The organism is Microcoleus sp. D3_18_C2 (genome assembly GCF_036702395.1).
In the GTDB taxonomy this organism is placed as follows: domain Bacteria; phylum Cyanobacteriota; class Cyanobacteriia; order Cyanobacteriales; family Microcoleaceae; genus Microcoleus.
This window is the reverse complement of sequence record NZ_JAUBTG010000043.1, coordinates 1-53,988: the sequence shown is the minus strand read 5'-3', so window position 1 is coordinate 53,988 and position 53,988 is coordinate 1. Positions and strand designations below refer to the sequence as shown.

The window sequence follows — 53,988 nt, the reverse complement described above, 5'->3', positions numbered from 1 at the left end:
AGCTTCTTTGAGAGAAATAGTGGCAGCACATCCCGATGCAACCTTACTAGAATTGTGTGAGTTATTTGCCCAGAAGAATCGTAAAAAAAAACAGTGATCGGTAGCCAAGCCGGCACTGAAAGAGTCATGAAGTTAAGGTTAGATTATTGGTAAAAACTCAAGCATATCGACCCAAAAAATATAGTCTTTTTAGATGATACTGGAGTATTACGCTTGTTTAACCAGAAGTCATGCACGTTCACAACGAGGAACGAGAGTCTATGCGGTTAAACCTTTTTACCGAGGGAAAAAAGTCACAGTAATTGGTGCAATTAGTTTGAAGCGAGTAGTGGCACTCATGACAATGGATAACTCAATGGATGGCAAAGCATTTGAGGTATTTATTGAGCAATGTTTAGTGCCACAATTGTGGTCGGGAGCAGTAGACGTGAATTGATAATTTACCCGCGCATAAAGTAGATTCAATTAAGCCAGTAGATTGAAGCGGTGGGTGCTTCTATCTTGTGTTTTTCCCCATAGTCTCCTGATTTTAATCCAATTGAATTATGGTGGTCGCAACTCAAATCTTTCTCGATCCATTTGTCACCAACCACCACTAAAATGGTTGACACCATAATTTCTGTGGCTCTTGACTTAATTAATCCGAAACATCTTAAAAACTGGTTTACTAATTGCTGCTACTGTACCTCATAACATCCGGAAGTGCTGTATGCTATTTATAGGGCGATTAGGTCATTGGTTTGTGTTAATATGCTAAAATATCAAACAACCACGCGGTAATAATTAGGTGGACAAACTTCAGACAGATATAGAAGCAATTTACTCTAAAATTGAGGAATTGCGCCTGGAACGCCAGCAGCTTAGTATTGCCGATGTTGTCCCAGCAGGTGATTCGCCCCAAGCGATCGCCGATGCTTATCGGCGTCACGCCAGGGAAACAGCACAAGTGTCGGCAGAAGTCAAGGGTATAGATGACGCGATCGCGGCTCTGTCTGCTCAACTGAGTCAGAAACAACAGCAGTCGGTAAAGTTGCAAAGAATCAGTCCGATGGAGGAGCAAGTTGAAGAAGGAAGACTACTAGCTCAGGGACACGCGGAACGGATTAATGAACTGGCGGCGGAACTGGCGGCGGAAGTGAAGGGACTCAAGGCCATCGCCGACCAAATTAGTCCCAGCTACTGGCAAGTTTATTACAAGCCTTTTATTACTGGTTTTAAGAGTATTTCTGTTCCCTACGTGCGATCGGACGGGGATGTTTGGACTATTGTCAATCGAGTAGTTTAGAGAGGCTGCGGGAGCAGAAATAATCAGCGCTGAAGACAATTTTTTTCCTGTCCCTACTCCTCCACCTCAACCTCGCAGCAGTTGCTTAATAGTCCCGACCAATTCTTGAGGGTGAAATGGCTTGGCGATGTAAGCGTCGGCTCCTTGTTTCATTCCCCAATAGCGATCGAACTCTTCGCTTTTGCTCGAACACATTACTACAGGCAAATTTTGGGTTTTAGGGTCGCTTTTGAGCCTGCGACAGACTTCGTAGCCGTTCATCCGGGGCATCACGATATCCAGAACGACTAAATCTGGGCGGTTAGCTTTAATTTGCTCTAGAGCTTCTACGCCATCACTCGCTACCGTGACGTTTAGTCCTCTACCTTTGAGCAAGTCGGCGATCATCTCCCGCAGAGTGACGCTATCATCAACAACCATAACTGTACTCATAGAATAATCCCTACCAAGTTTCTGGGTTGAAACGTTCTCATTAACGTTTACACTAACGTTCACCTTCAAAGGTGTCTTTTCCTGATTGAGATTGCGCTCTGCTAAATGTAGTTTACCCACTTTTGCTGATTTCTCAATCATTTTCTGAGTAATTACCGCAAAATTTAAATATCCGCGCAATCTCGGTTGACACACGAGGCTATGTCCGTTAGTCTATCATTTTCTTTCTCAAATGGTACTATTATCAAAAAATCAGGGTATAGCTTGGTTGTGCGTTTCCCGTTGAGGACGGCGGCCCTCGGCCGCCTGCATCAACATTTGTCTAATTAGGATTTTTCGTACCTAAAGCCGATAGTTTTTGGTCGTAGAGCGTGTCTAAAACGACCGGGCGTTGGCGGTAGCTGTGACCGGTGTTTTTGCAGCCATTAGCAACGATTCCCAAAACGGAAGCTCCAGAAATTTTTAATTCTTCTAAAACTTTGCGAACTTGCGCTCGGTCCGTTTGCCCAATTTGGACGACCATAATCGTAGCGTCTGTGTGAGCTGCGATCAAGTGGGTGTCTGCCAAGCCTGCTAGTGGCGGGGTGTCATAAATTACTAAGTCAAAAAATGCTTGAAATTGCTCCATCAGATACTGCATTTTTTTGGAAGAAAGAAGCTTGATCGGATCGGGGGGAATTTGGCCTGCGGTGAGTACAAACAAATTTTCTTGGTTCGGGGCTCGTTGAATCGCGTCGTTGAGGCTGATATCTGTGGAGATGGCATCGCCCAGGCCACGCACGTTCGACAGTCCTAACTTAGCGTGCAGTTGGGGGCAACGCAAATCTGCATCTACTAACAATACTCGCTGTCCTACGGCTGCTGCTGTGGCTGCTAGGTGCAAAGCTACTGTAGATTTCCCGTCTCCGGTTACGGCTGAGCCGACTAAGAGCGATCGAATTGCCGTGCCTGCGCTCAGCAAGTGAATGTTCGTGTATAGGGATCGAAATGCTTCTAAAAATTGATAGTCCAAGTCGCTCAAAATACTTGGTGCCCCGCTCATCGAACCAGTAGGTCTAGCTTCGACCTGTTCGACTACTTCCACTTTCGAGTTCGATCGAGCCGATGTTAGTTTTCTCTGTCTGGCTGGCGGTCTGCGCTTGACTTTCTTGGTAAACGGAATCACCCCGAGTATTGGCAATCTTGTGGCCATTCTGAGTGATTCTGGAGTGTGGAACACAGTATTTAGTACCTCTACGAGCAAGCCGACGGCTATGCCCAGCAGACTGCTTAAAATTACTGCCAGCGCTAACTGTTTTCTGGTTTGTTTGACGGTAGCTGTTATAGGGTTGCCGAATTTGTCTCGCGGAATTTCCGGAGGATTTATCAGCACCCAGGGTATTTGCTCCTGAGCCGCATCAATTCGCAAGGCTTCTCGTTTTGCCAAGAAGTCCGACAAACTCTTAGTAACTACTTGCAGTTCTCGCTGTAAATTGTCGTATTGTCGGGTTGTAACTGAAAAGTTTCTAATTTTTTGGTTGAGAGCATTTTGCACAGCGGTCATTTCACGATCGCGCGCTTCAATTTCTTTGATTTGGGTCTCTAAATTTCCCATCACCACTTCTTTTGCTTGTTGAGTGGCGGTTAAAATAAGTTCTTCCCGACTTTTTCGCAGCGCTAAAACTGGCAAACTGTCTTCTCTGTACTGAGCTAATTTCATTGACAATTCCGAGTCTATTCTCTGAATTTGACCTAAGAGTCCGCCGTAAGCTTGTCCTTGGGTAATCAGCAGCCCCTGGGGATTATTTTCCTTGAGTAGTTTTTCATAGCTTTGGTAGAGGTTTCGCATCCCTTTTAGCTGAACTCTGATTTCTACTTGCTTGCCGCGAATGCTTTGAACTTGTTCAGACAAAGATTTTCCCTCTATCTGAGGTTCAAATAAGTTGCTCTGCTGCCGCAGTCTTTGGACTTGCAATTGCAGAACTTCTACTCTTTCTCGGAGCTTGGGAAGCTCCGTATCTATAAATTTAATACCTTGATTAATGCCCATCAGCCGTTGCTGCAAGCTGTAGTCTAGATAAGCTTTAGAAATTTTGTCCAATACGTTGTTAATTTTTTTTCTGTCTGCATCTTTGTAGCGAACTTGTAAAATTTTTGTGCCTTGCTGTTTGCCATCTTTCGTGTAGCTGATGCGGTTGATGGACATTTTTGAGATCAGTTCCGTATAGGTCATTTTGGGATACCACGCTCGCAATTCCTCAAGCACGGGCTGCATCAATTTGGGGCTACGCAAAATCCTAATTTGGGTTTCGTAGTCTACTAAGCTAATTCCTTCTATATTAATTCTTGCTAAGTCGGCAGCTTGGGTGTTGTTTAATTGTTTGGACAGCAAACCTTCAGCAGTGGCGGGTTCTACTAACAGGGAAAAGGAGCCTTCATACTCGATCGTTATGCTTTTAGAAGTGGCGACGATCGCTGTTCCTGCCAGGGCGCTCAAAGCAATGGTGGCGGCTGCCATGACCGGGAAGCGACGGCGCACGACGCCTAAGAGCCAGGACAAGTCTAGCTTTTCTTCTTCTCTCTCCTCAACAAAGTGATCTCTGTAGTTCTGAGCAGATAACTCCGGCAGTTTGCCATTCGATTTAGGTGTGAAGGGTTGGTAATCTTGTCTGCTATCCATATTCAGCCTGGGTATTTTTGAGGTTGATATTTTTGAGGTTGATATTTTTGAAGCGGCCAGGTCGCGGCTGGGTAATCTTATTGTTTAGTTTATTCTAGCCTTTGCCAGGAATTATTCACCTCACCCGCCGCCTTCTTACCTGAATAAAAATCGGAGAACGTTTATAAAATTTAACACTCCCGTCGCAGGCCCGACAGGTCCGATTACAGCGTTCATGCGATCGACAAAATTGACGAGACCCCTGCGAGATACGATAATCATGTCGTTGTTGCGAAGTTGAGGATTGGTTTCTTCGTTAATTCCTTGAGTTAAATTGACTTCGATCGTCCGTTTAGTAGCTGTACCGTCGTTATTGAGGCGGACTAGCTCAACTTTATCCCTTCTAGCTCTGGTATTCTCGTAGCCAAAAAATCCTCTGGAAACTAAAGCTTGATTCAGTGTGGCATTAGCTGGGAGCCTCAAGGGATCGAGGGATGTTCTGAGTTCTCCTACTACAAAAACGTTAATGCCGACGGGGGCAAAGTTAGTGCTAGCGAGTACGCCAGCTTCTGCTGGGTTAACGATCGTGGCTTTGGGCACAATGATCGTGTCTCCCTCCTGGAGGATGGTATCTTGAGCGCCGTCGCCGGACTCTAGGAACTGCCACAGGTTGACTGGGATAATTTGTTCACCTCTTCTGGTGACGCGCCGCACTTGGATTTGCCGGATGTCGGCATCCGATGTGATGCCACCAGCTAGCTGAATGGCCCGGATGACGGTGGGGAAACCTTCGCGGCTGAGGTCGTTGGTGGTATTGCCACCGATCACGACGTAAGCCCCGGGGCGGGTGACTTGACCAACGATGGAGATCGATCGAGGTTTTTCTGGGGGTGGCGAAAAGTTTGCCGTCGCAAATTGACGAGCTTCTGCTTGGTTGAAGTTGGCGACTGTGGGAATCACGATTGTGTCTCTGTCTTGCAAAATTATGTCTTGAGAGATGTCTCCTTCCTCCAAGAATTTCCACAGGTTGACATTGAGCACTTGATCGGGGCCGTCTCGTTGGGGACGGCGGACACGGATGTTGCGGATGTCGGCCACACCCGTGACGCCTTCTGCGAGTCTGATCGCTTGGGTGACAGTGGGGTACTGGACACTCGGCGCGGCTCCCGGGCCAGGAGTTAGGGTAATGGTGAAGTTTCCGGGCCTGGTGACTTCTCCGATGACGCCGACGTTGAGGGGGCGGGCGGCGACGAGGCTGACTGTGACTATGGGGTCTTTGAGGACGCGGCGGTAGGCGTTGCGGATGATGTTGGTGGCTTCTACTAAGGTGCGACCGCGGATGGAGACCAAGCCGATCAGGGGCAGGTTGACTGAACCGTCGGAAAGGACTTCGTAGCCACGGCTAAGTTCGGGTACTTCGAGTATTTCTACTTGGATGCGATCGCCACCGCCGAGTTTGTAGCTTTCGGGCGATCGCCTAACGGGCGCAACATTCTGGGCTTGGTCTGCGCCTAGCGGGATGGGAAGTTGTGCCGGGGTGATCCTGGCATCAGCGAGGACACTGGAAGCAAACAAGACAACACCCACAACCGACGGGGCTATCTGCCTTGGAAAATGGGTGTTAACCATACACCACCTAATTTTATTGACTATGATTTATATAAGTGTAGCCTTTTTAGTGCTGGGCAAAAAGCTCATTATTTTAAGCGATCGCCGAAAAAACGATGCTGTATTTTTGCTTTATGCCTAATTTATGTGTTAGCGTGGTTGCGGGTTGACGGCTATATTTTATATCTATATAATTTGATATTGTTGGTGATAAAGGAAAGCAATTATGAATCAACCAGTGTCTCTACCCAATATGCTGAGAGAGCTGATTTTAGGTAGTTCTTCATTGACTTTGATGCTACTTGCTATAGTCGGGATGGCAACTATACTATTATTTCAATTTGCCAGCTATAAAAAAATCGGTTTGGCTTTAGAAAAAAGCTTTGCTTGTCTTTATATTTTTATCTCTCCCTTTTTGATACAACCTCCTTTTAATTACTTGCATTTTGTTAATTTGAAAGATCCAGAAGGGGGAATATTAAAACTAATACCTTATTTTTTTTACCCCTGGGTAGTATTAATTTTGATTTCAAGAATCAAAATTTTTATGAGCAATTTTATAGATATTTTTTCCAAAATATTGATAATGAATCCTTTCTTTTTACTTTATATATTACTTCCCTTACTGTCTACATTATGGTCTCTAGTTCCTGAAGAAACGCTAAGAGCAAGCCTAGCTTTCTCAGGATTTACTGCTTTCGGGTTTTACATTGCAGCCCAATATAAATGGGAGGATTTATCTCGTTTCTGGCGCTGGGGATACACGGCAATTGGTTTGGCAAGTTTTGTAATTAAACCCCCTGGAGCAGGCGATTTTGTTGGCTTAACCCAATCTAAAAATTCTTTGGGGGGAGTCTTATCTCTCTGTACGGCATTTTGGTATTTGCATTATTTTCAAGGAGCTAAAACTCAGAAAGATCGCTGGATTGCTTTGGGAATGATGTTTTTTTCATTTTACCTGGTAAGGGCTAATAAATCGAGCGCGGCTCTAGTGATTACAATCCTATTAATAATTGCAGTGTCGTCACTAAACTTTCTACAAAAATTAAGTTTTCAGTGGGCATTTACTGCGATTATATGTTTCCTGGTCGTCAGCATAATTATGACTGTTTTTGTAGTAGACAACCTAGAGGATATTATTGTAGGTGGCTTAGGCAAAGACTTGACTCTAACTGGGCGGACAGAATTCTGGCCGCAGTTAATTGCTGCGGTAAATCAGCGCCCCTGGTTTGGCTACGGATACGATGGATTTTTTCAACAAGATAAGTTAGGATCGGGTACTCCGGCTTATTTTATTTATACTCCTAATGGATTTCAACCGAAAAATCCTCACAATGGCGCGATCGGTATCTTGTTAGCCTTCGGTTGGCCCGGATTAATCTTAATGATGACTTCCTTGCTGCTCAATTTAGCTTACGCAGTTCGGTATTTGAGTCGTAGCACCCTGGAAGAAGCGGGAATACCGATTTGTTTTCTAGTGTCTATTATTATAAGCAACATCACAGAAAGTTATATTATAGAGATAGCAAATCCTTGGCTGAGTTACGCAATGTTGACGGTTCGACTGGCGATAGATAATGCTAACAATAGTTCTAACAGTAGCACCAGTAGCCCTCAAAGGCGTTCTTTAGCTGGCACTGTCCATTGAAGTAAGCATTGGGCGGATCGTGGGTCAATTTGGAGAGCATCTCATATTTGTAAAAACACTTCTTCTGGCTCATTCCTTCTTCCTCTTTCCTCCTGCCTCCTGCCTCGTGCCTCCTGCCTCCAAACTCCAATTTCTAGGTGGGCTGCTTTCATTGAGATGCTCCCTCAAGTTGTGATATGTTGTTATAGGATCAACCAGTCTAATTTTGCGAGATTGCCGACCCTGCCAGAACTGCGTTTGTGTTTTGTAAAGATTTAAAATATTCTGATGCTAGATAAGTTAACTGCGGTCAGTAAAAGGCTCGGCCCTAATCTGCGCCAGGTACTCAGCAACATAGCTTGGCTGTTCACTGACCAAATCTTGCAGATGGGTCTAGGTCTGTTTGTCGGTCTTTGGGTGGCTCGCTATCTTGGTCCGACACAATTTGGATTGCTCAACTACGCGATCGCCTTTGTGTCGCTGTTTAGTTCGGTGGCAACGATGGGGTTGGGTACTCTGGTAGTGAGGAATATCGCTCGCGACCCAGAATGCAAAAATGAGACCCTCGGAACTGCCTTCGGACTGCAATTTACTGGTGGCTGCATCACTTTGTTGTTAACTGTCACCGTGATTGCGCTACTCAAACCCAACGACACTCTGACTCGGTGGCTGGTAGGTATCATCGCAGCCGGAACTATCTTTAATGCTTTTGAGGCTATCAATTTTTGGTTTCAGTCCCAAATCCAGTCAAAATATACAGTGTTGGCTAAAAATTCAGTATGTTTTTTAGTTGCTGCTGTCAGAATTGGGTTAGTAACAATTAAAGCCCCCCTGCTTGCCTTCGCCTGGGTTAGATTGACAGAGGTCGCATTAGTAGGAATCGCTTATGTATATTTTTATCAGCTTACGGGGAATAAAATTAAGGATTGGCACTTCAGTTGGGAAAGGTGTAAGGAACTGCTATCGGAGAGTTGGCCGATAATATTGTCGGGATTGGCCGTTTATGTGTACTCAAAAACAGATCAGATAATGCTCGGTGCGATGAATAAAAATGCTGAACTTGGCTATTATGCTGCCGCTGTTAAAATTTCCGAAATTTGCGATTTCTTGCCGATGATCATATCCGGTTCTATTTTTCCCAAATTAGCGAATTTGAGAAATACAAATTATGAAGAATATCTAAATAAATTTCAAATTTACTCGGATATTATGATATTTTTATGGTTGGGAGTGGCGATACCGATATCATTACTTTCTCCCTGGATAGTGCATCTGCTTTACGGTGAAAACTATGCGAAGTCAGCAGCGGTACTGTCAATCTATGTTTGGGCGCAATTTGGCAGTAACTTTGGAGTAGCACGGAGTACATATTTGAACATAGAAGGTCAGTTGCGCTACGGTCTTTACTTGACTGTAGTCGGATCTATTTTTAATGTAGGGTTGAACTTTTTTCTGATTCCTAAATATGGAGCTTTTGGAGCAACGGCAGCTACTCTGATAACTTATTTTTACGTGATTATATTAGTCAATTTCTTGATTAAGGAATTGCGCCCCTTCGCAAATTTTATCTGGCGTTCGCTTAACTTATACAAGGCAGCTTGTAGAATCCGAGGATTAGTAAAGTGATTCAAATTAAACCTAAAATCGAACAGCGATCGAATTGCCCCTATTGTGGAACAGAACTTAATCCGAAAAATGTTCTGTGGCACGGTATCCACATTGTTCTAGACTCTAAGTGCGAGGGATGCGGCAGCGAGATAATCGACGATTTGAGAGTAGGTCATGGAGTGAAAAACTACATCCAAGTTAATTTAATAAAAGGAGAAATTTTTGCAGCCGAGGATTACAAGAAGGAATGGTTAGGCCAACCATTACTTAATTCACTCCAAAATCCTCAACCGGAAAAACTTGAGATTGTAAAAGAAATTTTTAAACCCTGCAATCGGGTAATTATCTTAAACTGTATCGATCATCTTTATGGTCATTCCCTGCTCAAGTTGCTAAATGCACAAAGGCACTTAGAATGCAACTCGGACTACGGGTTAGTTGTGATAGTTCCTAAGTTTTTAAGGTGGATGGTTCCTGATGAAGTTGCAGAAGTCTGGACCGTACCTATTTCTTTAAAAAATGGTCAGAATTACTATCCCAGCTTCGCCGAGTTTGTTGAAGAAGAAACTAAACGCTTTGATGAAATTTATGTCAGCGAAGCTCATTCTCATCCCAGTCAGTTCGACATCACGCGCTTTACTAGAGTTCCAAAACATAACTTTGAGAACAAAGAAATAAAAATTACTTTTATTTGGCGCGAAGATCGTTTATTAGTTAACCGTTTGCTGTTTCGAGTGCTTAGAAAAATAGATCAAAAAGCAATGTCACTGCCATTGCAAAATTTAAAAATTCAGCAGTTATTTGAGAAGATCAGGTTGCAAGTACCAGAAGCAAAATTTGCAGTAGCTGGTTTGGGGACAAAAACTAAGTTTCCAGAATGGATTGAAGATTACAGAGTGGATAGTTTTAATGAAAAAGTTGAAAAGGAAATATGCGGTATTTATTCACAAAGCCGCTTAGTAATTGGTCTTCACGGCTCTAATATGTTGCTACCTTCGGCTCATGCTGGTATGACAATTGATTTGATAGATGAGCGTTGGGGGAACTTTGCCCAAGATATTTTATACCAAGAACGTGATCCGAGAATGGCTAGTTTTCGCTATAGATTTTTACCGTATCAGACTAGCAATGAGACACTGGCATTCATAGCGGCTGTGATGGTTCTGAATTGGTCTAAGTTTAAATCCCAGATGACTGCTGATGTTATATAACATCGGGCTAATTAGACCTACTACCGAATCCGCTAGCCTTCAACTATTTTCCGTGTTATAAATATGGATAAATTTGTCAATGTTGTGAAAATCTTTGACATTTTTTCTCAACCATTTTTCATCATTGTCCCACCACTTAAACTTCAGCAGAAAATCAATCTTTTGTTCATCAAACCTATAGCGAATAAGTTTGGCCGGAATTCCTCCATATATAGCATAAGGTGGCACATCTTTTGTGACAACGGCTCCGGCTGCGATAATGGCTCCATCACCAATAGTTACACCATCTACAACAATAACATTTGATCCAATCCAAACATCATTGCCGATATGGACAGTTTTTTCCTCTTCCTCAAAATATTTTTGGTCTACAAAGGTTGTCCCTACTAGCATCTTTGGCGAATAAAATATCGGATGGCTTGAAACAAAATTTCCCACAGGATGTACGCCTAAGCGAATGATGCAGTTTGGCCCTATCGAACAAAAATTGCCGACAACACCATTGAAAATTCGCGTATTATCGCGCACATAAGTGTAAGAACCTATGACAGAACCTTCTATGGCTACACGACTAGACACACTAACATTGTGACTGATAGTTGAATTTGTAACCAAAGCCATATAGTCTTGATAAAAATTATTATATTTAAACTTGTTTTTCCACCAATTGACTAAAAATCGCAGATATTCAGTGATTGGATTTTTGAGTAGAGAACTGAGAAATGTTGAGATTTTAGACATGGTTACTAATTACTTAGTGAAGGTTAAATATTGTGTTCCCACATAGCTTATTTAATTTTTTCTTGATGCGCCTGATTAATGGGGGATGATAATCATAAAATGTATCTTGAGTGAATTGATCCGCTACAAAATTTCGGATCGCGTGGTTGGGATGCTTTAAAGGAAAGGTCATTGCTTCCGTTGGCATATTACTGTATATACTATCTTCTCCTGAAGTATGGGTGGCTTGACTGCCAAATCCAATATTAGAAATTAAATTGTTTTCTGGAATAATAGCAAGTCCATTTTGAACCCAACAAGTAAAAAGCCATCTAAAAAACCAATTGTTGACAGTTCCATCATAGGAAACTTGAAAAGCACTATCCCAAACTTTTACAGATTGAGGATTACCTAATAAATTTTCGAGAAAACCGGCTTCCCGAAGTTGAGGCCATAACTTCATGTCAACATCATAGTATTGCCATGCTCTGCGCCAAGTCGCCCATCCCCAACAGTTACTAAAACGCGAAAAATAGTAACTGTCTTCTGTTCTTTTTCTGCCAAATTGTAAATTTACGCCAGCGATTGACATAATCCGTTTGTCATCTCGATAATGCTCTAATAACTGTTCACAAAAAGGGAAGAAGTTCGGGTGTGGCAAACAGTCATCTTCGAGTATAATTGCTTCTTCTACGGTATTAAATACCCAGTCGAAACCGCTAGAAATGCGATCCCTGCAACCTAAATTAATCTCTGAATAATTTTTCAGAACTTCACAGTCCCAATCGACCCGATCGATAATTGCACGTACAGCGGCGCACTTTTCATCTTCCCCAGGTTTGTTGGCACGAGGGCCGTCAGCTATTACTAACAGCTTAGGGGGTTTAACTTGTCGAATCGCCTCGAAGACTTTTTCAGTAGTATCCACTCGATTGAAGACCACAAAAACAATGGGACTTTTTGTATGATAATGTGGCATTTAAACTGTTCAACTCCTACGAGTATAAATATTTTTGCTTAGTACAACTCATCAATATTATGAATGTGCTAGGAAGTTTGCAGGCTTCGCTTGTTAACTTAAGTTCTAAATTCCAATTTATCACCAAAAAGTTCGCGGGTCAACTATAATACAGCAATAGTTTACCCAGACAGACTTCTAGGACTGACGCTCTTAAACTCTAAAACCTTGATACCCCCACCCCGTTGCCCAAGTGGGGAACTCTTAAAGCCCCATTGTGAAAAGGGGGGGGGAGCGACTGCGTAAGCCATACTTTCATTTTTGTAGCGACGGTTGCAACCGCCGAGCGAGTGGTAAAATAAAACACTGTTACTTTTAGCCTTACCTATCGTTAAAAGCAGCAAAATTGGGAATAATGAACCGTACTAAAATCGCCGCCCTTTTAACTTGCTTCAACCGCAAAGAGAAAACATTAGCTTGCTTAGATGCTCTTTTTAAGCAGGCACTTCCAGCCGATGTTGATATTTTAGCCTATCTAGTCGATGACGCCAGTACCGATGGCACCAGCGAGGCCGTTCGTCAAATCTATCCTCAAGTCAATATTTTTTCCGGCGATGGTAACTTATTTTGGAACGGGGGAATGCGTGGGGCTTTTACCGAAGCAATGAAAGATGATCCCGACTACTACCTATGGTTAAATGATGACACTCTTATTTATCGAGACACCGTAAGTGTATTGCTAGAAACAACTCAAAAATTATCAGAAAAAGGAGAAACAAAAGCCATCATTGGCGGTTCTACCTGCGACCCCGAAACGGGTCAAACAACATACGGAGGTGTGGTGCGAAATAACCCTTTGCACCCCTTCCGATATGGTATCCTCGAACCAACAAAAGAGCCTCAGATGTGCGATACTATGCACGGCAACTGCGTATTAATTCCCCGCAGTGTTGTGCAAAAGGTCGGCAACCTCGATCCGGCTTTTGTCCATTATATTGGCGATTGGGATTATGGTTTACGAGCCAGACAGAAAGGATGTACAGTTTGGATTTCTCCTGGCTATTTAGGCACTTGTTCTCTCAACCCCCAAGTGATCAAAACGGCTGCTGATAATTTAAGTGAAGGATTGGATAAAATGAGCAAACCGAAAGGTTTATCATTCAAAGATACTACCCTGCAACCGGCTCAAGAGTGGAAAGTATTTACTCAGCGGCATGGTGGCTGGTTGTGGCCAATTTATTGGCTGCTACCTTATCGCAGGTTAGTTTGGCTTTCAGTGTTGAGTAAACTGGGATTGACTAAAAACAAAACTCAAGGTGAATAGGATGGTTGATAGAAATGAACTCCGCATTGCTTGGCTTGTCCCGGAAGTGGAACTGGGAGCTTACTGGCAGCCTGTTTTGAGGGAATTTACGAAATTTTTTAAGAATACTGTATTTTATACTGGTCGTGTTTGGTCTGGGTTCGATCCGACCCTGCCGGGAGCATCGGCAATTCAGTTGGTAGGGGAGACTAAATTTGTCGAGACGGAAAAGATAGAAACAGGATACGATCGCGGATTCATTGTAGTATCGCCTAGTATTATCGGCTATTTGCTAAAATTTAGACCTCATGTGGTCTTTCCCCAAGCTTTCTCTTTGTGGACTGTAATTGTTGCGTTTTTAAAACCGCTACTGAGGTGGAAAGTTGCAATTATTTACGATGGTAGTTCCCCAAATACAGACTTTCGAGATTCCAGTTTTAGGACATTTGTGCGCCGCATCATTGTGCGGTTTGCCGATGCTTTTGTTGCCAATAGCAATGCGGGTAAAAAATATCTGATGGAAGTTCTCAACGTACCGGAGGATAAAATTTTTACCCGAACCTATCTGGTACCTGATGCGGGTGCTTTGCTGAAACGATTGGATCAGACTCAGCCCCAAAACTTGCAGTTGAAACGCCCGATTTTTCTGTATGTAGGGCGCATCACGGCTAGAAAGGGAATTAAAACGCTTTTAGAAGCTTGCGCTATTCTTAAAAATCAAGGTTATGTTGATTATTCGCTGTTGATTATTGGCAAGGGAGATCAGCGGGAAGAACTGGAAGCATTTATTAAACAGTGCGATTTTGAAGAGCAAGTAACGTGGGCGGGATGGGTAGAATATGGAAATTTAGGTGCTTATTTTCAGCAAGCTGATATTTTTGTGTTTCCTACTTTTGAGGATGTCTGGGGTATGGTTGTACCCGAAGCGATGGTTTTGGGAAAACCAGTCTTGTGTTCAAATGGTGCAGCTTCCTGTGAGTTAATTATGTCAGGCGAGAACGGTTATATTTTCGACCCTAGCAGTGTTCAAGAATTAGCGGAGAAAATGCAAGTTTTTCTAGATCATCCTGATTTGATTGAGTCGATGGGAGAGCGTTCACGACAGATAATTTCTCAAAAAACGCCAGAAACAGCAGCTAAAGCTTACGTCGAAGTTACATCTTTTTTGATGGAGAATAGGTAAAGCAAGTTCGGCAAAGGATTTTTTAAAGGATTTAACGGAGGGATGGAAGAGGAAAGAGGGAAAAATTACCAATTACCAATTACCAATTACCAATTACCAATTACCACTTAGCCATGAAAGTTTTATTATCTGCGTTTGCTTGCGAACCGAATCTCGGCTCCGAAGAGGGAGTAGGATGGAATACTGTTATCCAATCTGCTAAACATCACGAAAGTTGGGTATTTACTCGCACGTTTTGTCGATCGTACATTGAAGCAGAACTAGAGCGGAACCCAGTGCCCAACCTGCACTTTGTTTATTTTGATCCGTTTGGGTGGAGCGAAGATTGGAAGGGGAAACAAGGATTGCTGCAACTTCACTACTATCTGTGGCAAATCTGGGCATATTTTATCGCTCGGAAGCTCGATCGCGAAATTGGTTTTGACATAGTACATCACGTGACTTATGTCAAACATTGGTCTCCCAGTTTCCTGGCGCTGTTGCCGCATCCTTTTATTTGGGGGCCTGTGGGGGGTGCAGAAGCAGCACCAAAGCCTTTTTGGCAAGATTTTAGTCGCCGGGGGAAAATTTACGAAACGCTGCGGGCATTGGCTCAAAGCGTAGGAGAACGCGATCCGTTTGTGGGTCTGACGGCGCGCCGCAGTGCCGTGGCACTGGCGACTACGGAAGAAACCGCAGCCCGACTGCGATTTCTTAAAGCAAAAAACGTGAAGATTTTCTCGCAAGTCGGTTTATCGCAGCAGGAAATTCAAGAACTAGAGAAATTTCCTACCCCGCCGGAGCAACCAATTAGATTCATCAGTGTTGGTCGTCTCTTACATTGGAAAGGGGTGCACTTGGGACTCCGTGCATTTGCGGAGGCGAAGCTGGAACAATCGGAATACTGGATTGTGGGAGACGGCCCGGAAAGGCAGCGTTTGGAAGCTTTGGCAACAGAATTGGGACTGGCAAATAAAGTATTTTTTTGGGGAACTTTATCTCGCAGTGAAACTCTTTCTAAAATGGGGGAGTCTCACGTTCTCCTCCATCCGAGTTTGCATGACTCTGGCGGATTTGTCTGCACGGAAATGATGGGGGTTGGTCGTCCGACGATTTGTTTGGATTTGGGGGGTCCGGCTACTCAAGTAACGGCTCAAACGGGGATTAAAGTGGCTGCTACTGACCCAGATCGCACTGTGCAAGGTCTAGCAGAAGCTATAGTGTGTTTAGCCCAAGATCGTGAATTGCGAGATCGCTTGGGTCGATCGGGTCAAACGCGCGTCAGGGAAATCTATGATTGGAATATCAAAGGTAAATTCTTTGCCCAATTGTGCGAAGATGTATTCGATGGAAAATCAGGATAACTTCTGATGGGTTCGATCGAGCAAAACAAAGAAAACTATATTTTTTCAGGCGGTGAAACGTGGGCGTTGCAATCATTACTGGCTCGGCGGGTTTAATTGGTTCTGAGGCGTGTAAGTTCTTTGCCAAACAAGGCTTAGATATCGTTGGCATCGACAATAATATGCGCCAGTTCTTTTTTGGTGCTGATGGTTCTACAAACTGGAACCGCCAACTGCTCGAAAAGTCTTTGGGTACCAAGTATTATCACTTAGATGTGGACATTCGCGACTATGAAGCGATTACCAATATCTTTCAGCGGTACGGCGAGTCGATCGAATTAGTAATTCACACAGCAGCCCAACCCAGCCATGATTGGGCTTCCCGTGCTCCGAAAATAGACTTTACCGTCAATGCCAACGGCACTCTCAATCTTCTAGAAGTAACTCGCTTGTACTGTCCTAAAGCGGTTTTCATTTTCACTTCTACCAATAAAGTATACGGCGATACGCCTAACAGTTTGCCTTTAATTGAATTAGAACACAGGTGGGAAATTGAACCTGGCCATACTTACGAAACCGGCATTCGGGAAGATATGTCAATCGATCAGTGCCTGCACAGTTTGTTTGGTGCTTCTAAGGTAGCTGCTGACGTTTTAGTCCAAGAATACGGTCGATATTTTAATATGAACACCGCTTGTTTTCGCGGTGGCTGTTTGACTGGCCCAAATCACTCAGGAGCTCAATTGCACGGCTTCCTCGCCTACTTGATGAAGTGTGCAGTCACGGGAACTCCTTACACGGTGTTTGGCTACAAAGGCAAGCAAGTTCGCGACAACATTCATAGCGCTGATTTAATTTCGGCATTTTATGAATTTTATAAAGCTCCCCAAAGCGCCCAAGTTTATAATACAGGAGGAGGCAGGTACAGCAATTGTTCAATGTTAGAAGCGATCCAGATGTGCGAGGCAATTGCGGAACGCAAGTTTAATTGGACTTATGCTGAAGGGAATCGCATTGGCGATCACATTTGGTGGATTAGCGACAATTCCAAATTTTCCAGTCACTATCCCAACTGGAAAATGAAATATAACGTTAAACAAATCCTACAGGAGATTTATGAATGTAACCGCGATCGTTGGCTGAAAGAGGATTCCAATGATTGAGCGGGGCAAAAATAATGTGCTGGGAATTTCGGTAAACGATTGAAAAATACAACGTTAAACAAATCTTAGGGGAGATTTATGAGTGTAACTGCGAGCGTTGACTTAAAGAGGTGCTCCATGATTGATAAAGGCAAAAAGAATGTACTGGGCATATTAGTAAATGCCGTTAATTATGAAGCGGCTGTTAGCAAAATTATTGCGGCAGCCAGCGCCGGAAAACCAATGTCAGTTTCTGCTCTAGCGGTTCACGGGGTAATGACTGGGGTTCTCGACAGCACTCATCGTTATCGGATTAATCACATTGACTTAGTATTGCCAGACGGACAGCCGGTCAGGTGGGCGTTAAATTGGCTCTACCATACGGAATTGCCCGATCGAGTTTGCGGGCCGAATGCGATGTTACAAATCTGCGAACGTGCGGCAGAAGAAGGATTACCTATCTATTTGTACGGATCTCAAGCTTCTGTACTGGAAGCTTTATCTCGCAATCTCTGCCAGCGTTTTCCCAAGTTAATTATTGCTGGAACTCAGCCTTCTAAATTTAGGCACGTTTCGCCCCAAGAGAAACAAGAAATTGCACAGCAAATTCGCAACAGCGGTGCAGCAATTACCTTTGTCGGCTTGGGGTGTCCCCGGCAAGAAGTCTGGGCTTACGAATACCGGGACGACTTATCAATGCCGTTGATTGCTGTAGGTGCTGCTTACGATTTTCATGCGGGTAATTTGGCTAAATCTCCTGACTTTTTATCTAAAATAGGTTTGGAATGGCTGTTTCGGATGATGAAGGAACCTCGGCGCCTTTGGCAGCGGTATGTTTTTTTGAATCCACTTTATATATGGTTGTTTTTGCTACAAGCTTTGAAAATCAAACAGTTCGATCCCACAGACGCCACGCCGCCTGTAGAAGAAGTATTATATGGTTGAAATTTAAACGTTTCTGGTGAATTATGGGCGATCGCAAGTAAAAGCTAAAAAAGCAAACACATCGTAACTAATCGTTTTGAGGTGCAAGTGCGATCGCCTGTTCAAAAAAACTTCTATCAAATCCGCTGACATCGGAATTATAGTGGGAGGTTAAGAGTTCGCTATCCAAATCGCGAGTTCTTAACATCCCACTGAGATGATCTGAATATATTAGGGCTTGCTGAATAATCGATCGCATATTGCGTGGCGAAAGGTTTCGATCGCGCGAGCGAGAGTAAAGTCGCCGTGATAAACAGGTAAAATAGGTCAAAACCCGTGCATAGCCACCTGCGATCATGTACAGAAAAGCTGAGCTTGCTCCCCTCCAACCCTTAGACTTTGAACTAACCAACGGATGTAAATTGTCAGCCCTCAACCGTTGGGTAAAAATGGCCCAAATAATCCCGTGGGATGAATTTGAATCAGAATATGCGGCTAACTTCCCGACAGCGCATGGTGCACCAGCCAAATCTTTTCGGATGGCGTTGGGAGTATTAATCATTAAAAAAAAACTGGGAATTAGCGATCGTCCAAGAGTAGAACAGATTAGGGAAAACCCCTATCTACAATACTTTATTGGTCAATCAAGCTACAGTAACGAGCTACCCTTTGACCCCTCTCTATTAGTTCATTTTCGGCAACGAATTAGCCAGAATCTAATTAATAAACTTAACGAACGAATGGTTGAAAAAATCCGCTCCATCACCCCAGTTAAACCATAAAAAAAAAGGATTCGGACGCCAAAAATGAGTCACCCAATCGCGGAAAATTAATCATAGATGCTACCTGTGCCCCAGCCGACATTACCTATCCGACCGACTTAGGACTATTAAACAAAGCCAGAGTTCATACCGAAAAAATTATAGACATCCTGTATAAACAGATCAAATATCAAACCAGTAAAAAACCAACAACCTACCGTAATCTAGCAAGAAAAGACTACTTAGCAGTAGCTAAACAAAGACAGCCCACCCGAAACAAAAGAAAACAGGCACTAAAAAAACAGCTCCAATATATTAAAAGAAATCTACCTCATATTCAACAGCTAATCGATGCAGGTGCGACCATAGAATGCCTGAACAAAAAGCAATATAAAACCTTGCTAGTCCTTACAGATGTCTATCGCCAACAGCAATGGTTATTTGATAATAATAAACAGAGTATTGAGGATAGAATAGTAAGTTTAAGCCAACCCCACATCCGTCCGATAGTCAGAGGAAAAGCCGGAAAAAGCGTAGAGAGGCGAGCCAAACTATCAGCTAGTTGCTTTGAAGGGTATGTATTCTTAGATCGGATGAGCTGGGATAATTTTAACGAATCAGGAGACTTAAAACAATAGTTCGGACAGTTTTTGGCCCAATGGCTTATGCTCGCTTGACTTTGAGCCACTGTGGATAATTAAATCAATGTCAGCTCCACCCCTGACTTACATTTAATTCGACTTTTTTATGCTCCTTGCCCCGCGTAAGCTTGTAGTATAGTTCCAAAAACTGTCCGGACTATTGTTAAAGAATTTGGAGATAATTATGTAATTAATTTTGCTTGACTACTTAATTTTCATAAAAAATATAAATTAAAGTTAAAAAAGTTAGACTAAAAAAAGTTTGATGGCTTTGATTTTTGAAAAATACCAGTAATATCATCACATCTGCGGAATGTGGGTTTTAGCTTAACTTGTCAGTAATGACGGCGCACTCATGAGCGGGCTGGGCACTGATGGCGCACCTTACCCCAGATGGCGACTCAAAGAATTTGTTGGCCCTACTCCTATATATCTATTGTTCATATTTATAGTTGGTCGATCGTCCTTGACGCTACCCATACCTGCCGCTGCACCTCGGCCTCATCAGCTACACCCCTAACTTTTTCGTTGTTAACAGCCCCAGAGTTACCTCAAATGTAACGAAATATTACAAGATGACGCTAAAGCAGCATAGAGGCTTGACAGCAAAGAATTAAGCGGCTAATCTGATATACATACCCGGGTAAGTCAATTCACTGTCCTATGCAAGAAAAGCAAAAAGTTACATTGTATCTTCCACCAGAACTGCATCGCCAGCTCAAAATCCGAGCCGCAGTCGAAACTGAACCGATGTCATCAATTGCAGAAAGGGCAATTGTCTTCTACCTAGGAAATCCCGAACTGGTTGACGAAGTAGAAGCCTCCTACGGACAAACCCATCGGGTATACAACTGTCCAGAATGCACGGGTTCAGTAGTAATGCGAGATGGAGAACTGGCATCCGTAACAAGTCAGCCGAGCGTATTGGCTGAACAGGATCTTCCAGTAAAGCAGGTGTCGGGCGTCAGTGCCAGCACGGCAAAACCGGGAGAGGAAGAATTGGTTCCCTGCTAAGAATGCCTTGCTTCCCCAAAAAGCTAAAACTGAACATTTCAGTAAGAGGGCTAATGGCAGCATTGAGATTCAGCAAAGATAGCACCGTCTCTAGTGGGTCGAGGAATATGCAAGAAGAGATCAGTATTCTAATCCAAGCTCAATATCCTCTGATCTACCTCGTGACATCCGAGGAAGAGCGGTGTGAGCAAGCAATTTCGACAATAGCTCAAGCAAAACCACAGCGACGAGTATTTATCTGGACTGTAACTCACGGCATTGTGGAGTATGGTCAACCCCGCACCACCACCCAACACAACACCGTCTCGCCAGAGGCAGCAATTGAATGGGTGATCAGGCAGCGAGAACCCAACAGTAACGCTAGCATCTACATTTTCAAAGATTTGCATCCTTTTATAGATTCTCCTCCGGTAACGAGGTGGTTGCGCGATGCGATCGCCCACTTCAAAGGAACGCAAAAGACAATTATACTGATGTCTCCTTTGCAGCAAATTCCGATCGAGCTAGAAAAGGAAGTAGTGGTATTAGACTTCGCGTTGCCAGACATGAAGGAACTAAACCAAGTATTGTCTGGTCAGTTGGAACAAACGAAATCGCGACGCATTACCACAGAAGGGCGAGAAAAACTTTTAAAAGCAGCCTTGGGATTGACCAAGGACGAAGCTGAAAAAGTTTATCGCAAAGCTCAAGTTTCGACTGGGCGCCTCACAGAAGAAGAAGTAGACATAGTTCTTTCGGAGAAAAAGCAATTAATTCGGCGCAACGGCATTCTAGAGTTCATTGAAGAAGACGAAACCCTGGATGCAGTCGGCGGCTTAGAAGAGCTGAAGCGGTGGCTGAGACAGCGTTCCAACGCCTTTACAGAAAGGGCGAGAGAATACGGTCTGCCCCAACCAAAAGGGATGTTAATTCTCGGCGTACCGGGATGCGGGAAATCGCTGATTGCCAAGACCACCTCCCGCCTCTGGGGACTGCCCCTGCTGAGGCTAGATATGGGTAGAGTCTACGACGGCTCGATGGTGGGTCGATCGGAAGCCAACCTCCGCAATGCCCTCAAAACCGCAGAATCCATCTCTCCAGCCCTCCTCTTCATCGACGAACTAGACAAAGCGTTTGCAGGAGGCACTGGTTCGGCCGACTCAGACGGAGGCACCTCCAGCCGGATTTTCGGTTCGTTCCTCACTTGGATGCAAGAAAAGACTTCCCCAGTCTTCGTAATGGCAACAGCCAACCGAATCGAGCGGTTGCCGGGAGAATTCTTGAGGAAAGGCAGATTCGACGAACTCTTCTTTGTTGATCTGCCTACCAAAGAAGAACGCCAAGATATATTTAAGATTCACCTGTCAAAGCGCCGTCGGGAAATTACTCGCTTCGATTTAGAGCAACTTTCCAATGTTTCCGAGGGCTTTTCAGGTGCAGAGATTGAGCAAGCGCTAGTAGCCGCAATGTACGAAGCCTTCGCTCAAGATCGAGAGTTTACGCAGCTAGACATCATCGCGGCCATTAAATCCACAATGCCACTGTCTAAAACAATGACCGAACAGGTCACCGCCCTGCGAGATTGGGCTAGACAGCGTGCACGGCCCGCTGCGTCTTCCGTCGCTGAATATCAGCGAATGGAATTTTAAAAGCTTTCTCCTGGTCCAAACAGGAGCAAAGGCTAGCAACAGCTAGCAGTTCGATTCAAGAGCCGCCAAGCGGCACCGTTAAATCCAGACCGTTGTTGTTTCTCTCTCAGTTTTATTAGGAGGAAATCCAATGTCTCACTTTAGCACACTGCGTACCAAAATCACCGATGCCGAAATCCTGAAAGCTTCCCTGCGCGACTTGGGCATTTCAGTCAAGTCAGAAGCTGATGTTCGTGGCTATAACGGTCAGCGCGTTCGCTCCGACATCGTGGCGATTCTGGAAGGCGAATATGACCTGGGTTGGTCTCGCAATAGCGATGGTTCTTTTGACCTGATTGCCGACCTCTGGGGCGTCGCCAAAAAGCACAATCAAACTGAGTTAATCAACTCCATCAACCAGAAGTACGCAGTCAACAAGACCTTGGCAGCAGTCAAGCAGCGCGGTTTGCAAAATGCCAACGTTAAGCTGGTAGTGCAAAACTAATTGAACTGCATATTTCCAAGCTCGCGGGTTAACCAAACAAACGGGTTAACCCGTTTTTAGATCGCTAGGAGGTAGAGGGGGGTCTTTGGGCCGCCACATACTTTTTTAGCACCCCCAAGCAGCAGCTTTCAACCTGAAAGCTGCTGCTTTATCCTTTAATGGTCGGCTTCCTAATGCTTAGGACAATCGTCGATCGTTTGTTGAGAAATTTCAAGTATTCGATCGACTTTGCGTTCCCAATCAAAAGGCTGCCGGACTCGTTCCCGTCCCGCACAACCCATACTCTGCCGCAATTCTGGTGACTGAGCGAGCTTGAGCATCGCATCTGTCAGTCCCTTGACAAAGCCTTCTCTGGAAGCGGGTTCTACTAAAATACCGCAAGTGGAATTCAGATAAGGATCGCGAATTAAATAATTTACACTCTTGAAAGTGGGGAGTAGGGGATGGGCTGATAGCCCGCCCTTTCTGGACGGGCTATAAGAGCCCATCCCACAAGAACCATCACGCATTGTAAGTTATTTAATTCTCATTCCTAATCTGCCGGGCCGCCCCAGTTCGTTGCTATGACGGGCAAGCCCACTGCCATTGCCTCCATCACCACTGCCGGGCCGCATTCCCGCACACTGGGGAAAACCATTGCATGAGCTTGTTGCATTTTGAGGGCGCACTCCCCCTGAGACAGCCAGCCACTAAATACAACGCTGCTGTCGATGCCTAAGCGAGCTGTTTGAGCTTCGAGTTCCCCTCGGATTTGCCCATCACCGATGATTTCCAACCCACATTCGGCACTCTCAACTGGCACATAGGCGGATTGAGGGGGGAAATTTGATACTCCCCACCGATGAATCGGGGGGATTCTTGATTAAGACCACAAAGGGACTTTCAAAGGCGTTATCAATGCACCTCTACCCACTCAGCGATTGCACAAATCCAAGCCTTGCGTATATTTTGTTTGTTTGTTTATGCTTTCAGAGTCCATCACAACGCCAGATAGGTACGCTCAATAATTCACTATTGCTTGTTTGGTCAGGCTACAGTCAAGCTGAGACGAACCAAAGAAAGGAGTTTCACCTTATTAAATTATTTCAACACGTGGATGGTTATTCTTAATCACGTTATAATTATACCGCTTTGTATTAATACCAATTCACTATGAAGGTACACGCTCATGTAGGCTAAAAGTAGAGGAGATGCAATATGGGCAACAAATTTAAGGTAGAAATCCCGGAAACGGTTGAGGAACTAGAGCATCGACTCGAACGGGCTATAACCGCAGTAAGTAAAGAAAAATTACTGCTATTATACTGAATTGCCACCAAAAAAATCAAAACAAGAGAAGAATTAGCCACGATGCACCGATCGAGACGAATCAACAATATATCGTTGGTTAAGAGCTTACAAATAAGGTGGAATTACCTCATTACTCACAGTAAAAAAAAGCTCCCGGTAAGACTCCACATATACCGCCCGAAGTTAGATAAAAATTAATCAAAAAACTGCAAGAGCCAGAGGGGGAAACAAGTTATGGCAAATTACAGATATGGCTAGAAAAAGAATGCGGAATCAAAGTGAGCTATAAAGTCGTACATGACCTAGTTCATTATAAATTAAAATATTACCTCTCTCGTCCCAAGACCCCAAAGCAATAAGGTGAACGAAGTTGCACAGACAAACTTTAAAAAAAAAACTGTGGGAGATTATCAAAGTAATGATTAAATATTTCGGAACAGGACAGCCTGTAAGGATATGGTGTCAGGACGAGAGTAGATTTGGATTGATTACTATGCAGGGCATGATGATTACATTGAAGGGGATAAAACCAGTCGGAAAAAAGCAATGGAAGCGAGGAAAATTCTATGTGTATGGAGTTGTATAGCCATAACAGGTGAACTATATTATCAATAATTTTCTCAGCTCAATCACAACTGCTTTCAAGAGTTTTTACATAAATTTGCTGAAAAATACTCAGACTATTTCAATCTAATTATCATGGATAATGGTAGCTTTCATAAAGCTCTCTTATTAGACTGGCATGACCATGTAATGCCAATATATTTACCTGCCTATAGTCCTGAATTGAATCCGATTGAAAGATTGTGGGAACATACAAAAAAAGACCTCAAGTGGGAAAATTATTCGAGTTTAGATAAACTCAAAGAACAGGTAGATATAATTATCAAATCTCTCACGAATGAAGAAGTTTTATCTCTCTGTGGTTGGGACTATATCCTTGAAGCTATATTAAGTGCAGGTTCATAGTGAATTGATATTAGTGAGAAAAACATTATCATTCTCGAAAAAGCTATAAAATCAGATCGGGGCAATCTGGAACGTCATCCACGAATATAACCAACAAGTCAGAAAAAAAATGGGGATTGCATAACAATATCGATTGTTTTTCTCTGTCCTTTACAAAAAAAAATACCAAAATATGTTCGATATTGTTGCCAATATTCCAAGGCGACTAAGACATCTTCTTCGAGAGTTAGGATGGTGCGAAGTCCTCTTCTGTCTTTATTATTTTCTACAGCAAAGTTCACCCTTGGCGTTAACTATTGCTTTGAGGGTTTGAATGTTGATACCAAATCAACGTGGAAATTGACAAGATTGCAAATTTATATAAGATTGATTTTTCGTGATTTACTTATTGTGTAATGACAACAGAACTTTCTAGCATCTTATCCTGTCTATGGCAAGACAAGAGTGAAAATAAGTTACGAGTTGGGATTCAATTAACTCAAGCAAAATGTTTCATTATATCATAAAATTATTTTACAATAGGTCTAAGCTGTTGGGCATCTAAATTGTATTTTTGGGGCGGGCTAAGAGTGCCAAACCCTACTCCCCACAAGACTTTTTTTAAATTTGACTATACAATTTAAATGCACTGGGAGCATCTCATATTTGTAAAAACACTTCTTCTGGGTCCTTCCTTCTTCCTCTTCCCTCTTCCCTCCTGCCTCAAAACTCCTGCCTCAAAACTCCAATTTCTAGCGGAGGCCTGCTTTCATTGAGATGCTCCCAATGCACTTCAGCTTAAGCTCAATGTAACGCAGGCACGGAACACCCTAACCAGGGTGATATGCGCCTGCGTTATCAAGAATCATCTCAATACAAATGAACCCTAACTATTCATCGGCAATCTACCAGATGCAGCCCGCTGCATGGTACTAACTCGCAGCGAGTTAGAGAATATTCCTTGACCTTGCAGTTCAGGGATAGCAGGTTTTACTTCTACTTTTACCACCCTGGCTGTGCAGATAAAAACCGTTTGATCGGCTAAATGGAAAGTCAACCAAGGTTGATTTAACAAATTCAGCAGTTCTTCTTGTAGTTCTTGTGCAGGTATCGGAATAGTGAAAGTTTCAGCCTGACCTTCCACATAATGAAATGTCACTTGAGTTGTGTTCTCTTTATCTTGAGTTAATTTGGCAAAAGAACCGGCGCGCATAAATTTTGCTCCCCAACTTTAGACTATAAAAAAAATCAGAATTAAATCTAAAAAATTTGAATTCTGAATTGTTTAACTTTAACCTGTGACAGGGCTGAGGCAGAACTCAGAAGACTGAAGGCAGAATTAAATCGAGTTCAGCCTTCTAGTTTATAGCTGATTCCTGCGATCGCCTATACGTTAGCAGAAGATGTTGGCATCGCACTCATTTTCTCTAAATCTAGAACTTTTGCCAAGTCTTCTGCACTCATTAAACCCCTTTCTAGCACAATTTGCCGCAAAGATTTGCCGGTTTCTAGAGATTCTTTGGCGACAGCGGCGGCGTTGAGATAGCCGATGTGAGTGTTGAGGGCGGTAACGAGGGCGAGACTGCCTTCTGCGTAGGCGAGACATCGATCGCCCTTAGCTTCAATTTTGGCGAGGCATTGTGTAGTCAAAGCGCTGATGGTATTGCCCAAAATTTCGATGCTGTGAATGAGATTGTAGGCAATCAGGGGCATCATCACGTTCAATTCTAATTGTCCCGCTTGGGCGGCAAGGGCGATCGCGCTATCGTAACCCATAACTTGAAAACAAACCATCGATGTCATTTCTGCCATCACAGGGTTGTATTTTCCCGGCATAATTGACGAACCAGGTTGCACAGGAGGCAGTTGAATTTCTTTCAAACCCGTTTTCGGCCCGGAGTCCATCAAACGCAAGTCATGGGACATTTTAACGCAATCCTGAGCGAGATTTCGCAGTGCACCGGAGACATTTACAAACGGTGCCATACTCTGCATAGCAGCCATTAAATGCTTTGCTGGTTTCAGGGGGTGGTCAATTAATTCGGAGAGAATTTCAGCAACTTTTTGACAGTATTCAGGATGAGTATTTAACCCGGTTCCTGCCGCACTTCCCCCCAATCCCAGGGATGTCAAATCATCGGATGCCCTGTCAATTCTCAAGGTATGTTCTTTCAGAATTTGCGCCCAAGCGCCGAAGGTGTCGCCGAGTCGAACCGGCACAGCATCTTGCAGGTGAGTGCGGCCGGATTTAACAATATCTTTGAATTCTTCGGCTTTGTTTTCTAGGGCGACTACGGCATCCGACAAAGCCGGAAACAGAGTTTTTTCTAACGCCAACAATCCGCCAATCCGAATCGCCGTCGGAATCACATCATTTGTCGATTGACCGTAGTTTACATGATCGTTAGGACTAACGCGCTTGTAATTGCCTTTTTCATCGCCCATAATTTCCAAAGCGCGATTTGAAAGAACTTCATTAACGTTCATGTGGTGAGAAGTTCCGGCGCCGGCTTGGTAGACATCAACTACAAATTGATCGCGCAATTTGCCAGCTAGGATTTCATCTGCTGCTTGGACAATTGCTTGACTGATGTCTTGGGGAATGCAGCCTAGTTCACCATTGGCGATCGCCGTTGCTTTTTTAATTAAAACACAAGCATCAACGTATGTTGATAAAGGCTTAATGCCGCTAATCGGGAAATTTTCAATAGCCCTTAGAGTTTGGATGCCATAATAGACATTAGATGGGATTTGTTTGTCTCCCATCGAGTCGCTTTCGGTGCGATAGGTTGCGGTTGGCTTTTGAGTCATATCGTCTGGTTTGTGAGAATTAGGAATTGGGATTTTTTTTAAGAATGCTGACTGCCACTGCTGTTTTACCGCGTCGGCGGACTCAGTAAAATACAAGTCAATCGATTTTCGATTTTCGATTTTCGATTTTCGATTAAAGAATTGAAGCATTGACCCCACGGATAAACTGGGGGGGCAAGTTTATCGGATACAGGTTTTTTATTTCTCCACGGATGAATCCGGGGGCTTGTATCCTGGATGCTTTCGCTCACGATTGTAAATAATTATCTCACACTCCGAGTTAAATCTCAAATCTCAAATCTTAAATTAAGATTATTTACCTAAAAGTGTGCAAGAATAGTTGTGTAATTCCGAGTTGTTTAGAACGCCTCCTTCTGTACTTGAGCAGATAAATTTGCGTGCTTAAAAATAAATATTAAACCAGAATTTGAATTTTTGTCACAAAAATTCAAATTACAAATCGGGGAAAGTTGTTATATTTGGTAGCACAAACAATTTTGCAGCAGGCGAATTGCCAAAAATTATGCCGCGTTACCAAACCATAGATGATGTTCCTACCCTCCAAGAGGCACTGGAAGGAATAATTGTTGAAGATTTAAAAAAGCTGAATGCACTGTTGTCGGGCGATCGTAAATTAACCCGCAAAGCTGACCTGGTTGCTGGGATTAAACAGCAAATGCAGGGAGAAAAACTTAAGCAAGTTTGGGCGCAATTAGACGATTTGCAAAAAGCGGCCGTAGCGGAAGTTATACATGGGTCAGGTGGTGGCTATGATGCCGATGTATTTGTGGCGAAATACGGACAACAACCAAACTGGGGAACCAGCGATCGCTATGGATACAACCGAGAACCATCCCTACTATGCTTGTTCTTCTACGGCACTGTGATACCCTACGATCTTGAAGAAAAATTGCTGAAGTTTGTGCCAAAACCTCAAGGAATTTCCTTAAATCTGGTTGGTGATGTACTGCCAGATAATTTTATGGTTCGTGTAGAAAAACGTAACTTTCGTACATCTCAAAGAGAGGTATCCGAGTACGAACTTCCTTTGACTATTTGTGAAATGGAACGGGCAGCCCCAAAGGATTTGGAAGCAGTTTTGCGTCTGATTCAGTCGGGCAAAGTTGCCGTTAGTGAGAAAACCGCATTACCTGGTGCCGCAACTCTCAAAGCGATCGCCGCTGTATTGCAAGGGGGTGATTTTTATAACGACGAACAGCGCCAAGCTACCTTGGAAAAGGGCGATATATTCTACGAGGTTGGTAACATCAAATCCTTTGCTTGGGCAGCGATCGCCCAAGCGAGCAAATTCGCCGAACAATCGGGCAAAAAGCTAGTCTTGACCAAAGCGGGACAGAAAGCCTTGCAAGAATCACCTGCCAAAGGATTGCAGACAGCATGGAAGCGCTGGTTAAAAACAAACTCTTTTGATGAATTTCGCCGCATTGATGCGATTAAAGGACAAACCGGCAAGGGCGCGCGCGGCATGACAGCGGTGGCGGGGCGGAGAGAGGCGATCGCCTCAAGGCTAGCAGAATGTCCTGTCGGTAAATGGATTTTGTTTAGCGAATTTAGCAGGTATATGTTGGCCACGGGCAATCGGTTTGAAGTAACGCGCGATCCCGACAATCTCTATATTTCTGAATTTGGGTATGGTAACTTAGGATATTCGGGCAGTCACGATTGGCATATTCTGCAAGAAAGATATATGCGCTGCCTGTTGTTTGAATATGTTGCTACCCTGGGAATAATTGATGTTGCCTATGCCGATCCGTCCCTCGTACCCAGCGATTTTGACGATCTTTGGGGAACGGACGATTTGAGATTTCTCAGCCGGTACGACGGCTTAATCTCTTTTCGCCTGACAGCTTTGGGGGCTTACTGTTTGGGATTGACTCAGAATTACACCCCGCCAGCAATTGAGTTCCGTCAAACACTCCGCGTACTGCCCAATTTAGATATTGTTGTAGCAGGAGAAGGCATTGCGGCATCAGATGCGATCGTCCTCGATCTCTATGCTAAAAAAGTTTCAGATGTCGTCTGGCAACTCGATCGACAAAAGCTATTTACCGCCATTGAAGCCGGATACCCGCTAGCAGAATTTAAAGAAGTTTTAGAAACAAGAAGTATCGAACCGCTACCCGAAACCGTACAGCAATTTCTGACGGATGTTACAGAACGAGCGAATAGTTTGCAAGATGTAGGAAATGTCAAGTTAATCGAATGTACAAACGCCCATTTAGCAGTGTTGATTGCCAATGATTCCCGTACCAAAAAATTCTGTCAGCTAGCGGGCGATCGCACTTTAGCAGTTCCATTATTCCAGGAAACTAAATTTCGCAATGCCCTGCGGCAAATCGGCTACGTCTTACCCCAGCGGGATAAATAGTACGATCGTGTCCGGTGGTATCTGAGATGTTGCATCATTCTCAATAAGGCTTTTATGGGCGGGCTTTCTGGCCCACCCCACAAGAAATTAATTCGGAACAGGCAAGATGCCTGTTCCACAAAGAATTAATTTCTTGTGGAACAGGCATCTTGCCTGTTCTTAAGAATGTTGCAAGATGTAATGTGGTAAGTTGTTCTGCCTTTTATCTGCGATCGAAACAACCTATGAATTATGTTCCCGAAAATGCTTTGATCGTGCAAAGCGATCGCTCAATTTTACTAGAAGTTCACGCCCCAACAGCACAACAGGCGCGAGAAGCGATCGCCCCTTTTGCCGAATTAATCAAAAGTCCCGAACACATCCACACCTATCGCATTACGCCCCTCAGTGTTTGGAATGCGCGGGCGGCGGGAATGCCAGTTGAAGACGCGATCGCAGCTTTGCGAAAATATGCCAAGTATGCCATTCCTGAGTCCGTAGCGCAGGAAATTGAACTGTTGGGGGCGCGGTATGGATTAACTGTAATTGAAAGAATCGATGCGGCTAGCCCCGATTTACAACTGCGAATTGCCGATTTGCCCCTAGCGGAATTGCTGGTACGGGACGATCGCGTTAAACCAATGTTGGGGAAGCGCATCTCCGATCTTTGCTTTCAAGTCGATGCCGGGAATCGCGGCGTACTCAAGCAAGCTTTACTAGCGGTGGGCTATCCGGCAGAAGATTTGGCCGGATATGTTGAGGGTGCCGAATTAGGGATTTCTTTGCGCGATCGTACTTTAGCGGACTTGCCCTTTAATTTGCGTGCTTATCAACAAGAAGCAGCAGAGGCATTCTATCAGGACGGGGAGGTAAAAGGTGGAAGTGGGACGATCGTCCTACCGTGCGGGGCTGGTAAAACCATAGTCGGGATGTTAGCGATGAGTTTGGTAAAGCAAAAGACACTCATCCTCACCAGCAGTTTGACTTCAGTGCACCAGTGGCGCAGGGAAATATTAGACAAAACGAGTTTAACTGAGGATGCGATCGCTGAGTACAGCAGTGTCTCCAAACAGACGGCTGCTGTCACCCTATCGACTTACCAAATGCTAAGTTATCGATCGAATAAAGATGATGAATTCCCGCATTTCGAGTTGTTTAACGCCCAATCGTGGGGACTGATTATTTATGATGAAGTCCATCTATTACCTGCACCGATATTTCGGATCACCGCTGAATTGCAAGCACGACGCAGGTTAGGTTTAACTGCGACATTGATTCGCGAAGACGGGAAAGAAGGCGATGTTTTCACATTGATTGGGCCCAAGCGCTATGACGTACCTTGGCGCGAATTGGAAGGACAGGGATTTATTGCGACTGCGAATTGTACGGAAATCCGTGTCGCCCAAAATGAGGCGGAAAAAATGGAATATGCCCTAGCGCCCCGCCGCAATCAGTTTCGGATTGCTGCGGAAAATCCGGGTAAGTTGGATGTGGTACAAAGTTTGTTGCAAAAGGAGGCGGGACACCGTATTTTAATTATTGGTGAGTATCTCGAACAGTTGGATGCGATCGCCAAAATTACCGAATTGCCTCTGATTACGGGGAAGACAAAACAGGCAGATCGCGATCGGTTATACGAAGCATTCCGTCACAAAGAAATTCCCGGATTAATTCTATCTCGCGTGGGCAATTTTGCCGTCGATTTACCCGATGCCGATGTGTTGATTCAAGTATCGGGAAAGTATGGTTCTCGCCAAGAAGAAGCGCAGCGCCTCGGACGAATTCTCCGCCCGAAATCCGACGGACATACTGCGAGTTTTTATACATTAGTATCGCTACAAACTTGCGAGGAAGATTTTGCCCGACACCGCCAACTATTCCTCACCGAACAGGGCTACAACTATCGCATAGAGGTTCAAAAAGATGTTTAGTCTGCCTTGCATAATAGACTTCTGACAAATCAACAGTCGGCGCGCATTAAAAGTGAAACTGGCAGTTTGCAAAAAGCTAAAATTGATGAGCAAGGGCGATCGCCCGCAGAGGGATAAAGTCAGCTATAATTTTATAAGTAAATTAATTTTACTGTTAGTGTAAAACTCCCATGAACCAACCAGCACAAACTTTTACATACCCAGTGAATTTTTTGAGACTCGGAAATCTCGAAAAAACTTTATTAGAAAATCTGCAACTGCTTCCAACAGAAAAGCGACAGGAAGTTCTGGATTTTGTGCAATTTCTTGTACATCAAGCACAAGTAAAACAGTCACCAAATGAAAGTTCTGAGTCCAATATTTTGCAAACAGAGCCATCGCATCCCAAGCGCTCGTTTATTGAGTTTTTGAGTTGCGTATTAGAATCCCCTCCAATACTAAAACCGTTTGTAGAGATAACAACCCAAGAAGATTTAACCGCTGCCCAATTAACAGAGTTTTTTGTAGTCAACAGCGAAGACTTTTTAATTAATTCAACCATTACTCGCAGTCACGAAGCTTTTTTGAACAGCTACGCACCCGAAGACGAAGGACTTTATGACGACTATTAATCCTGGTGATTTTTGGGTGGCAAATATTCCTTTTACAAACGGCGCAGACTATAAAAAACGCCCCATACTTTTACTTTGGTTGGATGGGGATGATGTGGTAGCAGCCGCCGTCACCTCTGCAAAACCCCGCAGCCAAACTGATGTATTTCTTAATGATTGGTCTGTCAGCGGTTTGCGCGTTTCTTCAACAGTGCGTTTGTCTAGATTAGATTGTTTGGAAAAGTCTTTGTTGCTAGCGAAAATCGGGCCAATTTCTCAAGCAGATGCAGCAGCAGTGAAACAAGTCTGGGAGTTGTACGTTAAGCCTCAATTCTAACATATATAAGGTTCTTCGTAAGTCCCGATCAGTAAACAGGTTGGGTTGATAAACCAGGTGGCTACGTCAGTCCAAAAAATGCGATCGCGCACTTTACTCAAAATTTCCATCTTCTAAAGCGCCATCCGACAAATTATATTCATCCTCAAAAACTTCCGACCAAGCAAGTGAGGTTAATTGACATTTTTTACCCATTTCATCCTGGGCATCTTTCAGCGCAACTTTAAAACATTTCTCCCAGAGAGACTCAATAAAATCACGATTTAAAATCGGCATTTCTTCTTGACTTTCTTCAAGCTCTCGCCGCGCCGAACGAATACTAATAGCCCAGCTAGCTGTTCGTTTTTCAGGTTGATTTTTCCATTTAATAACATGAAGCATTAAACGAATTAACTGGCTTTTTAATGCTCGTTTTTCGGTTCTTCCCATTGCTTCAATTAAGGATTCTAAACCTGCCGTTGCTTCCATAGATTTTCCTTCTTTGAGAAGTGTCTGGACTGTGACAGCCGTTTGATAATGAGAACACACTGCTAACCAGTCCCAATCTTGTTTAGTCAGCATTGCCCTATCCTTGAAATTGCTTATATTCCTAAATTTATCATAAATCAATAGTTATGGCAATCGGCGGTTGAATCCAGATTTCGTATCGATCTAAACTTTAATTTTCTTCATCGTTATCAGATAAAGTATATTCCTCCTCAAAAACTTCTGACCAAGAAAGGGAAGTCAATTGACATTCAACTTTCCTCATTTCGGTGTTAGCCTCTTTCACGGCTGCTTGAAAACATTTATCCCAAATAGATGCAATAAATTCACGATTTAAACTAGGAACTTCTTCCTGAATATCTTCTATTTCTCGGCGTGCGGATAGAATGCTAATAGCCCAGCTAGTAGTTTGTTTTTGAGGTTGAGATTTCCATTTAATAATATGAAGCATTAAACGAATTAACTGGCTTTTTAATGCTCGTTTTTCGGTTCTTCCCATTGCTTCAATTAAAGATTCTAAACCTGCCGTTGCTTCCATAGATTTTCCTTCTTTGAGAAGTGTCTGGACTGTGACAGCCGTTTGATAATGAGAACACACTGCTAACCAGTCCCAATCTTGTTTAGTCAGCATTGCCCTATCCTTGAAATTGCTTATATTCCTAAATTTATCATAGCGATCGCCCCTCAACTGGGTTCTCCCACCCCCCAACAGCCCAACAATACTTAATAAAAACTTTATAAAACTTACCATATTCGCATAGATTAGAGTTATCCTAGAAAATCCAGCAATCCTGCAAAGCGTCAACCTTCTCGTCACTTATCCAGTGGTTCGATGACTCAAACCCAAAGCACCAAAACCGCCACCGCACCAGCAATTTATTCCTTGACAATTGCTCCCGCCTGTGTATTGCGAGGTCGATCGGCCTTAGCACAAGCCGGAGATGCGATCGCCCGTTTCGGAAAGCGGCCGCTAATCGTCGGCGGCAGCAACTCCCTCGCCGCCGCCCAACCCTACCTGCAACCAATCCTCGAACAGCAGCAGTTAAAATCCGCCGAAACAGCATACGGCAAGGATTGCAGCGAAACCAGCCTCGAAACCCTCCGCGAAGCAGCCAAAACCCATCAAGCCGACTTCATCATCGGAGTTGGCGGCGGCAAAGCCTTAGACGCAGCCAAACTCGTCGCCCATCAGTGCAAAATCCCGATCGTCACCATACCCACATCAGCAGCCACCTGTGCCGCTTGGACAGCCCTTTCTAACATTTATTCAGAACAAGGTGCATTCCAATACGATGTCACATTAGCCAGATGTCCAGACTTATTAATACTCGATTACGGTTTGATTCAAACCGCACCGCAGCGGACATTAGTAGCAGGAATTGGAGATGCGATCGCCAAATGGTACGAAGCATCAGTCAGCAGCGGACACTCTGAACAAACCCTGATAATTTCCGCCGTTCAACAAGCTAGAATACTGCGCGATATTTTATTCCAAAAATCAGCCGCCGCCCTCAAAGAACCCGGTAGCGAAACCTGGCAAGAAGTCACAGATGCGGCCGTATTGCTAGCAGGAGTAATCGGTGGAATCGGTGGTGCTCAATGTCGCACCGTCGCCGCCCACGCCGTCCACAACGGCCTAACTCATCTATTAGCAAGTCACGGCACATTGCACGGCGAAAAAGTCGCCTACGGCATTTTAGTACAACTGCGACTAGAAGAAATGCTGCAAAACAATCAACTCGCCGCTAGCGCCAGACAGCAACTGCTAAAATTCTACGCCGAGATTGGATTGCCCCAAACTTTAGACAACCTCGGACTCGGAGACATTACCATCACAGAATTGCAGCGCGCCGCCGACATAGCCTGCAATCCCAATTCCGACATCCACCGACTGCCTTTTAAAGTTGTTCCCCAACAATTAATGGCAGCGATGGTTTCTACCACCGCACCTGTGGGAGAATTAAAGATTAAGAATTAAAACAGTTTGTAGTAAGGACTAAAGTCCTGAAAAGGCTGTGCTAGCAAGGACGAAAGTCCTTACTACAAACCAGGAAAACTGACAACTGACAAAAAATAAATGACCTTGGATTGGATTACCCCTGCTGACAGGTTGCAAAAACTACCGCCCTACGTATTTGCCCGTCTCGACGAACTCAAAGCCCGCGCCCGCGAACAAGGACTCGATTTAATAGACTTAGGAATGGGAAACCCCGACGGGGCGACTCCTCAACCAGTAGTAGAAGCGGCTGTCGCAGCCATCCAAAATTCTGCAAATCACGGCTATCCACCCTTTGAAGGAACTGCCAGTTTCCGCCGTACAATTACTAAATGGTACAGCCGCCGCTACAACGTTGAACTCGATCCAGAAAGCGAAGCATTGCCTTTGTTGGGTTCTAAAGAAGGTTTAGCACATTTTGCGATCGCCTATATCAATCCAGGGGACGTAATATTAGTACCAAGTCCTGCTTATCCCGTATTATTTCGCGGCCCAATCATCGCCGGTGCAAAAGTTCACAACATCATCCTCAAACCAGAAAACGACTGGGTAATTGACTTAGCCGACATTCCCGACAGCGTAGCCGAACAAGCCAAAATACTCTATTTCAATTATCCCAGTAATCCGACTGGAGCAACTGCACCCCGCGAATTTTACAAAGATATTGTTGCTTTCGCACACAAACATCAAATCTTGCTGGTTCACGACTTGTGTTATGCGGAATTAGCCTTTGACGGCTATCAACCGACAAGTTTATTAGAAATTCCCGGCGGTAAAGAAATCGGGGTGGAATTTCACACCATGTCCAAAACCTACAATATGGCCGGCTGGCGCGTCGGTTTTGTAGTAGGAAATAGCAAAATTATTCAAGGTTTGCGGACATTAAAAACTAACCTAGATTACGGTATATTTTCCGCTTTGCAAACAGCAGCAGAAACAGCACTGCAATTGCCGGATAGTTACTTGCACGAAGTGCAGAATCGTTACAGGACTCGCCGGGATTTCATGGTGGAAGGATTGGCAGAATTAGGGTGGAATATTCCTAAACCTCTGGCTGCAATGTATCTTTGGGTTCCCTGCACTCCGGGCATGAGTTCGACTGATTTTGCCCTCAATGTTTTGCAGCAAACGGGTGTTGTGGTGACTCCTGGCAATGCTTTTGGGCCGGGCGGCGAAGGATATGTGAGAATTAGTTTAATTGCAGATTGCGATCGACTGGGAGAAGCATTGCGGCGTTTGAAACAAGCTAATATTCGATATTAGTTATTGGGCATGGGGCATGGGGCATAGGGCATGGGAATTGGGCATTGACTTTCAAGTACAATCTTGAGGCAAGTGACTAATTAATTAAATTCAACCTATCCTCATAACCCAGCATTATCTTCTGCAAGGTGTTCTGCAACTTCTGAAATTCTGAATCACTTACAGAAAAATAAATTATTGCCTCATCGTAATCTGTATTGGAGTTGGGTCTTGAAGGATCGAAACTAACAATTAATCGATCTCGGCTTAAAGTAACTTCTTGAATTCCTCCATATTCTCCCCAACACTGATCGTCTATCTCCCAGTAAACACATCCTAGGTTAGGAGGAGGAGCTTTTTTATAAAATTCATTTCTTTCCATAACAAAATAATTATAGTTTTCGCTATCCTCATCCTCCTCAGAAGAAAAACCGATAGAAAATGGGTCTTCAATTCCCACAAGTTGTGCAAAAAGTTCAAACACCATCATAAACTTAATCCACTTGTTTTGGTGAGCTATTTTAACCGGAACTTCCCATTCTACGCTCTTAACTTTTCTCTGAAACCATTTATAGCGGTTCTCAAGAAAGTGAAGTAAGTAGGCGGCGTCCCATGCCCTATTGGTGTCAACTTAACATCAAACCGATAGTCCGGCAGGGGTTTAAACCCCTGCCTCAAAGCTAAAGTCCTCTCAAAGAGGACTGAAGAACTCATTAGTCCTCTTTGAGAGGACTTTAGCTATAAGCCCCGTGGAATTCATTCCCTGGCGGACTGACGGGTGGGCGGGAGGACTGGTGGACCAAAAGCTTAAGTTGACACCAATGCCCATGCCCCATGCCCTATCCCAATTCCCAATAACTACGCTTTTTTAATTTCATTAGTAATCCAGTCAAAAGTTTCCATAACTTGCTTGAGATCCGATTCGTCTTGCAAAGTAAACAAAGCCAGACTCGGCGACCTTCTCTCACCCGGTTCTATAGGTAGCGACAGACCGATCGCACTCAGCTTACTTCTCAATTCCAGCCAATTTTGTTCCGCATTAAACGGCGGCTGGGAACCGTAATTGTTAGCAGAAATCTCCATTCTGCCAGCAATATCTACAGTGAATAACTGATAAGGTTTTCTTCCCTTTTGAGGCAATTGAGCGGCGAAACCGCCGTAGGCATCCCCCGTTCCCCAGTGGATTTGAACTTCGGGTTCTTGACTTTTTGCCCATCGGTAAATAGCTTTTGCCATTTGCGCCTCGTCCGCGCCTCGTCTAGCTTTGATTTCGGCAAAAAATGAAGATTCATCCCAGCGCCTTCTTTCGCGCGTTGCGCTGGATTTTTTCTGCTGTGCTTCCGCTGTCTGACCGATCACTCTGGGAACCAGCGTTTTCAAACCGTCTTCACTTACATACTGCTTAATTTCCAGGGCCAAAACTTCAACGGGGTCCATTTGTTCGTTGAGAAATTCCACAACTCGGCGCATTTCAGCGGAAATCTCGTCAGCTACAAACACTAAGCGAACTTTACCCGCTTGCAAATTAGTTTTAACCTTCTGCCAAAATAGGTCTTCATTAGCATCCGCACCGAGAAACTCTTCAAAAATCTGTTCAGGATCGCGACCCCGATCGCGACAATTAGCTTCAAACAGAGCAATAATTGAATCGATCGGCCAGTAAACCAACGCATTAGCAGCATAGTCGATCGACTGGCCCAAAACTTTTTGTCGCAGTTCGGCATTAGGAGTTCGCCGGACATCCACCAAAGTAGGAACTGCATTTTGGTCGAGAAACAAATGATCCAGCGACCACTGCACCGCTGTTTCCTCATCGCTGGGTGCAGCTTCCCGCGAAATTAACAGCCATCTGCGCGCCGTCGCCCGATCGATTTGGTCTCCCGCGATCAAATTAGGATAAGTTACTAGCAAGTCTTGTAACTGGTCTTCCGAGTCGTAGGGCTGTTCCATCATTTCTACCAGCCTGTCGTCGTCCTGAATCAGATAAATACCTCCAGCCATGCCAGCCCACCTACTTAATTTTAGATTTTAGATTTGAGATTTGAGATTTCCGGCTTAGTTATTAGTCTTTAGTCTTCATTCCGCAGCCAATGATATCATGTCCGATCGATTAACCATAATATCCCCGTCGGGGCTGGTTTGTGAGACAGGGTAAACGCATCTTAACTTTTACCCAAAATATGATACAATTAAATCCGACTAATTTTTCATGTAGTTTATTGTAGTTTATTGATGCTATCAATGGCAAGAGGTTTTAGTAAAGCTGTAACTTCCCAACAAAAATAAACAGATTCATTACCACCTTCAATGAATCTTTTAAATACCCTTTTTTTAGAGCATTTTCCCAACTATAAAAATTCAAGAATAGAAAGAAGTAAAGAACACTTACTTAAAGATATTAGATCGACGATGGCGATTCTAGCTGTCCAGACGCGGTGCAGACGGATGGGTGGCAATAGAAGCCTAGGTAATGCCAAATATCAATGCTTAAAAAGCTTTCTATAATTACCGAATAGCCTACCATCTCATGACACATTTAGTCGGCTATTTTCCCGAAGTGAACCACAATAGTTTCAAGAATGTTTTTTGACTTGGGTAAATGCCATAGTCGGGGAATTAGAACTAAACGCGATCGCCCTTCATTGATGGCGAAACAATAAAACAATTATATGACCGAAATAGCCAGCCAAAAGCGATATATATAGTTACAAGCTAGTCTTCATTTCATCAATTGGTTTTAGAAAAAAAAAACATAAAAAATCTAATGGAATGACCAAGAATTTCTTGATGCTACCCGCCACGTGATTTATCCGTGCAATCAATCCAAAATCTAAAATCGAAAATCCTCAAGCCCCCGAATTTATCCGTGGGGTAAAGCCAAAATCTAAAATCTAAAATCTAATGACAGCGATTGCGGAATTAATAGAAATGTTATAAATTGCCGGAAGTGTAATAACTATAGATGATCGGCTGTTATCAAAAAAATATAATATCTCTGATTTTCAAGAAAAAAGAAGATTATATTTTAGCTTTCAAAGGCAATCAACAACTTTTATACAAAGCCGTGAAAGAGTGGTTTGAAGTAGCTCAAGAAGCAGATTATTTAGGAAAAAAGTATGATTATTATGAACATGAACAAGTAGAAGCAGGACATCACCGAGTGTAACAAAGACAAGTCGGGAATGTGGATTTATCCGAGTTACCACCTCTGCATAATCAAGCATTATGGACGGGATCAAAAACAGTTGTCATGATAGTTAGTGAACAAAGATTGTAGAATAAAACCACCACATAAGCTCGTTTTTACGCTTAGTAGTTTCAGCAGTAATGCTGAGACAATGGCTGGGGCGAGCCGCAGTCACTGGGGCATTAAAAATAGCTTATATTGGACGCTTGATGTTACATTTTGTGAATATAAAAGCTGGATTATGAAACAGAACTCTCCCGTAAATTTTGCACTTCAATCGGAGGCTAGCCATAAATATACTGCAACAAGAAAAAACTTCCGGCACAAAGTCTAAAAATGAAACGCTATCGAGCGGGAAGGGATAATTATTGATTTCAAATTTTAAACTTTGCCAGCTAACGCTTAAAAGATAACACCCATCTCTTGTGAAATCTATCCTGATTTTTAAATTTTATAAATTCTTAAAATTTTGATTGAATCTGCTTCACTGGGGTTAAACTTAAGAATTTTCCGATTTTTTTTTTAGTTATTTAGTAATGCAAAAACTCACTTTTTTGTCAAATTAAATTAATTTAGATACGTTTACCATATTCTCAGTATAATTTTTATGACAATTTGTGTAATATCTCAACTTATTAAATCACAAAAATATCTGTAAGTGAATATATAATTGCTTTTACACCGCCTAATTTTTATATTTTATAGTTAATTTTTATAAGATTATTAACTTTTTGAAATACTAGGTTCTGTAGAGCAGGAATTAACAACCGAATCAAGTTGATTAAGCGGCAAGCTTATGGATTTGTCAACTTTGATAACTTTCTGGCGAGGCTATTAGCTTGCTTTTCTGATTAGTTTTGCCGATCGTGTTGACTCCAGAAGAACTGAATAAGCTAGAGGCAGTCTAACACCGAAAAGCGTAGCTCCATAGAAGTTACAATATAAAGATATTGTGAACTTACCTTGAGTGTCGCTAAAATATTAAAATAACAGCTCGCGAGTGGAATTTAAGAGGTAAGACTTGAAACAAGTTGGATTAGTGGCGATCGGACGCAATGAAGGGCCGCGCCTGCGCCAGTGCCTAGTATCGGCCACAGACAAAGTTGCCCGCGTCGTGTATGTCGATTCCGGATCAACAGACGGTAGCCTAGAGTTAGCCCGATCGATCGGAGCCGATACAGTAGAACTAAACTTATCTATACCGTTTACTGCAGCACGCGCCAGAAACGAAGGCTTTGCTCGCTTGCTGAAACTATCACCAGACATCGAATTTGTCCAATTTGTAGACGGCGACTGCGAATTGGTTGACGGATGGATCGAACTCGCCCAGCAAGAACTCACAGCCAAACCCGACGTAGCCGTAGTGTGCGGGCGCCGGCGCGAAAGATTTCCCAACGCCACAGCATACAACCGACTCTGCGACATCGAGTGGGACACGCCTGTCGGCGAAGCCAAAGCCTGCGGCGGCGACTCGATGATGCGCGTCGCGGCGTTCGAGCAAGTCGGCGGTTTCAACCCTGCACTCATTGCTGGCGAAGAACCGGAACTCTGCGTGCGGCTGCGTCAAAACGGCTGGAAAATCGAGCGATTAGATGCAGAAATGACCCTGCACGACGCCCAAATGACAAGTTTTACCCAGTGGTGGAAACGTTCTCAAAGAGCCGGTCACGCCTACGCCGAGGGTTCCTGGCTGCACGGAAACACCCCCGATCGCCACTGGGTCAAAGAGACCACCAGCATCTGGTTCTGGGGATTCGTTCTGCCTGTGCTAGCATTGGGCACAGCCTGGTTCACCCACGGGTGGAGCCTGTGGTTGCTCGCCACCTACCCGATACTTACCTACCGAATTTACCGCCGGATGCTGCAGCGGAATTTGCCAGCCAAGGATTCTGGTCTTTATGCTATATCTTGTGCGATCGGGAGATTTCCCCAATTGCAAGGTCAGATTCAGTTTCATCAGCGTCGCTTGCTGGGACAGCGCAGCAACTTGATCGAATACAAGAGATCAAGCCCATCAATGGAGCAAGTTAGAATTAGTGCTAAGTCTACTAAGTAGGTTAGCCACCATCAACTTAACAGGTTTTTTCTGGAACGTACTTCTCCCCTGTAATCCCGATTCCCGTGTAGAGGCGGGTTTTCTCCCCAACCTCTACACCCGACACCGGAACCTCAAAAAACCTGCAACCGATCGAGTAATTTCTTCAAAACTAAACTGACAAAGATCGATTTATAAACAAAGGTATCCAACCAATGAACAACCAAAAATTGTAATTGCTCAACTAGGGGAAAAAAGGGAGCCATCAGTAGAGAGAGCTTGTTGAATGGATTGATAAGCAGTTAAACCCGGACGCTTGCCAGTATTAACAACTGAACGAACGGCAGCAAACAAATCTCGCCCCCATTCCGAACGGAAGCCATTGGTCACACGGCGAAATATCACACTCATCCGAATCGCCTGTTCACTACTATTATTCGTGGGTGGAATTGTCGCATCTTCCAGAAATAGAAATAAATTGTCAATCAGCCCACCGTAACGTTTTCGTAACCGTATACCATCCGGATGCTGTGGTGCTAAATCCAAAATTTTGGTTAATCTTTCCTGTAAATTTATTCGATATCTCAAGAGTCTAGTATCATCCATATTCTCCCGTTGCCGATGGATGATAAAAGCCCTTAATAATAACCTCTTCATCGCTGGGGCAAAAATTCTGGCAAGAGCATCAATCGCATATTGGCAATCCCGCAGTTGATGTGCACTCACACACTTGCCATTGTGGTGCTGGGTGATTTTTTTGAGCGCGGGAGAAATCTGACACCCAGATATCGGGACGATGTTCTGCGAGAACTTCGTTAGGAATGATATCAAATCCGGTAGCATCGTCCTGTATTCATCTCTGTATTCTCTCCCTCTGCGTTCTCTGCGCCCTCTGCGGTTAAATCATTCCGATGCAACCGGAAACGATATGAGAATTAAATAACTTAGAATGCGTGATGGTTCTTGTGGGATGGGCGTCCCGCCCGTCCAGAAAGGGCGGGATCTTAGGCCCAACCCACTTTCAAGAGTGTAAATTATTTAATTCGCGATCCTAAGTTATTTATTTTCTATTGCTCAGCGGAAATCTCGTCAGCTACAAACACTAAGCGAACTTTACCCGCTTGCAAATGAGTTTTAACCTTCTGCCAAAATAGGTCTTCATTAGCATCCGCACCGAGAAACTCTTCAAAAATCTGTTCAGGATCGCGACCCCGATCGCGACAATTAGCTTCAAACAGAGCAATAATTGAATCGATCGGCCAGTAAACCAACGCATTAGCAGCATAGTCGATCGACTGACCCAAAACTTTTTGCCGGATATCAGCATTAGGAGTTCGCCGGACATCCACCAAAGTAGGAACTGCATTTTGGTCGAGAAACAAATGATCCAGCGACCACTGCACCGCTGTTTCCTCATCGCTGGGTGCAGCTTCCCGCGAAATTAACAGCCATCTGCGCGCCGTCGCCCGATCGATTTGGTCTCCCGCGATCAAATTAGGATAAGTTACTAGCAAGTCTTGTAACTGGTCTTCCGAGTCGTAGGGCTGTTCCATCATTTCTACCAGCCTGTTGTCGTCCTGAATCAGATAAATACCTCCAGCCCTGCCAGCCCACCTACTTAATTTTAGATTTGAGATTTGAGATTTGAGATTTCCGGCTTAGTTATTAGCCTTCAGTCTTCAGTCCGCAGCCAATGATTTGTGAAGGCGGAAGGCATTGGTCAGAATTCAATAAAAATTTTGAAGTCAATAATTTTTATTGCTTGTTAATTCAACAAAAAATCCCTTCTGACCAGTGACTGATGACTAATAACTAATGACTAATAACTAATGACTAATCACTCATACAACCAGTAAATACTCGCTGTGCCGGCCCGGTCATGTAAATGCGCCCAGAAACTTCTGCCCATTCGATTTCCAAAACGCCGCCGGGGAGCTCAACAGCAGTTGCCCGATCGCACTTTCCTACCAACACCCCAGCTACCACAGCAGCACAAGCACCAGTCCCACAAGCTAGAGTAACACCCGCGCCTCTTTCCCACACCCGCATTTTTACATAGTCTGAACGTACCACTTGAATAAATTCCGTATTGGTACGCTGCGGGAATGCTTTGTTGTGCTCGAATTGAGGCCCGACAGTTTCTAAAGCAACAGCCGCAACATCCTCTACAAAAGTAATACAGTGAGGATTGCCCATACTGACGCAGGTAACAGACCAAGATTTATCAGCAACTTCGATCGGCACATCTATAGCTTTGGCATCCGATGCAGCCAAAGTTGTCGGAATTTCCGCAGCCAGTAGCCGGGGAACCCCCATATCCACCTTAACCTGACCGTCCGATCGCAATTCCGGGCTAATCACACCAGCCAGAGTGTGGATGCGGTACTGAGTTTTCGCCTCTGACCCGTCCAAATCCGCGATAAACTTAGCCAAACAGCGAATCCCGTTGCCGCACATTTCTGGTTCCGAACCGTCGGAGTTAAAAATCCGCATCGTATAGTCAGTGTCATTTTGACCCGGAAGAGCAAATATCACACCGTCTGCACCAATCCCGAAATGTCGATCGCACAAATCCACAGCTTGTTCTGGCGCGATCACCGGTTCTGACGAGTGGCGGTTGTCAATCAGAATAAAATCATTTCCCAGTCCGTGATACTTCGCAAACTCGATCGGCATAAAAACAAACCTCTTTTGGTTAAAACTGATTAGATAATTTGCGGACCAAATTACCCATTTCTCAGTATTATAAAACTTTATGCAATTTATAGTCCTTTCTCGTGCAACATAAACAAATATAATATTTATAACTCCCCAGCGATATTTAATACTAATTCTCAAAAGTCATGCAACAGTAGCTGTAGGGTGCGTCGCCACCATTAAATTCTAAAAAAGAGCGACCATCTCCAAGCGACGCACCTTAGCTGAAGCGCGATCGTAAACCAACCACAAACTAATACAGCGGATTCCAGGTTTATAAAGTACACCCCAGAAACCGGGTTTCTTCTGGATTTCTCGCCAGAAACCGGTTTTATTCAAGAAACCCGGTTTCTCTGTACTTCACTTACCTGGAAAGTGCTGTAATTGTTGCAATATTTTGGAGAATTCGTATAATTAATGCTGATGTCAATGGCTGAATGAATATCGGTATAAAAGTAACCGCCAAGGGGTTTCTCCGTCATCGGGGAGACACCCTTGTAGTTGCGGCAGTAAGGGTTAAACGGTATAAACAGAAGAATATGGTTTAAGGTAATATTTGACTATAATTTTCTGAACTATGTCTGAATTTGAAACCGGATTGCCCAGCGTTCGCTTAATACAAAGCTACATCAAAGACAAACAACAGGTGGAAATCAAACTCCTGACCGGCGACTTAGTAGCTGGCAGAATTTTTTGGCAGGATAATAGCTGCATTTGCCTCCTCGATCCATCAGAAACACAAATTCTGATCTCGCGACCAGCAATTGCTTATCTCAAACCCAACGGCTGAGGAGACAGAGAGTGGGAGAGGGGGAGACAGGGAGAGGGGGAGATTGGGAGATTGGGAGAGTGGGAGAGGGGAAAAATCTTCCCTCTTCCCTCGAACCTCTTCCAACTTCGGTCTTCCTGACCTCCGTTACATCCGTTACATCCGTTACATCCGTCGAGCGAATCCGTTGCCGAACTTCCCTAATCGCTAAACAGCTTTTCGATGACTTGGGCCTTGACCAAAGGCAGCTTTAAAGCTGGTTGTGGCACCCGCGGTGAGGCCGTCCGCTGCATCAAGCCGAGCTCGTAAAAGCCGCCACACAGCAGCAAACGATCGCCTTCTTGCAAATTGCTACTTCCGTCGGGCCAGCGAGTAAATTTCCCTTCCCGGCGGATAGCCCGCACCTGCACCCCGTACTGCGTCAGCACATCTACCTCTGACAGTTTTTGGCCCGCCCAAGGGCTGTTTGCTGGCAGTCTCAGCCACTGGCAAGAACTGTCCCCCTGCGGGACTGCAACTTCCCCCTTCGCCAGCAACTCAAAACTGATGAGTTCTTCCGGTTCTCCCACTACAAAAAGTCGATCGCCCGACTGCAAAGCTGTCTTCCCGTTAGGATAATCAATTTCCTCGCCATTCTCGCGGACGATCGCCATCACGCTGACCCCTGTCAACTGTCGCAAGTTAGTTTCTTCCAGAGTCATGCTGGCGATGGGAGAACCCGACGGCAAGTTGTACCACTCGCTGTTCATATCTCGAACCGCCACTTTCAAATCCCGCGAAACCGCCAAAGGTTCGCGCGGTGGCCGCAATTCCAGATAGCGGCTGCTGCGAATTTGCTGCACATCCCGCCCGATCGCCATTGCCGAAAGTCCCATGCCAGCCAGCAAGTGGGAAGACAGTTCTAAACTGGCCTCAAACTCCGGCTGCACAACTTCCCAGGCCCCCAATTGATAAAGCAGTTCGATGTCTTTATCTTGGTTCGCGCACACCACAATATCCAAATCCGGGACTAATTCTAAAGCCCGCTTCAGACACAAGCGAGTGCTCATGGGATCGGGAAGGGCGATCGCCATTGCTTTTGCCCGTTCCACCCGCGCGGCTTCCAATACGTGCCAACTGGCAGCATTCCCGTAAATGTAAGGAATTCCTTGCATTCTGCAATCTTGAATTCTACTTTCTGACTCATCGATCACCACAACAGAACAGTTGCGGCTTTGCAGCATTTTGACTAAAATTCTGCCGACTCGCCCGTAGCCGCAAACCACAACATAATTTTGTTCCGGCAAACTTTCAGCTATTGCCACAGGTTGAGATGTTTCGTCAAAATAGCGCTGCAAAGGCCCGAAATTTTCCGCCCATTTCAATAACTGCGGCACGCTTCTCAACACAAACGGAGTTAGCACGAGGGTGACTGCTGTCGTTCCTAAAATTAACAGGTAAACGTTCCGCGAAACCAGCCCCATAGCTTGGCCGGCACTAGCGAGTACAAAGGAGAATTCTCCTATTTGAGCTAAGCCCAAACCTGCGATTAATGCTGTTTTTAGCGGATAGCCAAATAGTCGGACGATCGGCGTTATAATCAAGAATTTGCCGACAAATACTATAAATACCAGTCCCAGAATTACTTCTAGATGGTTCCACAGAAACATCGGGTCAATTAACATTCCGATGGTGACAAAAAATAAGGATGCAAAAATATCTCGCAAAGGCTCGACATAAGTTAGAGTTTGGTCAGCATATTCCACCTCCGAAATCATTAAACCCGCCACAAATGCGCCCATCTCGATCGAAAAACCCAAATATTCTGTCAGCAGCGCAATCCCTAAAGCCAACACCACAACTCCCAGCAAAAACAGTTCCCGACTTTCTGTTTTCGCCAAATAGCGCAGCAACTGCGGTACCATCCAAATGCCCGCGACTACAGCACCGATCGCAAATAACCCGATCCGCAGCAGGGCCCACGCTACCGTCATGCCGATCTCTTCTGCTGGCTGATTGAGTGCCGGCAAAACTGCTAACATTAGCCCCAAAGCCAAATCTTGAACTACTAATATTCCCAGCATGACTTGACCGTGGGAAGTACCGGATTCATTGCGTTCCATCAAGCATTTCAGTACGACTGCGGTAGAGGAAAGTGACAGAATCGATCCTAAAAACACGCCTTGGGCGGGCGATTCTACCCAGCCTACAGCCAAGGAAATTGCAGTAGTAATGGCGATCGTCAGCACAATTTGCAAGCCCCCTCCGCCCAAACTAATGGCTTTTACTTTCTGGAGTTCGGCGAAAGAAAATTCCACTCCCAAGGCAAATAACAGAAAAGCAACCCCGAATTCCGCCAGGGTGTCTACCTGAATTAATTCTTTAATCAGCCCCAAACCGGCCGGCCCAACTACGATCCCTCCCAGGAGATAGCCGAGAATTACCGGCTGTCGCAATAGCGATGCAAAGAGTCCTCCTGCTGCGGCAGCAGCGAGAACTAGAACTAAGTCAACGATCAGTCGGAAGTCTTCTTGCACAACTTTATGAAAAAAGTATAAAGTTATATTATAGTGTCTAATGTGTTGACTATGTTTAGTGAGTTGACAGTAGTTGAGGAACAAGCACAACGGCCACCCTCGACTAAGGTATTTTTTCATTGCACAGAGTTCAACTTCTCACAAAAAGCTTAACCTCTGGCAAGTTGATCGAGGGATTGTGGGGGTATTAGTGGTAATGTTTCACCTCAACGAGATGAGCGCGGTGAGATTAAATCAAGTTACTTTTTTTAATTTATTTCAGGCTGGGTGGAGCGGTGTTGATTACTTTTTTGTATTGAGCGGTTTTCTCATGGTGTAGGTTCACCGATCGGCGAATGGTAAAAAGGATTAGTTAAAATTGTTTTTATTTATGCAAGCCCTGCTTGCAGATTTACCCTATCTACTGGATAATTACTCAGGCACTTTTGTATTTTTTTATAGTAATCCCCGGTTTTGCTAACAATAAAAATTTAGGTTTTAGACAAGTAATTTGGTTTAATCTTGATACCTCAAAATGACTTGCCCATTCGGGATGCAAGTTTGACAAAGCTGGCGTCGCACCTGTAAATACTGCCCTAGAGGCGATCGACTCCCTAACTGTCAGGTCAAACAGATATGGTATTACTTGCTAGAGAAATGCTGCGCGATCCTTATTGGCCGATGCGGGCTGCGAAGCAACTACGTCAATCGGTGCCTGCTCCAATTCAATACGATCGCGCTTGGTAATTAAGCGGATTTGCGATCGATTTTAGGTGAGCCGATTTAATCAATTAACAGGAGTGAATATGTCTGAGATTCAAAACAAGGTGGTCATCATTACTGGAGCAAGTAGCGGTTTAGGTGAAGCCACCGCTCATCGTTTAGCCGCCAGCGGAGCCAAACTCATGCTTGCTGCCCGCCGCGAAGATAGACTCAAGGACTTAGTTGCTGCAATCGAAAAAACAGGTGGCACAGTTGCCTATCGAGTCACCGATGTTGCCGAATAAATATAGCGGCTACTGTATTTCATCAATCACCGAATATGCTGTAATAAAACTGAGTATCGATTAGCAAGCAACTTTGCTGCATCCGGCTATCACGCAATAACAATGAAGAAATCGGAGAGATACATCGAAAAACATGGGCAATACAACTGCTGTAATTGTTTTTAATAACGCACTTATTTTAGATATATAGCCACCCTAAATCATTCGCCTAATTATTGTACGGGCAATCCCACGCCCGGTTGCCCCGATAGATAGGGGGTAGGCACGGGGAGTAGGGGTAGCACTACCCCTACAAATGTACCTGAATGATTTAGGATTGCTATAATAATCAATACTCCGGACAGTTTTTAAGCAGCCAAAGTACCATAAGACAAGACTGAAGGAAGATTAGGATGGTTTAAAATCAAATCCGGGTCTAAATCTAACTTATCAATAAAGGTACAAAGTAGATGCTTATTGAATTCCAGCCGTTTATAAGAAGCCATTGAAAACACAAACGACTTGGCAGATGAATGACAACTAGAGAGTTCATGTTTTGCTAAATTTAAGGCAATTAGACTGGCATTAAAATGAAAATCAAGCCGTGGTAAATGACGAGCTTGACAATCCGACAATCCCGTAAATTGCTTGGCATCACGAAAAATAAATTCAATCTGGAAACGAGCCTGATAATATTCAACAATTTGCTCAGGCGGTAAGTGAATATCAGTGCTAAATAATAAAGCATTTTTAATTTCTCCGTTGGGTTGAACCTCAGAGATACAAGCCAACCTAATTTGGCAATTTAAACAACAACTCCACACCACCAATGTATATAATGAAACTCCCGGTTTTAGGTCTTTAACAAAATTAAGACGGCTCAAATCATGGCAGTCAACTTGTGCGATCATATTTACGTGGAGCTCCCAGTTTCTTTTGTTCACCTGTATAAAGATAGCGTAGGTTAGCATCAACTCTTAACTTGCCAATAAAGTCTAAATTCAACTCCCGCACAGCATCCCAGAATTTAGAGCGGTAGTAATAGCCATCAGCGACCATTTGGACGTACAGAATTTGGGAAGAAATAACGAGTATTCTTTAGATGTTGTGCATAGTCATCAACTCTTGTGATGTCAGGCGTTGAGCTTTGAGACTCCTGTTTTTTGCGAGATTTTTTTGACCCGCTATTCTTCGGTTTTTGTGGCAGTTTTTTCACCTTCTTTATTTGAGGGCGTGATGGAGTTTGTTGTACGCTTAAGCTATAAGATAAACGACTCTCAATTTCGACAATAGAAATTACAGAAATTTCCAACCCCTGTTCCGATTTCCCCGCTACACCATTATAAAAATAACCCTTACCGTCAGTTTTTTTGCCACTTTTTTTTAAAAAAGAACAATCGATAACGGCAATGACTGTGTGTTCAGGATTTAAGGCAGATTCGAGGAAATATTGATTAAATTGTGGAAAATTAAAGCTTTTGAGAAAGTGACGACGGTAGGTTTTTTCGCTCAAACAACTATAACGACTGAGATTGGTGAAGTTGACCTTGCCATAAACAAGCAAAATAGTTGAGAATAAAGTGATTAAAAACTTCTTTTGGGGTTGACTAATCCCTGGCATTTGTTGTAAGATGGATTCAATAATCTTCATAAGGCAATCTGTTAAGCTTGTGTGTTTTTATAGCTTAACCTAAAAGAGCGCCTTTTTTTCTGTTCATTTTGGGTTCAGATTGCACTCACTTTTTTCGCTTCTGTGATTTATTGCGTAAGCGTTGCTTGCCGAAGCCATCGCATCCCTCTTTAAAAACTGTCCGGAGTATTGATAATCACCCAATTATACAATAAATTAAATTGAGATTTATGTTTATGTTTATACTATTTTATATTTTATGGAGACTATAAAAGGCATGGGTGAAAAAAGATATTCTATAAATTCCGCTATATTCAAGCTGTTGTGTGTGAACTAAGGATCGCGAATTAAATAATTTACACTCTTGACAGTGGGATGGGCGTCCCGCCCGTCCAGAAATGGCGGGCGGGACGCCCATCCCACAAGAAGCATCACGCATTCTAAGTTATTTAATTCTCATTCCTAATTAACAATAAATATTGGTTTAATAAACTAATTTTTGCGGATAATAAATTTAGAGTGTGTAGCAGGAATAGCGAGAATCATGTAAACTTGTGTAACAAAAATAAACACTTGTGGCTGCCCACAGGTGAATATGTTAGAATCAATGCCGAACTCAGTTGAACAAAGTAAAAGAAATCAAAGCTATGACATACGTTGCATGCAATTTGTGCGGTAGTAATGACTATACTGTGAGATTTGAGCAGGGAGTAGCCCAGGTAAATCAAATTGTCAATTGTAAAGCCTGTGGATTGATGTATGCTAATCCGAGAAGCACAGAAGTAGATAGTGTATTAATAGAAAACTACGATCCAGAGTTTGTATTATCTGCGATAGTTAACCAAGATTCGCAGAGACTGGAAAAAGAAGCACTGCAGGTAAAAGATTATGAAAAAACCAGAGCTTTTCTTCACAAACATTATCCCAATAAAGGTAAGTTAATTGAAGTGGGAAGTGGCTTGGGGTATTTGTTAAACTTCTTTAAGCAAGATGGGTGGAATGTAGTTGGGCTTGAACCTAATGTGGGTATGTGCAGATATGCAGAATCGGAGTTTGGAATCGAAATCATCCCAACCATATTAGAAAAAGCTGAACTAGAAGATCGATCGGCAGACGCTGTATTGATGATGCACGTGATCGAACACGTATCCGATCCTTGCAGTACGTTGAAAGAAGTTTATCGGATCTTGAAGCCGGGTGGGATATTCGTGATGGAAACCCCCCGCTACGATACATTGGTTTTCAAATTATTGGGTAAAAGAGAAAGAAGTCTCAGTTGCGACGGACATATTTACTTTTTTACGACCACCACGCTAGAAAAACTTGCAACTAAGGCAGGATTTACCGTGCTTAAAACAGATTATGTGGGGCGATCGCTAACACTCGACAGGCTATTTTATAATTTGGGCGTTGTGAGCAAAAGTCAGGCCATTAAACAAATCCTTAAGGATGTGGCAGTTAAACTGCATTTAAATAAAATTTCGTTATATTTAAATACACGGGATATGGAACGTATATATTTGAAAAAACCCGATTCTGGCTCAGCATAACAAAACTTAAGCGCACAGAAAAGATGAGATTACCTCAAATGTTTGAGTGCGCTTGTACCATGACAGTTATTACCCATTACATTAATCCCCTGGCGCCAGACTCTACGAAGACAAATTTTAGCGAGGGAGGCTGTGGGCGACACCACAAGGGTTTCCGGGCTATACAACGAATCAAGCCAGATGCGGAGTTTTGCGGCTGCGCCGTCTTTTGATGAAGTGCTGCATTAGCTTGGCCATCCGAGAAATCAGCAAGGTGTGCCGGTGGGTTCGATGCACATCCCCTCGCGATGTGTGGGGACTCGCTATCGGTTTCTCTGACTGCATCGTTGTGTCGATCGCACCCTCGCAGGTCAAACTCAACAATCTAATCAATCTAGTAACCATAATATCGGATAATTGTAAAGCAATTCACCAAGCCAACAGCGTCACTAACCCCAGCCTAAAGGCATGGGGCTTGAAAGAGGAAGACTCACCACCTTCTTAATTTGAGACTAAAACAGTGTCTAGCCTGCGTCTTTGAGACAAACTGAATTATCTGGTGGTGGTACACCGAACGATGTTACTGGATGCCTCCCTAGTCTGTAACCTCAAGGGATATCAGTGGCGAAGGGATATACACACACGGGCTTACCGCCACTTGTTATGCGTACAGGTAGAAAGCACTCGATCCGTAACTGTCCGGGTTAAAGGCGAATACAAAACGTCGAACGTCGTTAGTATATCCAAGGCGGTAACAAGCATTCATCGGGGGAGAATTCCTCCCCCTCCCATCCAATGTAAAGCCGTCCTAAAAGGACGGGGTTTCAAACCCATATTTCTGATGAGTATTGACCAATTAAACGCAGACTACGGCATAGCCGGGAACCTCACCTTCGCCACCGGAAACGGTGGTTTCCCGATGATTCACATCGACAACGGTCAAGCCAAAGCCTTAATTTCTGTGTATTCCGGTCAAGTGCTCTCCTTTCAACCAGCCACCGAAACCACAGACTTGATGTTCGTCAGCGACAAAGCCTACTACGCAGAAGGGAAAGCCATCAAAGGCGGTATACCCATCTGTTGGCCCTGGTTTGGCCCAGATCCCGAAGCCTTGGGGCGTCCAAGTCATGGGTTTGTGCGGAATCGCCTCTGGAATGTGCTAGAAACCGCCACAACCCCCGATGGTGCAACTAAAGTCACTCTCGGACTCAAGGATAGCGATGAAACTAGAGGAATTTGGCCCCAAGCTTTTGAACTGGCGATCGAGATTACGATCGGCACCAGCCTCACTGTAGAATTAATCACCCGCAATCTAGGCGACAAAGCATTTCCCCTCACCCAAGCTTTCCACACCTATTTCCAAGTCGGGGATATCAACCGCGTGCAGGTTTTAGGTTTAGAAAATAGCCAATATCTTGATAAAGCGGATGGTGGGGTGGAAAAGACTCAAGTGGGTGCAGTGGTAGTAACAGGTGAAGTCGATCGCATTTATCTCGATGTCACCAATGAATTAGTCATTGACGATAGCGCCCTCAATCGCCGTATTCGCATTAAATCCTCTGGTAGTAAATCCGTCGTAGTGTGGAATCCCTGGGTGACAATTTCTGCAAATATGGCCGACCTTGATGATGCAGATTATCAGCGCTTACTCTGCGTAGAAACGACCAATGCAGCTACAGATATTGTGGAAGTTCCCGCTCATGGTGAGTTCCGCTTGCAGGCAATTTACAGCGTTGAACGCGACTAAGAAATTAGAGCTTAAGCTTAGCGGTGATGGGGTCAAAATTCTCAGTAAGCGGGTCAACATTTCAATTGGATATTTTGGGCGTTGCTCAAATCCCACCCACAAGACTGGGATTGTTTCTTTAAATACAACTTAAATGCCGATTAGCTGATTGAATTGAAAAACTCTGTCACCGTAATGACTAATAATACCATGTCCGATCGAGCGATTAAAAGGGCGGGTTTTTGAGATTGTCAATTATTGGCAGATATTTTTCGTGAGGGGAACCCCTACCGTATTAGGGGTAATCGGTTAGAGAGTCGATGGTAGGGTGTCCCCCACCATCTCTCCTACAAAACCGTGCTTGCGACTTTCACCGCACACGGCTCCTGGGTGATGTAATCCTGGTTATGGATACAGTACGAGCGCATCAAGAGATGATTTCTACC

At 44.0% G+C, this 53,988-nt stretch carries 45 protein-coding genes and 4 pseudogenes; 28 read left to right on the top strand and 21 right to left on the bottom strand.

All coding sequences use genetic code 11. The features are described from left to right. Nucleotides 1–193: 193 nt before the first annotated feature. Together QUA88_RS21720 and QUA88_RS21715 are read left to right on the top strand one after the other, a co-directional pair. Nucleotides 194–436: a transposase gene (locus QUA88_RS21720; RefSeq protein WP_333057252.1), complete on the top strand. Its 243-nt coding sequence runs from the start codon at nt 194–196 to the stop codon at nt 434–436. Between the two features lie 351 nt (nt 437–787). Continuing rightward, nucleotides 788–1,285 (top strand): hypothetical protein, encoded by a 498-nt coding sequence (locus QUA88_RS21715; RefSeq protein ID WP_333057253.1) that lies wholly within the window; start codon nt 788–790, stop codon nt 1,283–1,285. A gap of 66 nt (nt 1,286–1,351) precedes the next feature. Here the strand turns inward: QUA88_RS21715 and QUA88_RS21710 are convergent, their stop codons facing one another. The 3 genes from QUA88_RS21710 to QUA88_RS21700 all read right to left on the bottom strand — a co-directional run bounded on the left by QUA88_RS21710 (nt 1,352) and on the right by QUA88_RS21700 (nt 5,984). Beyond that, on the bottom strand, nt 1,352–1,717 hold the full coding sequence (locus QUA88_RS21710; RefSeq protein ID WP_039886668.1) for a response regulator transcription factor: 366 nt from the start codon (nt 1,715–1,717) through the stop codon (nt 1,352–1,354). Nucleotides 1,718–2,039: 322 nt separating this feature from the next. Continuing rightward, a complete protein-coding gene (locus QUA88_RS21705; RefSeq protein WP_333057254.1) occupies nt 2,040–4,376 on the bottom strand; it encodes a polysaccharide biosynthesis tyrosine autokinase in 2,337 nt (778 codons plus the stop codon). A gap of 135 nt (nt 4,377–4,511) precedes the next feature. Continuing rightward, on the bottom strand, nt 4,512–5,984 hold the full coding sequence (locus tag QUA88_RS21700) for a polysaccharide biosynthesis/export family protein (protein WP_333057255.1): 1,473 nt from the start codon (nt 5,982–5,984) through the stop codon (nt 4,512–4,514). A 205-nt stretch (nt 5,985–6,189) separates the two neighbouring features. Here QUA88_RS21700 and QUA88_RS21695 point away from each other — a divergent pair, with 205 nt between their 5' ends. From QUA88_RS21695 to QUA88_RS21685, 3 genes are all read left to right on the top strand, one after another. Beyond that, a complete protein-coding gene (locus QUA88_RS21695) occupies nt 6,190–7,611 on the top strand; it encodes an O-antigen ligase family protein (protein ID WP_333273769.1) in 1,422 nt (473 codons plus the stop codon). Between the two features lie 267 nt (nt 7,612–7,878). Beyond that, nucleotides 7,879–9,216: a flippase gene (locus QUA88_RS21690; RefSeq protein ID WP_333057257.1), complete on the top strand. Its 1,338-nt coding sequence runs from the start codon at nt 7,879–7,881 to the stop codon at nt 9,214–9,216. Beyond that, nucleotides 9,213–10,409 (top strand): hypothetical protein, encoded by a 1,197-nt coding sequence (locus QUA88_RS21685; protein WP_333233839.1) that lies wholly within the window; start codon nt 9,213–9,215, stop codon nt 10,407–10,409. Before QUA88_RS21690 ends, QUA88_RS21685 begins: the two co-directional genes overlap by 4 nt. Nucleotides 10,410–10,448: 39 nt before the next feature. On the opposite strand, the gene QUA88_RS21680 is transcribed toward QUA88_RS21685, so the two are convergent. Next, nucleotides 10,449–11,150: a CatB-related O-acetyltransferase gene (locus QUA88_RS21680; protein ID WP_333057259.1), complete on the bottom strand. Its 702-nt coding sequence runs from the start codon at nt 11,148–11,150 to the stop codon at nt 10,449–10,451. Nucleotides 11,151–11,163: 13 nt separating this feature from the next. Next, the gene (locus QUA88_RS21675; RefSeq protein WP_333273765.1) at nt 11,164–12,057 is read right to left on the bottom strand and encodes a glycosyltransferase family 2 protein; all 894 of its coding nucleotides are present in this window, start codon (nt 12,055–12,057) and stop codon (nt 11,164–11,166) included. Nucleotides 12,058–12,502: 445 nt separating this feature from the next. Between QUA88_RS21675 and QUA88_RS21670 the strand changes: the two genes are divergently transcribed. From QUA88_RS21670 to QUA88_RS21650, 5 genes are all read left to right on the top strand, one after another. After that, nucleotides 12,503–13,411 carry a glycosyltransferase family 2 protein gene (locus QUA88_RS21670; RefSeq protein ID WP_333057261.1) on the top strand — a complete coding sequence of 303 codons (909 nt, stop codon included), beginning with the start codon at nt 12,503–12,505 and terminating at the stop codon, nt 13,409–13,411. Between the two features lies 1 nt (nt 13,412). Next, nucleotides 13,413–14,573 carry a glycosyltransferase family 4 protein gene (locus QUA88_RS21665; RefSeq protein WP_333057262.1) on the top strand — a complete coding sequence of 387 codons (1,161 nt, stop codon included), beginning with the start codon at nt 13,413–13,415 and terminating at the stop codon, nt 14,571–14,573. A gap of 113 nt (nt 14,574–14,686) precedes the next feature. Beyond that, nucleotides 14,687–15,916 carry a glycosyltransferase gene (locus QUA88_RS21660; RefSeq protein WP_333057263.1) on the top strand — a complete coding sequence of 410 codons (1,230 nt, stop codon included), beginning with the start codon at nt 14,687–14,689 and terminating at the stop codon, nt 15,914–15,916. A gap of 59 nt (nt 15,917–15,975) precedes the next feature. Then, a complete protein-coding gene (locus QUA88_RS21655; protein ID WP_333057264.1) occupies nt 15,976–17,058 on the top strand; it encodes an NAD-dependent epimerase/dehydratase family protein in 1,083 nt (360 codons plus the stop codon). Between the two features lie 117 nt (nt 17,059–17,175). Further along, the gene (locus QUA88_RS21650; RefSeq protein ID WP_333273760.1) at nt 17,176–17,982 is read left to right on the top strand and encodes a WecB/TagA/CpsF family glycosyltransferase; all 807 of its coding nucleotides are present in this window, start codon (nt 17,176–17,178) and stop codon (nt 17,980–17,982) included. A 67-nt stretch (nt 17,983–18,049) separates the two neighbouring features. Here QUA88_RS21650 and QUA88_RS21645 read toward each other — a convergent pair whose 3' ends face one another. Continuing rightward, a complete protein-coding gene (locus tag QUA88_RS21645; protein WP_333211145.1) occupies nt 18,050–18,220 on the bottom strand; it encodes a hypothetical protein in 171 nt (56 codons plus the stop codon). 97 nt (nt 18,221–18,317) lie between these two features. Here QUA88_RS21645 and QUA88_RS21640 point away from each other — a divergent pair. The 4 genes and pseudogenes from QUA88_RS21640 to QUA88_RS21625 form a co-directional block, all read left to right on the top strand. Continuing rightward, a pseudogene (locus tag QUA88_RS21640) lies at nt 18,318–19,354 on the top strand (IS5 family transposase); the annotation flags it as partial. A 672-nt stretch (nt 19,355–20,026) separates the two neighbouring features. Next, the gene (locus QUA88_RS21635; protein WP_006635783.1) at nt 20,027–20,377 is read left to right on the top strand and encodes a hypothetical protein; all 351 of its coding nucleotides are present in this window, start codon (nt 20,027–20,029) and stop codon (nt 20,375–20,377) included. 107 nt (nt 20,378–20,484) lie between these two features. Continuing rightward, a complete protein-coding gene (gene ycf46, locus QUA88_RS21630) occupies nt 20,485–22,005 on the top strand; it encodes a stress-responsive protein Ycf46 (protein WP_333057291.1) in 1,521 nt (506 codons plus the stop codon). A 130-nt stretch (nt 22,006–22,135) separates the two neighbouring features. Continuing rightward, entirely contained in the window at nt 22,136–22,489 is a 354-nt protein-coding gene (locus QUA88_RS21625; RefSeq protein WP_006635781.1) for a DUF1257 domain-containing protein, read from the top strand. Nucleotides 22,490–22,659: 170 nt separating this feature from the next. Here the strand turns inward: QUA88_RS21625 and QUA88_RS21620 are convergent, their stop codons facing one another. Further along, complete coding sequence (locus tag QUA88_RS21620; protein WP_333057267.1) at nt 22,660–22,998, bottom strand: hypothetical protein; 339 nt, start codon at nt 22,996–22,998, stop codon at nt 22,660–22,662. 23 nt (nt 22,999–23,021) lie between these two features. After that, on the bottom strand, nt 23,022–23,291 hold the full coding sequence (locus tag QUA88_RS21615) for a glycosyltransferase (protein WP_333057268.1): 270 nt from the start codon (nt 23,289–23,291) through the stop codon (nt 23,022–23,024). Between the two features lie 1,124 nt (nt 23,292–24,415). Here QUA88_RS21615 and QUA88_RS21610 point away from each other — a divergent pair. Next, a pseudogene (locus tag QUA88_RS21610) lies at nt 24,416–24,748 on the top strand (transposase); the annotation flags it as partial. Nucleotides 24,749–25,613: 865 nt separating this feature from the next. Here the strand turns inward: QUA88_RS21610 and QUA88_RS21605 are convergent. Both QUA88_RS21605 and QUA88_RS21600 read right to left on the bottom strand, forming a co-directional pair. Further along, nucleotides 25,614–25,940: a hypothetical protein gene (locus QUA88_RS21605; RefSeq protein ID WP_333057269.1), complete on the bottom strand. Its 327-nt coding sequence runs from the start codon at nt 25,938–25,940 to the stop codon at nt 25,614–25,616. 173 nt (nt 25,941–26,113) lie between these two features. Next, a complete protein-coding gene (locus QUA88_RS21600; RefSeq protein WP_333211168.1) occupies nt 26,114–27,538 on the bottom strand; it encodes an aspartate ammonia-lyase in 1,425 nt (474 codons plus the stop codon). Nucleotides 27,539–28,061: 523 nt separating this feature from the next. Between QUA88_RS21600 and QUA88_RS21595 the strand changes: the two genes are divergently transcribed. The 4 genes from QUA88_RS21595 (at nt 28,062) to QUA88_RS21580 (ending at nt 32,764) form a co-directional block, all read left to right on the top strand. After that, nucleotides 28,062–29,927 carry a hypothetical protein gene (locus QUA88_RS21595; protein WP_333273756.1) on the top strand — a complete coding sequence of 622 codons (1,866 nt, stop codon included), beginning with the start codon at nt 28,062–28,064 and terminating at the stop codon, nt 29,925–29,927. A gap of 224 nt (nt 29,928–30,151) precedes the next feature. After that, complete coding sequence (locus tag QUA88_RS21590) at nt 30,152–31,837, top strand: DNA repair helicase XPB (RefSeq protein WP_333273753.1); 1,686 nt, start codon at nt 30,152–30,154, stop codon at nt 31,835–31,837. 170 nt (nt 31,838–32,007) lie between these two features. Beyond that, entirely contained in the window at nt 32,008–32,448 is a 441-nt protein-coding gene (locus QUA88_RS21585; protein ID WP_333211152.1) for a hypothetical protein, read from the top strand. Further along, complete coding sequence (locus QUA88_RS21580) at nt 32,435–32,764, top strand: type II toxin-antitoxin system PemK/MazF family toxin (RefSeq protein WP_333057275.1); 330 nt, start codon at nt 32,435–32,437, stop codon at nt 32,762–32,764. The genes QUA88_RS21585 and QUA88_RS21580 overlap by 14 nt, the downstream gene beginning before the upstream one ends. A gap of 93 nt (nt 32,765–32,857) precedes the next feature. Here the strand turns inward: QUA88_RS21580 and QUA88_RS21575 are convergent, their stop codons facing one another. Beyond that, on the bottom strand, nt 32,858–33,325 hold the full coding sequence (locus tag QUA88_RS21575) for a DUF29 domain-containing protein (protein WP_333057276.1): 468 nt from the start codon (nt 33,323–33,325) through the stop codon (nt 32,858–32,860). 97 nt (nt 33,326–33,422) lie between these two features. Further along, nucleotides 33,423–34,001, bottom strand: coding sequence for a DUF29 domain-containing protein (locus QUA88_RS21570; protein ID WP_333273751.1), 579 nt, complete (start codon nt 33,999–34,001; stop codon nt 33,423–33,425). 81 nt (nt 34,002–34,082) lie between these two features. Here QUA88_RS21570 and QUA88_RS21565 point away from each other — a divergent pair, with 81 nt between their 5' ends. Beyond that, nucleotides 34,083–35,228: an iron-containing alcohol dehydrogenase family protein gene (locus QUA88_RS21565; protein ID WP_333263564.1), complete on the top strand. Its 1,146-nt coding sequence runs from the start codon at nt 34,083–34,085 to the stop codon at nt 35,226–35,228. A gap of 99 nt (nt 35,229–35,327) precedes the next feature. Continuing rightward, on the top strand, nt 35,328–36,509 hold the full coding sequence (locus QUA88_RS21560; protein WP_333233845.1) for an aspartate aminotransferase: 1,182 nt from the start codon (nt 35,328–35,330) through the stop codon (nt 36,507–36,509). A gap of 76 nt (nt 36,510–36,585) precedes the next feature. On the opposite strand, the gene QUA88_RS21555 is transcribed toward QUA88_RS21560, so the two are convergent. Both QUA88_RS21555 and QUA88_RS21550 read right to left on the bottom strand, forming a co-directional pair. Continuing rightward, nucleotides 36,586–36,978 carry a hypothetical protein gene (locus tag QUA88_RS21555; protein ID WP_333233846.1) on the bottom strand — a complete coding sequence of 131 codons (393 nt, stop codon included), beginning with the start codon at nt 36,976–36,978 and terminating at the stop codon, nt 36,586–36,588. A gap of 368 nt (nt 36,979–37,346) precedes the next feature. Beyond that, entirely contained in the window at nt 37,347–38,489 is a 1,143-nt protein-coding gene (locus QUA88_RS21550; RefSeq protein WP_333273748.1) for a hypothetical protein, read from the bottom strand. Between the two features lie 961 nt (nt 38,490–39,450). Here QUA88_RS21550 and QUA88_RS21545 point away from each other — a divergent pair. The 3 genes and pseudogenes from QUA88_RS21545 to QUA88_RS21535 all read left to right on the top strand — a co-directional run bounded on the left by QUA88_RS21545 (nt 39,451) and on the right by QUA88_RS21535 (nt 41,731). Then, nucleotides 39,451–39,654 carry a hypothetical protein gene (locus QUA88_RS21545; protein ID WP_333057284.1) on the top strand — a complete coding sequence of 68 codons (204 nt, stop codon included), beginning with the start codon at nt 39,451–39,453 and terminating at the stop codon, nt 39,652–39,654. A 777-nt stretch (nt 39,655–40,431) separates the two neighbouring features. After that, a pseudogene (locus QUA88_RS21540) lies at nt 40,432–40,530 on the top strand (transposase); the annotation flags it as partial. 166 nt (nt 40,531–40,696) lie between these two features. Then, a complete protein-coding gene (locus QUA88_RS21535; RefSeq protein ID WP_333057286.1) occupies nt 40,697–41,731 on the top strand; it encodes a glycosyltransferase family 2 protein in 1,035 nt (344 codons plus the stop codon). A 219-nt stretch (nt 41,732–41,950) separates the two neighbouring features. Here the strand turns inward: QUA88_RS21535 and QUA88_RS21530 are convergent, their stop codons facing one another. From QUA88_RS21530 to dapF, 3 genes and pseudogenes are all read right to left on the bottom strand, one after another. Continuing rightward, a complete protein-coding gene (locus tag QUA88_RS21530) occupies nt 41,951–42,436 on the bottom strand; it encodes an IS66 family transposase (protein WP_333057287.1) in 486 nt (161 codons plus the stop codon). Between the two features lie 347 nt (nt 42,437–42,783). Continuing rightward, nucleotides 42,784–43,266 (bottom strand): annotated as a pseudogene (locus QUA88_RS21525) (hypothetical protein); the annotation flags it as partial. A 277-nt stretch (nt 43,267–43,543) separates the two neighbouring features. Continuing rightward, complete coding sequence (gene dapF, locus QUA88_RS21520; protein ID WP_333057288.1) at nt 43,544–44,386, bottom strand: diaminopimelate epimerase; 843 nt, start codon at nt 44,384–44,386, stop codon at nt 43,544–43,546. 598 nt (nt 44,387–44,984) lie between these two features. Between dapF and QUA88_RS21515 the strand changes: the two genes are divergently transcribed. Next, nucleotides 44,985–45,197 (top strand): Hfq-related RNA-binding protein, encoded by a 213-nt coding sequence (locus QUA88_RS21515; protein ID WP_333057289.1) that lies wholly within the window; start codon nt 44,985–44,987, stop codon nt 45,195–45,197. A 179-nt stretch (nt 45,198–45,376) separates the two neighbouring features. On the opposite strand, the gene QUA88_RS21510 is transcribed toward QUA88_RS21515, so the two are convergent. Next, the gene (locus QUA88_RS21510) at nt 45,377–47,692 is read right to left on the bottom strand and encodes a cation:proton antiporter domain-containing protein (protein ID WP_333057290.1); all 2,316 of its coding nucleotides are present in this window, start codon (nt 47,690–47,692) and stop codon (nt 45,377–45,379) included. Nucleotides 47,693–48,477: 785 nt separating this feature from the next. On the opposite strand from QUA88_RS21510, the gene QUA88_RS21505 reads away from it, so the two are divergent. After that, nucleotides 48,478–48,678: an SDR family NAD(P)-dependent oxidoreductase gene (locus QUA88_RS21505; protein WP_445243063.1), complete on the top strand. Its 201-nt coding sequence runs from the start codon at nt 48,478–48,480 to the stop codon at nt 48,676–48,678. A gap of 347 nt (nt 48,679–49,025) precedes the next feature. Here QUA88_RS21505 and QUA88_RS21500 read toward each other — a convergent pair whose 3' ends face one another. After that, nucleotides 49,026–49,568 carry a transposase gene (locus QUA88_RS21500; protein ID WP_333263816.1) on the bottom strand — a complete coding sequence of 181 codons (543 nt, stop codon included), beginning with the start codon at nt 49,566–49,568 and terminating at the stop codon, nt 49,026–49,028. 137 nt (nt 49,569–49,705) lie between these two features. After that, a complete protein-coding gene (locus tag QUA88_RS21495) occupies nt 49,706–50,308 on the bottom strand; it encodes a hypothetical protein (protein ID WP_333263813.1) in 603 nt (200 codons plus the stop codon). Between the two features lie 599 nt (nt 50,309–50,907). Here QUA88_RS21495 and QUA88_RS21490 point away from each other — a divergent pair. Continuing rightward, nucleotides 50,908–51,837: a class I SAM-dependent methyltransferase gene (locus QUA88_RS21490; RefSeq protein ID WP_333058640.1), complete on the top strand. Its 930-nt coding sequence runs from the start codon at nt 50,908–50,910 to the stop codon at nt 51,835–51,837. 171 nt (nt 51,838–52,008) lie between these two features. On the opposite strand, the gene QUA88_RS21485 is transcribed toward QUA88_RS21490, so the two are convergent. Then, nucleotides 52,009–52,221: a hypothetical protein gene (locus QUA88_RS21485; RefSeq protein ID WP_333273741.1), complete on the bottom strand. Its 213-nt coding sequence runs from the start codon at nt 52,219–52,221 to the stop codon at nt 52,009–52,011. A gap of 436 nt (nt 52,222–52,657) precedes the next feature. On the opposite strand from QUA88_RS21485, the gene QUA88_RS21480 reads away from it, so the two are divergent. After that, a complete protein-coding gene (locus QUA88_RS21480) occupies nt 52,658–53,563 on the top strand; it encodes a D-hexose-6-phosphate mutarotase (RefSeq protein WP_333058639.1) in 906 nt (301 codons plus the stop codon). Nucleotides 53,564–53,988: the final 425 nt, after the last annotated feature.

Coding starts and splice junctions, on each gene's coding strand:
- QUA88_RS21695 (WP_333273769.1), top strand. CDS start 6,190: ATGAATCAACCAGTGTCTCTACCCAATATGCTGAGAGAGCTGATTTTA.
- QUA88_RS21705 (WP_333057254.1), bottom strand. CDS start 4,376: ATGGATAGCAGACAAGATTACCAACCCTTCACACCTAAATCGAATGGC.
- QUA88_RS21700 (WP_333057255.1), bottom strand. CDS start 5,984: ATGGTTAACACCCATTTTCCAAGGCAGATAGCCCCGTCGGTTGTGGGT.
- QUA88_RS21690 (WP_333057257.1), top strand. CDS start 7,879: ATGCTAGATAAGTTAACTGCGGTCAGTAAAAGGCTCGGCCCTAATCTG.
- QUA88_RS21680 (WP_333057259.1), bottom strand. CDS start 11,150: ATGTCTAAAATCTCAACATTTCTCAGTTCTCTACTCAAAAATCCAATC.
- QUA88_RS21625 (WP_006635781.1), top strand. CDS start 22,136: ATGTCTCACTTTAGCACACTGCGTACCAAAATCACCGATGCCGAAATC.
- QUA88_RS21495 (WP_333263813.1), bottom strand. CDS start 50,308: ATGAAGATTATTGAATCCATCTTACAACAAATGCCAGGGATTAGTCAA.
- dapF (WP_333057288.1), bottom strand. CDS start 44,386: ATGCCGATCGAGTTTGCGAAGTATCACGGACTGGGAAATGATTTTATT.
- QUA88_RS21570 (WP_333273751.1), bottom strand. CDS start 34,001: ATGGTAAGTTTTATAAAGTTTTTATTAAGTATTGTTGGGCTGTTGGGG.
- QUA88_RS21605 (WP_333057269.1), bottom strand. CDS start 25,940: ATGCGCGCCGGTTCTTTTGCCAAATTAACTCAAGATAAAGAGAACACA.
- QUA88_RS21480 (WP_333058639.1), top strand. CDS start 52,658: ATGAGTATTGACCAATTAAACGCAGACTACGGCATAGCCGGGAACCTC.
- QUA88_RS21660 (WP_333057263.1), top strand. CDS start 14,687: ATGAAAGTTTTATTATCTGCGTTTGCTTGCGAACCGAATCTCGGCTCC.
- QUA88_RS21635 (WP_006635783.1), top strand. CDS start 20,027: ATGCAAGAAAAGCAAAAAGTTACATTGTATCTTCCACCAGAACTGCAT.
- QUA88_RS21620 (WP_333057267.1), bottom strand. CDS start 22,998: ATGCGTGATGGTTCTTGTGGGATGGGCTCTTATAGCCCGTCCAGAAAG.
- QUA88_RS21595 (WP_333273756.1), top strand. CDS start 28,062: ATGCCGCGTTACCAAACCATAGATGATGTTCCTACCCTCCAAGAGGCA.
- QUA88_RS21575 (WP_333057276.1), bottom strand. CDS start 33,325: ATGCTGACTAAACAAGATTGGGACTGGTTAGCAGTGTGTTCTCATTAT.
- QUA88_RS21555 (WP_333233846.1), bottom strand. CDS start 36,978: ATGATGGTGTTTGAACTTTTTGCACAACTTGTGGGAATTGAAGACCCA.
- QUA88_RS21505 (WP_445243063.1), top strand. CDS start 48,478: ATGTCTGAGATTCAAAACAAGGTGGTCATCATTACTGGAGCAAGTAGC.
- QUA88_RS21645 (WP_333211145.1), bottom strand. CDS start 18,220: ATGCGATCGATTATTCAGCAAGCCCTAATATATTCAGATCATCTCAGT.
- QUA88_RS21550 (WP_333273748.1), bottom strand. CDS start 38,489: ATGGCTGGAGGTATTTATCTGATTCAGGACGACGACAGGCTGGTAGAA.
- QUA88_RS21580 (WP_333057275.1), top strand. CDS start 32,435: ATGACGACTATTAATCCTGGTGATTTTTGGGTGGCAAATATTCCTTTT.
- QUA88_RS21590 (WP_333273753.1), top strand. CDS start 30,152: ATGAATTATGTTCCCGAAAATGCTTTGATCGTGCAAAGCGATCGCTCA.
- QUA88_RS21500 (WP_333263816.1), bottom strand. CDS start 49,568: ATGATCGCACAAGTTGACTGCCATGATTTGAGCCGTCTTAATTTTGTT.
- ycf46 (WP_333057291.1), top strand. CDS start 20,485: ATGCAAGAAGAGATCAGTATTCTAATCCAAGCTCAATATCCTCTGATC.
- QUA88_RS21485 (WP_333273741.1), bottom strand. CDS start 52,221: ATGGTTACTAGATTGATTAGATTGTTGAGTTTGACCTGCGAGGGTGCG.
- QUA88_RS21720 (WP_333057252.1), top strand. CDS start 194: ATGATACTGGAGTATTACGCTTGTTTAACCAGAAGTCATGCACGTTCA.
- QUA88_RS21515 (WP_333057289.1), top strand. CDS start 44,985: ATGTCTGAATTTGAAACCGGATTGCCCAGCGTTCGCTTAATACAAAGC.
- QUA88_RS21650 (WP_333273760.1), top strand. CDS start 17,176: ATGATTGATAAAGGCAAAAAGAATGTACTGGGCATATTAGTAAATGCC.
- QUA88_RS21565 (WP_333263564.1), top strand. CDS start 34,083: ATGACTCAAACCCAAAGCACCAAAACCGCCACCGCACCAGCAATTTAT.
- QUA88_RS21710 (WP_039886668.1), bottom strand. CDS start 1,717: ATGAGTACAGTTATGGTTGTTGATGATAGCGTCACTCTGCGGGAGATG.
- QUA88_RS21560 (WP_333233845.1), top strand. CDS start 35,328: ATGACCTTGGATTGGATTACCCCTGCTGACAGGTTGCAAAAACTACCG.
- QUA88_RS21665 (WP_333057262.1), top strand. CDS start 13,413: ATGGTTGATAGAAATGAACTCCGCATTGCTTGGCTTGTCCCGGAAGTG.
- QUA88_RS21670 (WP_333057261.1), top strand. CDS start 12,503: ATGAACCGTACTAAAATCGCCGCCCTTTTAACTTGCTTCAACCGCAAA.
- QUA88_RS21600 (WP_333211168.1), bottom strand. CDS start 27,538: ATGACTCAAAAGCCAACCGCAACCTATCGCACCGAAAGCGACTCGATG.
- QUA88_RS21545 (WP_333057284.1), top strand. CDS start 39,451: ATGATCGGCTGTTATCAAAAAAATATAATATCTCTGATTTTCAAGAAA.
- QUA88_RS21585 (WP_333211152.1), top strand. CDS start 32,008: ATGAACCAACCAGCACAAACTTTTACATACCCAGTGAATTTTTTGAGA.